The following is a 54,246-nucleotide window of genomic DNA, read 5'->3' as shown; positions in this document are numbered from 1 at the left end:
AGGCGCGCTGGAACGAGTCCGACTGCTTGTTGGCATCGGGCGCCGGGCCGCCCGCGACCGGTGCGCTCGCGGGCGTGCCGGGGTTGCCCGTGGCGGGCTGCGGCGTCGACAGCTGTGAGGCGGGCGGCGGCGTGTTGCTCAGCGCGCCGGGTATACCGCCCGGCGCCTGCGCGTTCGCCTGGTTGCCGGTCCAATTGCCCGTCTCGGCGCGCAGGATACCGTTCTTGTCGTAGCTCTCGCGCGTGGCGCTGGTCTCGTCCATGTTGACGTCGGCCTGCACCTCGGCGGTGAAATTGCCCGCGCCGACCAGCGGCGTCAGCAGCGCGTTCAGCTGCTGGCGTACCTTGTCCTCGACCTGCCGCTGCACGCGCAACCGTGCGTCGCCGCTGTCGCTGCCGCCGTCGCCCGACTTGCTCAACAACGCGCCGAGCTGATCGACCACGGTGACGCTGTCGGGCTTCATCCCCGGCACCGACGAGGCGACGAGATTGATGATCGACGCCACCTGCGCGTCCGACAGCGAGCGTCCGGCCTGCAACTTGATGACCACCGACGCCGACGGCGCGGCATTGTCGCGCACGAACACGGTCGATTCGGGCACCGCCAGGTGGACGCGCGCCTCCGCGACCGCGTCGATCTCCTGGATCGAGCGCGCGATCTCGGTCTCGCGCGCCTGGCGCAACCGCTCGCCCTCGACCGCGCGGGAAACGCCCATCGGCAATTGGTCGAGGATCGCGTAGCCGCCCGGCGCCGCCTTGGGCAGGCCTTGCCCGGCGAGCAGCAGCCGCGCCTTGGAATAATCCTCCTCGTTGACGGTCAGCGTACCCGCGCCGTCGTCGATCTGGCTCGGGATGTTGGCGGCGGTCAGCGCGCTCGTCACCGCCGCCTTGTCGGCGTCGGGGAGCCCTGCGAACAGCGTCTTCTGCGGCGCGGCGGACAGCGCCGACCAGGCGAGCCCGGCCGCGCCGATCAACCCAACCATCAGCGCCATAGGCCCCGCGCGGCGCACCGCGGGCTGGGCCAGCGCGCCCTGGATCTGGCGCAGCGGGTTGGCGAACTTCTCGGGCACGAGATTATTCGCGGGGGCGAGTGCGTTGCTCATGTCAGACCGGCATGCTCATGATGTCCTTGTACGCGGACAGGATCTTGTTGCGGACCTGCATCGTCGCCTCGAAACCGACCGATGCCTCTTGCCGGGCGAGCATCACCTTGGCGATGTCGATCGTCTCGCCGCGCTCGTACTGCTCCGACAAAGCGCTGGCGCGCTGCTGACCGTCGTTCACCTTCGCGAGCGCGTTCTGCATCGTGTCGGCGAAGCTGGTCGGCGCGGCGGCGGTCGCGCTCTCGGGCGCCCCAGCCCCCGCGGCGGTGTTCGCGCGCTGCAACGCGCTGTTGCGCTCCAGGATCTGCGCCCTCAGCGCCATCACGCGGTCGACGCCGCCGACGCCTCCGATCGCGCTCATGCGCCGACGGCCCGCAGCGTGTTGGCCGAGGCCAGGTCGTCTCCCTGCTCGCGCGCCTTGGCCAAGCGATAGCGCAGCGTCCGCTCGGAGATGCCGAGGCGCTTGGCCGTCTCGATCCGGCTGCCGCCGCACGCGGCGAGCGTTTCGCGGATCTTGGCGAATTCCGACAGCTGCACGACCTGTCCCAGCGTCGCGGGCTCCTCAGCCTGCTCCGCGGGCGGCAGCGCGGCCGGCACCGCAGCCACCGCGGTCGGACGATCGAACAGGATGTGGTGCGCCTCGATCACCTCGGCATTGCCCGCGAACAGCAGCGCGCGCTGGATCACATTCTCCAGCTCGCGCACGTTGCCCGGCCAGTCGTGCGCCATCAGCGCCGCGATCGCGTCGTCGGACGGCCACGGCACGACGCTGCGCGCGCCGGCGTGGCGCAGGATCATCGTCGCGGCGAGCGCGGGAATGTCCTGCGCGCGCTCGGCCAGCGCCTTGGTGGTCAGCGGGAACACCGACAGGCGGTAATAGAGATCGGCGCGGAAGCGCCCGGCGGCGACCTCGGCCTGCAGATCGCGGTTGGCGCAGGCGATCACGCGCACGTCGACCGGCACCGGCTGCGTCGCGCCGATCGGCACCACCTCGCGCTCCTGCAGCACGCGTAGGAGCTTCGCCTGCAACCCCACTGGCATCTCGGCGATCTCGTCTAGCAGGATCGTGCCGCCGTGCGCCGCGCGGAAGAAGCCGTCGCCCGCCGCGGTCGCGCCGGTGAAGCTGCCCTTCACGTGCCCGAACAGCATCGCTTCCAGCATCGTCTCGGGCAGCGCGGCGCAGTTCAGCGCCACGAACGGCCCGTCGGCCCGCGCGGAGTTCGCGTGGATCGTGCGCGCCAGCACTTCCTTGCCGGTGCCGGTCGGACCGTTGATCAGCACGGTGATGTCGGCCTCCGCGACCCGCTCGGCGAGCGCCAGCAGTGCCAGGCTCTCCGGGTCCGCCGCGGTCGGCAGCTCGGGCCCACCGATCAGCGCGCGCGCGAAGGCGTTGCCGACCGCCGCGTCGCCGTGCGCGTAGCTGATCCGCGCCGGCTGCCCGTCGCGGAACGGCACCACGCCGGGCGCCTCGCCCGCGTCCGGCCGCGCGACGATCAGCGTGCGCGCCGGCACCGCCATCGCCTCGCCCTCGGCGACCAGATGCCCCGCACCCGCCTGCGCGCGCCCACCCGGCAGCTCCACGGCGAACCCCTGCGCGCGCAAGGACGACACGAGCGTCAGATGCTCGTTCATCACTCTCGCCGACGGCACGATCGAACGCATGAAATCGATTCCCTGTGTTGCTGCCCTCTTTTGCCGCCCAATTGGTTAACGCCGCGTATCCTTGCCGGGCGGCGGCAGATATTTTCCGGGCGCGTTCGCGTGGGTGCGCGCGAGGTGTTTTCCTTCCGTGTACGCGTGCCCGCACGAGGCGGCGGCCAGCGGCAAGGGCCGCGGCACCACGCTGCCGGCTGGCGGCAACAAACGGCTAAATCATGCCGCCGGGCGGTCGTTTGATGCTTCGACGGCTCGGCATCCTGCCTCGATGAACGGGGGGCGGCGGACGGGTTGGGCACAGGAGAACAGACGTGACCGTTATCGCATCCAACACCTCGGCGCTGCGCGCCACCAACGCGTCGACGATGGCGAGCAAGTCGCTCGCGACCTCGATGGAGCGCCTGTCGACCGGCAAGCGCATCAACTCGGCGAAGGACGACGCCGCCGGCCTCGCGATCAGCTCGTCGATGACCGCGCAGATCAAGGGCATGAGCCAGGGCATCCGCAACGCCAACGACGGCATCTCGATGGCGCAGACCGCCGAGGGCGCGCTCGACGAGGTCAGCAACATGCTCCAGCGCATGCGCGAGCTGAGCGTCCAGTCGCTGAACGGCACCTACGCCGATAGCGACAAGACCAACATCCGTGCCGAGCAGAAGGCGCTGAAGGATCAGATCTCCGCGGTGGTGACCAACACCGAGTTCAACAGCAAGAAGCTGTTCGATGCGGGTGCCGCGACTGGCTTCACCATCCAAACCGGCGCGAACAGCACCGACACCATTACGTTGCAGTCGGCCAACCTGGGTACCGGCGACGTGGCGGCGGTGACTGCCCTGACGTTCGCTAGCGACACGACAAGCGGTTCGTTGACGATCTACGACAATGCGCTGAAGGCAGTGTCGACGGCGCGGGCGAGCCTGGGTGCGACGCAGAACCGGCTCGAATCGGCGGTCAACAACACGACCTCGAACATGACCAACCTGTCCGACGCGCGCAGCCGAATCGAGGACACCGACTTCTCGAGCGAGACGACCGCACTCGCCAAGGCGCAGATCCTCAGCCAGGCGTCGACCGCGATGCTCAGCCAGGCGAACCAGTCGACGCAGAGCGTGCTGAAGCTGCTCGGCTGACCTGCTCGGAGCCGGCGCCGTCCCCCGCTCGGGTGTCGGCTCCGATCCCGCGGCGCCAGGCGCCACACGACGAACCCCGATGGCGAGGCCATCGGGGTTCGTTGCGTTCGGGCGCACAGGGGCGGGCATGGCAGATTTTCGACTTAATCGTGGGCCGCGCCGGTCGTTTGGAAGGGCGGCACCTTCTCCTTCGCCACGGGGGCGGCGGTCGGAGCCTGGCTTATCGGAGCACCCATGACCGTTATCGGAAGCAACATCTCATCGCTGCGCGCCTCGAACGCGGGGATCAAGGCACAGGACATGCTGTCGACCTCGATGGAGCGCCTGTCGACCGGCAAGCGCATCAACTCGGCGAAGGACGATGCCGCCGGCCTCGCGATCGCGTCCAGCATGACCGCGCAGATCAAGGGCATGAACCAGGGCATTCGGAACGCCAACGACGGCATCTCGATGGCGCAGACCGCCGAAGGCGCGCTCGACGAGGTCAGCAACATGCTCCAGCGCATGCGCGAGCTGCAGGTCCAGTCGAAGAACGGCACCTATTCGGACACCGACAAGACCAACATCACCACCGAGCAGACCGCGCTCGCCAAGCAGATCGATTCGGTGATCAAGACCACCACGTTCAACGGCAAGAACCTGTTCGACGGCACTGCCGGCACGGCCGGTGTGGTTTCGATCCAGACGGGCGCCAATACCAGCGACACCGTGTCGCTCAGCTTCTCGAACATGGCCACCGGCTATGTCGCCAACACCAAGTCGATTTCGCAAGTCGTGACGTTCGCGGTGCGCGACGCGAATGGTGCGGTCACGACCGATGCGTCGCTGCGCGCCGCCGCGACGCTCGAAGATTATGACGGTGCATTGTCAGCGGTGGCGACGCAGCGCGCTTCCTTGGGCGCATCGCAGAACCGGCTCGAGTCGGCGGTCAACAACATGACCAACAACGCCACCAACCTGTCCGACGCGCGCAGCCGGATCGAGGACGCGGACTTCTCGACCGAGACGACCGCGCTCGCCAAGGCGCAGATCCTCAGCCAGGCGTCGACCGCGATGCTCAGCCAGGCCAACCAGTCGGCGCAGGGCGTGCTCAAGCTGCTGGGCTGATCCCGTCGGCTAGGCGGGGCGCGGCGTCGCCCCCACTCGGGCGTCACGCCTCGCGCGATACGAAAGGCTCCGGCACTGCGCCGGAGCCTTTCTCGTTTTCGGCAAACAGAGCATCGATCGCGCGAAAAGTCCTTAAAGGACGCGCCGACCGGTCGTTTGATGGTGCGAACGCATCGTGCGCGCCGTGGGGGCAGCAGCGGTGCCGATGATGGAGACCCTGCCATGACCGTGATCAACAGCAACATTTCCTCGCTCCGCGCCGCCAACGCCTCGACGATGGCGAGCAAGTCGCTCGCCACGTCGATGGAGCGCCTGTCGACCGGCAAGCGCATCAACTCGGCCAAGGATGACGCCGCCGGCCTCGCCATCGCCAGCTCGATGACCGCGCAGATCAAGGGCATGAACCAGGGCGTTCGCAACGCCAACGACGGCATCAGCCTGGCGCAGACCGCCGAGGGCGCGCTCGACGAGGTCACCAACATGCTCCAGCGCATGCGCGAGCTGACCGTGCAGTCGCAGAACGGCACCTATTCGGACGACGACAAGCAGAACATCTACAAGGAGCAGGACGCGCTCGCCAACCAGATCTACTCGGTGGTCAAGAACACGCAATTTAACGGCAAGACGCTGTTCACCGGCGGTGCGACCGATGGCGCAGCGAAGACGTTCGACATTCAGACCGGCGCGAACGCCAACGACACGTTGCAGATCTCGGTCGCCGATCTCGACAGCTCGGACAACACCAAGAGCAAGCTCGCCGACATCGTCGATTTCACTGCGGCGAACGGCGGCATGACCGGCAGCTCGGTTCCCGTTACTGCGAACGGAACAACCACGCCGCCGGCCGTGCCGACACTTCAAGCTTTCGACGACGCGCTGAAGCAGATTTCCACCACCCGCGCCGGCCTCGGCGCCGCACAGAACCGGCTCGAATCGGCGGTCAACAACATGACCTCGAACGCGACCAACCTGTCGGACGCGCGCAGCCGGATCGAGGACGCGGACTTCTCGACCGAGACGACGTCGCTCGCCAAGGCGCAGATCCTCAGCCAGGCGTCGACCGCGATGCTCAGCCAGGCGAACCAGTCGGCGCAGGGCGTGCTCAAGCTGCTCGGCTAAGCCCGAACAATTCTCGGCGAGAACGAAGCCCCGGCGGTCACCCGACTGCCGGGGCTTTCGCTCGTCCGCCGCCCGCGCGGTTTCGCGCTGTCCTACATGCCGGGGGCGATGGCAGGCACGGCGCGGCGCTTTAACAGCACCATGTATATAGACTCGCGAGCGCGCGCGTACGCGTTGGCGTGACCTTAGCGTGACCTTCCGCGCCTCCGCACCTGCTTGGCACGCGCAGGACCTTGGCTACTCGCCGCCCTGCACGGTTAGGTCGTCGGTATTCGCGTCGGTGCCGTCGTCGTGCGCGGCCGTGTCGTCCTCGGCCGGGCGACGCTCCGCCTCGTGGCCGAGCGGCACGCCGCTCGCGTCCACGTCGCCGATCGGCAGTTCGGGCTCGGGCTTACGCTGGTCGGTCATCATCGCTCTCCTTCACCGCCGCCAACGCTTCGCGGGCGCAAAAGAAACCCCGCCGGCGCGGGTGGCGCGAGCGGGGCAGGGGAGAGAGGCTGTCGGCAGTTGATATCAGCGGCGCAGCATCGCCTTCTTCAGCCTGGCGTGCGCCGCCGCCTTGATCTGGCAAACCCGCGCCGCGCCGACGCCCAGCACCTGGCCGATCTCGTCCAGGTTCAGCTCTTCGACGTGGTAGAGCTGGATCACCAGCTGCTCGCGCTCGGGCAGGCTCGCGATCGCGGCGATCAGGCAATCGCGCTGCTCGGCCTCGGCCAGTTGCGTGAAGGCGTCGGGCTCGTCGCTCGCGAACCACGGCTGGTCGTCGGCGTAGACCTCGTCGATCGACTCGTACTTGACCGCGTCGGCGCTGGCATAATCGCCGCGCAGCTTCTCGACCGACACGCCCAGCCGATCGGCCAGCTCACGCTCGACCGGCGCGCGGCCGAGCTCGCCCGACAGCGCGCTGGTCGCGCGCGCGAACTCGCGGCGGCGGCGGATCGCGCCGCGCGTCATCGCGGCGTGTCGGCGCAGCTCGTCGATCATGCTGCCGCGCAGGCGGGTGGTCAGGTACTGCTTGAACGTCACCTGCCCGCGGTCCTCGAACGCCGCCGCCGCCTCAACCAGCGCGACCAGCCCGACCTGGATCAGGTCCTCGACCTCGACCGCGGTCGAGACCGAGCCGTGGACGTGCCACGCGATCCGGCGGACGAGCGGCAGGTGCGCCTGCACCAGCGCCGCGTCGTTTCGCGCGCGTACGCGCGGACTATAAGTGAGCGGCGCGCCGGTGAGGGAAGGACTCGCCACGGGCTGCGCGTCGGCGAACGTGCCGCGCATCGGCTCGGCGCTCATGCTGCCAGCGCCTGCTGGTGCGCGACGTGCGCGGGCTGGCCTGCGCCGCCGATCACGGCGACGACCTCGACGGCCTTGTCCTCGGGTACTTCGAAGAAGCTCATGACAGGGGTATCCGGCAGAACGGTTCGAACGAGTTTGCGGACAGCCACGCGGATCGCGGGCTGGACGACGAGCGCGAAGGGCTTGGCCTCGGCGATCATCGGCTGGGCGGCGGCCTGCAGCGCGTCGACGATGCGGCGGCCGAGGTCGGGCTCGATGACGTGGCGGCGCGACGGGTCGGCGCGCATCGCCTGGCCGAGCAATTGCTCCAGCCCGCCCTCCAGCGTCATGACGCGCAGCGGCTCGCGCACGCCCGCCAGCTTCTGGATGATGAGCCCGCCCAGCAGCGGCCGCGCCAGCTCGACGATCTCCTCCGCGCTGGCGCTGTGCTGCGCCGAGGCCGAGATCGCGGCGGCGATGCGGCGGAATTCCTTGAGCGGGATGCCCTCGGCCAGCAGCGCGCGGAGCACCGCGGTCAGCGTGGTGAGCGGCAGCGGCTGCGGGCACAGCGACGCGACCAGCTGCGGCGAGCGTTCCTTGAGGCCATCGAGCAGCGCCTGCACCTCGTCGGCGCCGAGCAGGTCCGACGCATGGGCGCCGAGCGCGTGGTTGAGATGCGTCGCGATCACGGTGCCGGCGTCGACCACCAGGTAACCCTGACCGGTCGCGGCGTCCGTGTCGCCCGGCGCGATCCAGGTCGCCTCCAGGCCGAAGGTCGGATCCTTCGCCTTCTTGCCGAGCAGTTCGCCGAAACCCTGTCCGGTGTCGAGCGCCAGCATCTCGTCGGGCGAGACCTGATCCTCGCCGACGCACACGCCGCCCAGCATCAGGCGATAGGTATAGGGCGCGAGGTTGATGTCGTCGCGCACGCGCACCTGCGGGACGACGAAGCCCAGCTCCTTCGACAATTGCCGGCGCACCCCGGTAATCCGCGCCATCAGCGGCGCACCGCGGCGCTCGTCGACCAGCGGCACCAGCCCGTAGCCGATGTCGAGGTTGACCATCATGCCCTCGGTCACCTCGTCCCAGCCGATTTTCGACAGGTCGGGCGCCTCGGCTACGGCCACGGGCTCGGCGGGGGCGGGGCGCTTCGCGATCTGGTTGAGCTTCCACGCGGCGAACCCGGCGATCGCGGCGATCGGCAGGATGACGAGGTGCGGCATGCCCGGCAGCACGCCGAGCAGCGTCAGGATCGCGGCGACCGGCGTCCAAGTGCGCGCCGAGCCGAACTGGCTGCCGATCTGTCCCGCCAGGTCCTTCTCCGACTTGACGCGGGTCACGATCGACGCGGCGGCGATCGACAAGAGCAATGCCGGCACCTGCGCGACCAGCGCGTCGCCGATCGCGAGCATGGTGTAGGTCTGCGCCGCTTTGGCGATGCCGAGGCCGTGGCTTACCGGACCCAGGATCAGCCCGCCGATCACGTTGGCGGCGAGGATCAGCAGTCCGGCGACCGCGTCGCCCTTCACGAACTTCGACGAACCATCCATCGATCCGTAGAATTCGGCCTCGGTCGCGACGTCGATGCGGCGCTTCTTCGCCTCGTCTGGCGTAATGAGCCCGGCGTTCAGGTCGGCGTCGATCGCCATCTGCTTGCCCGGCAACGCGTCGAGCGTGAAGCGCGCCGACACCTCGGACACACGCCCCGCGCCCTTGGTCACGACGATCAAGTTGATGATGACGATGATCGCGAACACGAACAGCCCGACGACGTAGTCGCCGCCGATCACGAAGGTGCCGAACGCCTCGATTACGTGCCCCGCGGCCGACTCGCCCTCGTGACCGTGGACCAGCACGACGCGGGTCGAGGCGACGTTCAGCCCGAGCCGGAACAGCGTCGCGAACAGCAGCACGGTCGGGAAGGCGGAGAAATCGAGCGGCTTCTCCGCGTTCAGCGCCACCATCAGCACCGCGAGGCTGATCGTGATGTTCATGATGAAGAACACGTCGAGCATGGCGGCCGGGATCGGCACCACCATCAGCACGACGAGCAGCAGGATCGCGGCGGGCAGTGCTGCCTGGCGCGCGTTGGCGAGCAGCTTCATCGCTTAGCGACCCCCCATCGACGCGAGCATCAGGTAGGCGAGGCGGGCGTTGTCGGGGCTCGGCCGCAGCAGCGACGCCTGGCTCGCCGCCTGACCCTTGATCTGACCGAGCGTCGAGCGCGCCCACGACAGCGCGTCGCTCGCGCTCTCGCCGGCACCGGTCACGACCGTTGCGTCATCGCCCATGCCGAGCGCCTGCGCGGCGAACTGCATCGTCGACAGATTGCCGGTCGAGGCGACGCCGCTGCCCGAGGCGTCCGCGCCGTCGCCCAGCTTGTCCGCGAACCGCTGGTACACCTGCGACAGCGAGCGCGCGCTGCCGTCGCTCGCGTAGAAGACGTTGCGATTGGCGCGCGCGGCGGCGGGAAACAGGCTGGCGGCGTCGCGCCCCGGATTGCCCGCCATCGCCGACAGGAACTGCTTCGCGCCGCCCAGCCCCAGGAAATGCGCCATGTAGAGGTCGGTGCCCGTCGCGGTGCGGCCAGTCGCACCCTCGATCGCGGCCTTGTTGTCGCTGGCGTGCTCGGCCGCCATCAGGCTGGCGACCTCGGGATCGTTGCGCAGGCCCAGCACCGCCTCGCGGTTGCCGCCCGCCACCACGTAGCGCCCGCCGACCCGCTGGATGCTGTCCGCCGCCCAGCCGAGCCCGTGCTCGCTGCCGTGCTGCTTCATCACGCCCAGCCAGCTCTGCTCAATGAACTGGTAGAGCCCAGTCGCCGAGGAGGTGCCGGCACGCGCGTTGGCGTTGAAGCCGCTTTCCAGCTTCGCCTGGCCCATCAGGTAATCGAAGTCGATGCCGGTACGCGCCGCCGCCCGTTGGATCGCGGAGGTGACGCGTTGGCTCGCCGAGTTGATCGCGGAAACGGTCATGCTGATCTGTTAAAGGCCCTGTTAAGAGCCGGTCGATCAGCAAGGGTCGTGCCAAGCGCGCGTCAGGCGTAGGCGAGCTTGCCGCGGCCGTAGGCACCGGCAGCGTCGCCGGACAGGACTTGCAGGCGGCGGCGAACATTTGCCGCCATCAGGTTGACGTAGATGCGGCAGGTGTCGTTCAACCGGTCGGCTTCCTCGGCCAGCCCGCGCAATTCGGGCGTGGCGGGACCGTCGCCCAGCGCCTGCAACGTCTCGATCCCCTTCAGCTTCGCCGCGGTGGCGCGTTCCAGGCCACCGACGTCGTTGGTCTTGAGCGCGGTGATCTCCGCGTGCAGCGCGTCGATCACGCGCACCAAAGCATCACGACGCGTCATGCGACATCCACTCGTACTTGGCGGCGATCAGCGCGTCGGCGACGCTGGCGGGAGACAGGGGATAGCGACCGCTCTCCACCGCTTCCTTGATGAGCGCGACGCGGCTCGCCTCGATCGGCGCGGCGGCGGCCATCGTATTGGCGAGCGTCGGCGTCGGCACCGCCGCCTGGACGGGCGTACCCGCCACCGCCGGCGCGGCCATCGCCACCCGCGTAACTGCGCCGATGCGCAGATCGTTCGCCTTGATCGTCGTCGGGTTTACCGCATCCACCATGTCCGCACCTGTTGGTCGTCGCTGACACGCGAAGAAACGACCGTTCGGCGAACCGATTTAGGACTTTTTTCACTCGCTCCAGCCGGGCAGCGTCGCGCGACCGCTGTCGACCGCGACCGCCTGCACCGGGCGCGGCGTGCCGTCGACGCGCACCATGAAGCGCGCACCCGGCGCGGCATCGCCGACCGCCACGCCCTCGCGCGTGATCGAGAAGCCGTCCGAGCCCGCCTCGATCGTGACCGGATCGCCGCGGCGGATCACCGGTGGCGCGGCCTTGGGCGTCATCGCAGCTCCGGCACTCACCGCGGCCGGCGTCGCCGCCGCCGCGCGGGGCGGTGCGAGTACCGGCACGAAGATGCGCCAATCCGGCCCGGCGCACGATACCACCACCGCGTCGTGCGCTTCGCTGCGCCACGACAAAGCGACCGTCGGGCATTGCGCGAGCCGCAGACGCGGATCGACCGATGCGCGCGCGCCGCCCTCGCTGCCGATCGGGCGCGCGGTGAAGGCGGCGACCGCACGGTCGAGCGAGGCGGTGTCCTGAAAGCCGGCGGCGGCGAGCAGCGAGAGAATGATCATCGTGTTCCTTCCTCGCCGATAAAGGCGAGCGTGATGAGGACGTGGCGCGCGGGGCGCGTGCCGACCTCGGCGTTGGAAATCTGCGTGCGCTCGATCGGCACGCCTCGCACCGCCAATGCCGCCGCGACGGCGCGCGCGCGGTCGGTGGCGAGCAAGGCGGCGCTGCCGGTGGCCCGATCGGCGTCGGCGACGCTGCCGTCGGTCGCGCCGGTGATGCGCAGGGCTACGCGCGGGTCGCGCAGCTCGCCGCGCGCCCAGGCGGCGATCGCGTCGGGGCTTGCCGGGATCGACGCCGACCCTTGCGCGAAGCCGCCCACCACCTCGGCCGCGACCGCCATCGGCGGCGGCGTCACGCCCAATCCGACCGCGACCGCGCGCGTGATCGCGCGCGCGTCGAGCTGCCGGTTCGATTCGAGCAGCACGAAGAAGCCGACCAGCAGTAGCGCCAGATCGGCGAGCGTGATCAGCCACGACGGCCGCGCCGATGCGAAGGCGGGGAAGTCGTCGTTGGACACCGCTGTCGCGTGCGCCATCACGCCGCGCTAGCCCGGATCGTCGCCACGTTCATCGGGCGCGGCGCCTCGCGCGTCGCCAGCGCGATCAGCGGCGCGACCAGCCGCTGCCGCTCGCTCGCCTCGACCCGCGCCGCCGCGCGCAGCCGCGCCGCGACCGGCAGCGCGACGAGATTGGCGAGCAGCGCGCCGTACAGCGTGGCGAGCAGCGCCACCGCCATCGCGCTGCCGATCGCGGCGGGGTCGCTCATCCGCGTGAACATCACCACCAGCCCGATCAGCGTGCCGACCATGCCCATTGCGGGTGCGGCCTCGGCGGCGCCCGCCCAGCAGTCCGCCGCCGCCAGATGCCGCTCGATCCGCGCGCGGCGACCGCGGTCGAGCTCGGCGGCGATCGCCTCGGGCGCCATGCCGTCGACGATGCCCGCGATGCCGGCCGCGACGTCGGCGTCGGCGATCACGCTGCGGTCGAGCGCCATCGCGCCGTGGCGCCGCGCGATCCGGTCCTGCGCTGCGATCTGCTCGAGCAACGCGTCGGCCGAGAAAGGTCGGCGCGCGAGCACCGTCAACGCGGCGATCGCGCGCGCGAGGTCGCGCGTCGGCGTGCGCAGCATGGTCGCCAGCAACGTGCCCCCGCCGACGATGGCGAGCGCGAGCGGGTCGAGGAAAGTGCCTGGTGTCATCGCGCTCGCCCGTGCAAGCCGCGGGCCAGTTCCGGCAGCGCTATCGTCTCCATCGGCACGACGGCCGGTTCGCTGCCGCCCGGCAACGCCGATTGCCGGCAACCGGCAAGCGCTTGCCGCCCGATCGGTCGCCGCTGCCGTGCCACGCCTGCGATCGAAACTGGCACGCCCCTTGCTCAACATCTCGCGAGCGCCTTGTCGGCGCATCGCAGGAGGCAGATCACATGGCTGGCGACAGTCTGTTCGGGGTACACGGAAACGCGTTGGAGGTGCGCGCGCAGCGCATGGGCGTGCTCGCGTCCAACATCGCCAACGCGTCCACGCCCGGCTTCAAGGCGCGCGACATCGACTGGAAGTCGGCGCTGGCGAGCGCGACCGCGACCGGCAACGTCGACGCCGGCATCACCGCGCAGACCAAGTACCGCGTGCCGAGCCAGCCGAGCATGGACGGCAACACCGTCGAACTCGCCGGCGAGCAGACCGCCTTCGCCGAGAATGCGGTCCAGTATCAGACGACGCTGTCGTTCCTGAACGGGCGCATCGGCCAGATCACCCGCGCGCTGAAGGGGGAATAAGCGAATGAGCACGCCCGTCACCATCTTCCAGACCGCCGGCCGCGCGATGTCCGCGCAGCTGACGCGGATGAACACCAGCGCGTCGAACCTCGCCAACGCGGGCGGAATCGCCGGGTCGGTCGAGGCCGCGTACAAAACGATCAAGCCTGTGTTCCGCACCAGCTACGATGCCGCCTCCGGCCTCTCGACGGTCGACGTCGAGCGGATCGTGACGGCGGGCGAGACCCCGACCAAGCGCTACGACCCTGCCAATCCGATGGCCGACCGCGACGGCAACGTATTCGAGGCCGCGGTCGACGAGACCCGCGAGCTGGTCGACATGATGGAATCGGCGCGCACCTACCAGAACAACGTCGAGGTGATGCAGACCGCCAAGTCGCTGATCATCGACACCCTCAAGCTGGGCCGCTGAACATGCCAGTGATCACCAACACCACCGGCACCAGCGCCGCGACCAACGCCACCAAGGCGCTGACGGGCGCCAAGACGACGCTCGACCAGGGCGACTTCCTGAAGCTGATGACCGCGCAGATGAAGAATCAGGATCCGTTCAACCCGGTCGACAACACGCAGATGGTCGCGCAGATGGCGCAATTCTCCTCGCTCGCCGGCATCACGCAGATGTCGACGACGCTGCAGGCGATCTCGGACAAGCTCGGCGCGACGACCACCGCCGACGCGGTCAGCTACATCGGCAAGACCGTGCTGACGCCGGGCACCACCGCTTACGCGCGCACCTCGGGCGGGATCGCGGGCGCGATCGAGCTGGGTGGCGCGGCGAGCGACGTCGGCGTCACGATCACCGACGCGAACGGCATGGTGCTGAAAAACCTGTCGCTGGGCGCGCAGGCGGGCGGCACCGTCAGCTACGACTGGGACGGCCGCACCGACGCAGGCGAGGACGCGGGCGCGGGGCCGTTCACCGTCAGCGTGGCGGCGTCGAACGAGGGTAAGTTCGTGTCCGCGACCAACCTCGTCTGGGCGCCGGTCCAGTCCGTCTCCACCGCCACCGGTCAGACGATGCTCACCGCACCCGGACTGGGGGAGATTCCCGCCAGCGCCGTTCGCCAGATCGGCTGATTTTCCACCATCTTCTCCCGTTTTCACCCCTTCCTCGGAGTAACCCTTATGTCCTTCTACACCTCGCTATCGGGCCTCCAGGCCGCGCAGACCGACCTTTCCACGATCAGCCACAACCTCGCCAACGTGTCGACCAACGGCTTCAAAAAGTCGCGCAGCGAGTTCGCCGACGTGATGGCGTCGAACTTCACCTCCGACCCGCGCCGCATGGTCGGCTCGGGCGCGGTGTTGCAGGAAAATCGCCAGCAGTTCAGCGAGGGCAGCCTGCAGACGACGGGAAACAGCCTCGACCTGACGGTCGCGGGCGACGGTTTCTTCGCGGTCAAGATGCCCAACGCGGTCGGCACGCAGGCGTACACGCGCAACGGCGCCTTTTCGGTCGATCCCAATCGCTTCATCACCGACTCGCAGGGCAGCCGGTTGCAGGCCTATGCGGTAGAGAGTGACGGCACCGTGCCCGCGAACAGCAAGGTCGGCGACGTGCGCATCCCGCTCAACAGCGGTGAACCGGTCGCGACCGGTGCGGTGACGCTCAAGATGAAGCTGAACGCCGCGGCGACGGGCATCTCGGCTCCGTTCAAGCCCGAGGATCCGTCGACCTACAATACGTCGACCAGCACCTCGATCGTCGACGACAAGGGCAACACGACCACGCTGACCAACTATTTCGTCAAGGACGCGCCGAACGACGCGTCGGGCGCGACCTCGTGGACGATGTACAGCTACGCCGCCGGTGCGCCGCTCAACACCGGGCAGGGCACCAAGGTGACCTTCGACGGCGACGGCAACATGACGTCGCCGAACGGGGCGATCGCGCTCGCGACTGCCCCTGCAACCGGCGCGGGCAGTGCGGCGCAGCGCACGATCACGCTCGACCTGGCCGGCAGCACCGCTGCCAAACAGCCGTTCTCGGTCGTCTCGCGCAGCCAGGACGGCCGCGCGAAGGGCGAGTTCTCCGGCGTCGCGGTCGACGAGACCGGGATCATCACCGCCAGCTACTCGAACGGCGACAGCGTCAAGCTGGGCAAGGTCGCGCTGGCGAACTTCGTCAACCCGACCGGATTGAAGCAGAACGGCGGCAATTACTGGACCTCGACTGGTTTGTCGGGCTCGGCGACGATCGGCAGCGCGAACGAGAACGGTTTCGGCAAGCTGATGTCGGGCACGATCGAGGGCTCGAACGTCGACATCACCGAAGAGCTGGTCAACCTGATCTCCGCGCAGCGCAACTTCCAGGCGAACTCGAAGGCGCTCGATACCGCGAGCCAGATCTCGCAGACCATCTTCAACATCCGCGCGTAATCGAGCCGGGGCAGGGAGCAGGATAGGTGGACAAGCTCGTCTACACCGCGGCGACCGGCCTGCGCGCGCAGATGGCGGCGCAGGCGGCGATCGCCAACAACATGGCGAACGCGTCCACCACCGGCTTTCGCGCCGACCGCGTCGTGTTCGACCGCATCACGCTGTCGGACGGCACGCAGGCGATCTCGGCGCGGCAACCGACCGCGGAGGAGGTGACCGACGCGGACCGCACGCCCGGCGCGATCCAGCAGACCGGGCGCAACCTCGATGTCGCGATGACCGGCAACGACACGTGGCTCGCGGTGCAGGCCGCCGACGGATCGGAAGCATACACGCGGCGCGGCGACCTGTCGGTGACACAGTCGGGCACGCTCCAGACCGGCGACGGCTATCTGGTGATGGGGCAGTCGGGACCGATCACGATACCACCGTATCAGTCGCTGTCGATCGCGGGCGACGGCTCGATCTCGATCGTCCCGCTCGGCGCCGCGGCGACCGAGACCACGATCATCGACAAGATCAAGCTCGTCTCCGACAAGGGCTCGACCACGGTGAAGGGGCTCGACAACCTCCTCCACGTCAAGGGCGGCGGCAACCTGCCCGAGAACCTGGATGCAAAGCTCGCCTCCGGCGCGCTCGAGGGCTCCAACGTCGACATGACCAAGGCGCTGGTCGACATGATCGAGAACCAGCGCAGCTACGAAGTGCAGGCCAACCTGCTGAAGGAAGCCAAGTCGATGGACGAATCGAGCGCGTCGCTGATGCGGCTCCCCAGTTAGCACCGCCGCGCTGACCCACCTGCCCCCCGCTAGAACCGAACGAACAGGAACCCGCCCATGACCACCGCCGCCATGCACATCGCGCGCACCGGGCTCGACGCCCAGGACATGCGAATGCGCGTCATCTCGAACAACCTCGCGAACGTGAACACGACGGGCTACAAGCGCGACCGCGCGGCGTTCGAAACGTTGTCGTACCAGGTCGTGACCGCCGCGGGTGCGGCGTCGAGCGCGGAGAGCAAGTACGCGACGGGCCTGAACCTGGGCACCGGCGTGCGCGTGCAGGGCACCGCGCGGATGGACACGCAGGGTGCTACGCAGCAGACCGGCAACTCGCTCGACATGATGCTCGACGGCGACGGCTATTTCCAGGTGCAGCTGCCCGGCGGCGAGCTCGGCTACACCCGCGCGGGCAATTTCTCGCGCTCGCCGGAGGGTCAGCTGATCACCAGCGAGGGCTATCAGGTGATGCCTGGCATCAACATCCCGCCCAACGCGACGCAGGTGACGATCGGGCTCGACGGCACCGTGTCGGCGACCGTGCCGGGGCAGACCGAGGCGCAGAACCTCGGCCAGATCCAGGTCGCCAGCTTCCCCAACGCCGCGGGCCTGCAGAGCACCGGCGACAATTACCTGCGCGAGACCGCCTCCTCGGGTGCCGCCAACCTCGGCATCGCGGGCGAGGACGGCCGCGGCAAGGTGCGCCAGGGCGCGCTGGAGGCATCCAACGTCAACGTCGTCGAGGAGCTGGTCGACATGATCGAGACGCAGCGCGCGTACGAGGTCAATTCCAAGATGATCTCGGCGACCGACGAGATGCTCAAGTACGTGAACCAGAACATCTGATGGCCAGCCGCATGCACCATGCCGTCGCCGCGCACTGGATCGAACTCGCGCTCGGCGCGACCGCCGCGGCGCTCGTCGCCGCCGCGGTGGTGCCGTTGGCGGCCGACGCGAAGCTGTTCGGCGCGAAGAAGCCGCCGGAGGATTTCACCGCGATGCGCGCGCCGATCGTGCCCGCCGCACCGCCGCCCGCCGACGGCGCGATCTTTCGCGTCGCCGACGGCTACGGCGCGCTGACCGAGGGCTGGCGCGCGCGCCGCGTCGGCGACCCGCTGACCATCGTGCTGGTGGAGCGCACCGCCGCGTCGAAGACCGCCTCGTCCAAGCTCGACTCTAACGGGGCAGGGGGACTGACCCCGCCCGCCACCGGGCCGCTGTCGTTCATCGACCCGAACTCGATCCGCGCCAGCGGCAATCGCAACTTCAACGGGCAGGGCAGCGCCGACCAGGCCAACTCGCTCTCGGGCGAGGTCTCGGTCACCGTCGCGCAGGTCTATCCCAACGGCACGATGCTGGTGCAGGGACAGAAGCGCGTGACGCTCAACCGCGGCGACGAATACCTCCAGATCAAGGGTCTGGTGCGCATGGCGGACGTCGACGTCAACAACCGCGTCCCCTCCACCCGAGTCGCCGACGCGCAGATCGCCTATACCGGCAAGGGCGACGTCGCCCGCGCCAGCCGGCAGGGCTGGCTGTCGCGCTTCTTCAGCGTGATCTCGCCGTTCTGACTCGCTCGCGTTGACGCGCCGGTAACCATGACCCGTCTAGGTTCACCCATCATGACAGCCTTCACCCCCGTCCGCTCGCTCGCTCGCCACGTCCTCGCGGCCGCGCTGGCGCTGGTCGCGCTCGCCGCGCCCGCGCACGCCGATCGCATCAAGGACCTGGGCGGGTTCCAGGGCATCCGCTCGAACCAGCTGACCGGCTACGGCATCGTCGTCGGCCTGCCCGGCACGGGCGACGACAACCTCGAATATACCGTGCAGTCGGTGAAGGCGGTCGCGTCGCGTTTCGGGCTACAACTCCCTGCGGGCGTCAATCCGGGGTTGAAGAACGCCGCGGTGGTGATGATCACCGCCGACCTGCCCGCCTTCGCCAAGCCCGGACAGCGGATCGACATCACCGTCGCCTCGATGGGCAAGGCCAAGAGCCTGCGCGGCGGCAGCCTGGTGCTCGCGCCGCTGCTCGGCGCCGACGGGCAGATCTACGCGATGGCGCAGGGCAATCTCGCGGTCGGCGGGCTCGGCGCGGAAGGACGCGACGGATCGACCATCGTCGTCAACGTGCCTTCCACCGGCCGTATCCCGGAGGGCGCCACCGTCGAGCGCGCGGTCGCGACCGGGTTCGCCGACACGCCGTTCATCACCTACAATCTCGCGCGCGCCGATTTCACCACCGCGCAGAATGTCGCCGCCGCGATCAACCGCCGGCTGGGCTTCGGCACCGCGCAGGCGATCGACGCCGTTTCGGTCGCGGTGCGCGCGCCGGTCGGCGCCGACATCCGCGCCGGGCTGATGAGCCAGATCGAGAATCTCGACGTCGCCTCGGCCGAACCGCCCGCCAAGGTGATCGTCAACGCGCGCACCGGCACCGTCGTCATCAACTCCGCGGTGCGCGTCGGCGCCGCCGCCGTGACCCACGGCAAGCTGACCGTCCGCATCGACGAGAACCAGCGGATCAGCCAGCCCGCACCGTTCAGCCAGGGCCAGACCGCGCTCGAGCGCAAGTCGGGCGTCGCGGTGGACGAGGAGCGCAAGCCGATGTTCCTCCTCAACCCCGGCCCCAAGCTGGCGGACGTGGTCAAGGCGGTGAACGCGATCGGGGCGAGCCCGGCCGACCTCGTCGCGATCCTGGAAGCGCTGAAGGAAGCGGGCGCACTCAAGGCGGAGCTGATCGTCCTGTGACCGACACCCCCAACATCGCCCCGAACAGCGCTGGCGCGACCGCCTCGCTCACTCCCGCGGCCGCGACCGGCACGTTCGCGCGCGCGAACACCAAGGAGAACCTCGCCAAGGCGGGCCAGCAGTTCGAGTCGGTGTTCACGGGCATGATGCTCAAATCGATGCGGCAGGCGAAGCTCGCCGACCCACTGTTCGACAGCAAGGCGCTCGACACGTTCCGCGACATGCAGGACCAGAAAACGGTGCAGGCGATGGCGGAACACACCCCGCTCGGCATCGGTCGCGCGATGACCGAGTTCCTGGGCCGCGCGCAACCGAATCTTAACGGGGGTGGTGGCACACTGCCCGAATGAGCGATCTCCTTTCCATCGGTGCCAGCGGCGTTCGCGCGTTCCAGACCGCGCTGACGACCACGTCGGAGAATATCGCCAACTCGGGCGTCGCGGGTTACTCGCGTCGCACCGCGGCGATGTCCGAAGTGTCGGGTGCCGGCATCAAGGGGATCAACGGCTACGGCGTGACCGTATCGGGCACGCAGCGCGCGGGCGACGCGATCCGGTCGGCGGCGGTGCGCAGCGCCGGCGCCGATCTGTCGCGCACGCAGGCGGGCTCCGCCTGGCTCGACCGCATCCAGACCGCGCTGACCGGCGCCGACGTGTCGGGGCGCCTCACCAGTTTCTACACCGCCGCGACCGCGCTCGCCGCCGACCCGGCCTCGCTCGCGCAGCGCAGCGTCATGCTGGAGAATGCCGGCAGCGTCGCCGCCGGCTTCGCCGCTACCGGCAGCGCGCTGACGCAGGTGATGGCCGACCTCGACCAGACGGCCGACGGCGATGCCGCCAGCCTGTCCACGCTCGCGCAGTCGCTCGCCCGGGTCAACGACGGGCTCGGCCGAGCGGGCGCGGGCAGCGCGGGCGCGGCGAGCCTCGCCGATCAGCGCGACCTGATCCTCGAACAGATGAGCGGCCTGTCCGACGTTTCCGCGTCGTTCGACGCCGCGGGCCGCGCGACCGTCAGGCTGGGCGGCGACGCCGGCCCGACGCTCGTGTCGGGCAGCAGCGCGGGCAGCATTTCCTACGCGCGCAGCGCGCAGGGCAACGTCACCTTCACGCTCTCGCGCGGCAAGGAGTCGCAGACCTTCCAGCCGAGCGGCGGTTCGCTCGCCGGCATCGCGGACGCGGCGCAGCGGATCGTCGACACGCGCGGGCTCGTCGCCGACACCGCGCGCGACTTCGCCGACAGCGTCAACGCGGTCCAGGCCGAGGGACGCGACCTGTCCAACGACGCGGGCACCGACTTCTTCACCTATGACGCGGCCGACCCGACCAGGCTGAGCGTCGCGCTGACCGATCCGGCGAAGATCGCCGCGGCCTCGGTCGGTGGCGGCACGCGCGACGGCAGTAATCTCGCCAAGCTCCAGTCGGCGCGCGCCAGCGGCGGGTTCGAGGGCGGCATTACCGGCCTCGTCGCCGGAAACGCCGCGGCGATCAGCAGCCGCAAGGTCGTCGGCGACGCGCAGAGCGCGATCTTGAACGGCACCACCGCCGCGCGCGACTCCGCCAGCGCGGTCAACCTCGACGACGAGGCAGTGCAGCTGCTCCGCTTCCAGCAGGCGTACCAGGCGTCGAGCCGCGTGATCTCGGTCGCCAAGGACGTATTCCAGTCGTTGATGGAGATTCGCTGATGTCTGTCAGTCTATCCGCCGGCGGCTTCTACGGCCGCTCCGCCGCGTCGATGAACGCGCTGACGCAGCGTGCCGAGGTGCTCCAGACGCAGGTGTCGACCGGCAGGAAGCTTCAGGCGCCTTCCGACGACCCGGTCGCATATCAGCGGTTGCAGTCCCTGCGCACCGCGGGTGCCAACGACGTCGCCTTCGGCGCCAACGTCAAGATCGCGCAGTCCGTGCTCGCGCAGGCCGATTCGACGCTCGGCTCGATCGGCGAGCAGTTGCAGAAGGCGAACGAGCTCGTGGTCCAGGCCGGCAACGGTACGCTGTCTGCCGACGCGAAGAAGGCGATCGCGACGCAGCTGAAGGACGTACTCTCCAGCATCGTCGGGCTCGCCAACGCCAGGGACGCGCGCGGCGCCCCCTTGTTCGGCGGGTCGGAGGTGCTGGCAGCGGGGCAGGCGGAGACGCCCGCGGTGACGCAGGTCGCCTCGGGCGCGCTCGCCTTCGCGGCGGGGCAACCGACCGCGATCCCGATCGGCGACGGGCAGACCGTCCAGCCGAGCGTCGCCGCTGGCGACGTGCTCAAGCTCAAGGGTGCGGACGGCAAGGCCGGGCGCGACCTTGGCGAAGTGCTGACCGCGATGGTCGCGACGCTGGAAGCCGGCGGTGCGCCGTCGACCGACGACGTCGCCGATCTGTCCGCCATCGCCGCGCAGAACACGCAGGCGCAGGCGTCGGTCGGCGCGCGCGCGGTCCGGGTCGATTTGCAAGCCGCCTATTTCACGCAAGTCTCGACTGACCGCGAGACCGCGCGCTCCGACATGGAGGACGTCGACGTCACCACCGCGATCACTGAATTGCAGAAGACGATGACGATCCTGTCGGCGACGCAGGCGAGCTTCTCCAAGCTATCCTCGCTGTCGCTGTTCGATTATATCCGCTGATCGCGTCGGCGCGGCGAGTGACGCGCCCTTTTCTCTCGCGCGCTTAACCACTTCGCTACCACCCCGCGGTTAACCATGCAGGCGAATAGCTCAGGAATTCGCGCATGTTCGCCGGCATCGGCCTCGTTGTCCTCCTCGTCATGGTGTTCGGTGGCTTCGCGATCACCGGCGGTGCGCTCGGCCCCGTCATGGAGGCGATCCCGCACGAGATGCTCATCATCGGCGGCGCCGCGGCGGGCGCGCTCATCATCGGCAATTCCGGCAAGGAACTGAAGGCGATGGGCGGCGGGCTCGCCAAGGTGTTCAAGGGCCCGAAGTACAAGAAGCAGGACTATCTCGACGTCATCTTCCTGGTGTCGAAGTTGATGAAGATGTTGCGCATGGAGGGCCCCATCGCCCTCGAACCGCACGTCGAGGACCCGTCCTCCTCCGCCGTCTTCGCCGAATATCCGCGGCTGCTGAAGGACCACACGCTGGTCAACCTGATCGCCGACACGCTGCGCCTCGTCGTCGTCTCCTCGGGCACGCTCGACGTCCACGCGGTCGAGGACGTGATGGACAATGCGATCAAGACGCACCACCACGAGGTCGAGGGGCCGCACACCACGCTCTCCAGCCTCGCCGACGCGCTGCCCGCGCTCGGCATTGTCGCGGCGGTGCTCGGCATCGTGAAGACGATGGGCTCGATCGACAAGCCGCCGTCCATATTGGGTGGGATGATCGGCTCGGCGCTGGTCGGCACCTTCATGGGCGTGCTGCTCGCCTACGGCATCGTCTCGCCGCTCGCCGGGCGGTTGAAGCAGATCATCGACGCCGACGCCGCGATTTACCACGTGGTCAAGCAGATCATCATCGCCTCGCTCCACGGCCACCCGCAGCCGCTGGTGATCGAGGCGGCGCGCTCGGGCATCCAGCACAAGAACCAGCCCGGCTTCGCCGAGGTGTTCGACGGCCTGCGCGGCAAGTAAGATGGCGCGCGCACCCCACGGCGCCAACGTGCCGCCCAAGATCATCGTCAAGAAAATCTACATCGAAGGCCACGGCGGCCACCATGGCGGCGCGTGGAAGGTCGCCTACGCCGATTTCGTTACCGCAATGATGGCGTTCTTCCTGCTCTTGTGGCTGCTCGGCGCGACGACCGAGAAGCAGCGCAAGGGGATCGCCGATTACTTCGCGCCGACGCTGATCGACACCAAGTCGAAGGGGATCGGCGGGGTCGGTCCGTTCGGCGGCGAATCGTTGATGTCGCAGGAACGGCTGGGGCCGAAGTCGGGCCAGTCGGCGATGCAGGCGCTCGCCACCGTGACCGAATCGACCGGCGGTCCGCAGAACGGTTACGGCCCCAAAGGTTCGATGCGCAGCAGTCCGCGCCAAACGATGGCGGAGGACCGGAAGAACTTCGCCAAGTTGAAGCGCGAGGTCATGAAGCAGATGGCCAGCAAGGCGGAACTTGCCCGCCTCGCCAAGCACATCCGCTTCGTCATGACGCCCGACGGCATGCGGATCGACCTGGTCGACGACGCCGATTATTCGATGTTCGCGCTCGGCACCACCGCGCTCGACCCGCGCGCGTCCGAGCTGATCGGCACCGTGGCCAAGGCCATCGCCGAGACCGGCAACCCGATCATGATCCGCGGCCACACCGACAGCCTGCCCTACGGCGACCCGCGCGCGATGAACAATTGGATGCTCTCCTCGGGACGCGCCGAGGCGACCAGGCGGCGGCTGGCGCTGGGCGGCATCCCCGAATCGCGCTTCAACCGGATCGAGGGCGTGGCGGATCGTGAACCCATGATCGTTCAAGCGCCGGGCGACCCCCGCAACCGCCGCGTCGCGATCACCTTGCTGTATCGCCCGGGCGTATTCGGCTCCTAATTGGACGCAGCGTGCACCGAGAGTGGTCTCGACTGTACCGACCGAAGCTTGCGCCTGCGATACGCTGTGCTTCACTTGCGACAGATTTAGAAGAAACTGCCTTCTTGCTGCCCAAAGGCGCACGAAACGATTCGCGGAGCGCTTCGTAATAGGATATGCAAGGGGCAAGGCGCCTATTCGATCGCGCCCCGATAGCCGCGCTCGCCGTCCTGTGCGTGGTTCTCGTAACGGATGCGACGGGCGGACCGGGAAGTTGAACAGGGTTATGGGTTACGACAAGGGCGGCCGCGGTGCACGCGGTGGGCGTGGGCGCGACAAGCGCGACGATTTCGGTGGCGGTGGCGGTGATTTCGGCGGCGGCTTCGGCGGCGGCGGGTTCGACAGCGACCGCGGCGGCTTCGGCGGCGGCGGCTTTGGCGGCGGTAGCGGCGGCTTCGGCGGCGGCAACCGCGGCGGCTTCGGCGGCGGTGGCTTCGGCGGCGGCGGCGGCGGCGGTGGTTTTCGCGGCGGCGGTGGCGGCTTCGGTGGTGGCGGCGGCGGTGGCCGCGGCATGCCCCCGCAGGTCGTCGGCGAGGGTACCGGCGTGGTCAAGTTCTTCAACGCGCAGAAGGGCTTCGGCTTCGTCGTGCGCGACGACGGCGGCGAGGACGTGTTCGTGCACATCTCGGCGGTCGAGCAGGCCGGCCTCTCCGGTCTCGCAGAGGGTCAGCCGCTCGGCTTCACCCTGGTCGACCGCGGTGGCCGCATCTCGGCGACCGACCTCAAGATCGACGGCGAGCCGATGCCCGTCACCGATCGCGCACCCCCGCGCGACGGCGGTTTCGGTGGCCAGGGTCCGCGCGGCGGCGCCGGTGGCGCACCGCAGCGTTCGCTGACCGGTGAGAAGGCGACCGGCACGGTCAAGTTCTTCAACGCGATGAAGGGCTTCGGCTTTATTCAGCGCGACGACGGGCAGCCCGACGCGTTCGTCCACATCTCGGCGGTCGAGCGCGCCGGCATGCCGACGCTCAACGAGGGCGACCGTCTCAGCTTCGAGATCGAGGTCGATCGTCGCGGCAAGTATGCGGCAGTGAACCTCGCCTCGGGCAGCTGATCGGCTTCAGCCGATCGCCTGAAATGAGCGGTTGAGTAGCGGCCCGCCCGGCGTCATGTCGGGCGGGCCGTTCTCGTTGCAACGGGCCGGGCTCATCCGGTGACGTGATGCAATGAAAACGCCGAGCGCGCGCAAGCATGAGCGGGGAGTAATGTGAGGCGTGAGGGAGTTCGAGGCATGAGATTGCGCTGGTTGGTCATCCCCACGGTCGCGCTCGCTGCCACCGGCGCCGCGCTGACGCTGCGCGCGCCCGAGACACCCGCACGCGTTCAGGCCGCGCCCGCACCCGCTACCGCCGCCGCGCCGACCACCCCGCCGTCGGCGGTCACCGACCCGCCGCTGCTCGCCGCGCGCATCGTCGCGCGCTTCCCGCACGACGCGCAGGCGTTCACCGAGGGGCTCGTGTGGCACGACGGCGCGCTGTACGAGAGCGTCGGTCTGGAGGGGCGCTCCGACGTGCGCCGCGTCGATCTCGCCACCGGCAAGGTCGCGCAGCGCGCCGTGATCCCGCCCGCGCAGTTCGGTGAAGGGCTGGCGGCCTACAAGGACCGGCTGGTCAGCCTGACGTGGCACGACGGGGTCGCGCACCTCTGGTCGGCGCGCACGCTCAAGTCGCTCGGCACCGCGCGCTACGACGGCGAGGGCTGGGGCCTGACGAGCGACGGTCGCACGCTGATCCGCTCGGACGGCTCCGCGACGCTGTTCTTCCACGATCCCGCGACCCTCGCCGAGCAGCGCCGCGTGACCGTCACCCTGCGCGGCCGCGCGGTGACGCAGCTGAACGAGCTCGAATGGGTCGACGGGCAGCTGCTGGCCAACGTGTGGCACACGCCGTTCCTGCTGCGGATCGATCCCGCGACCGGCATCGTGTCCGCGATCGTCGACCTGCGCCCGATCGTCGCCGAAGTCGCGGCGACCAACCCCGAAGCGGTCGCGAACGGCATCGCCTGGGACGCCGCCAAGCGCCGCCTGTTCGTCACGGGCAAGCTGTGGCCGACGTTGTTCGAGATCGCGCTGCCGACGAACTAGGGCGGTTTTCGACAAATTTTTGCGTTCCGTCATCCCGGACTTGATCCGGGATCCCGCTGCCTTTTGCTGCCTTTTGCTGCCTTTTCGAGAAAGCGGGACCCCGGATCAGGTCTGGGGGGACGAAGGGCGGTGCGTCAGGCAGATCGCACAACTTCCCAAACATCCGCTCACCCGACGCGCCTGGCCGCTCACCGCGTCGTCGCAGTAGCGAGCCATTCAGGTGGCGCGTCGCTACTGCCGCTGCACGACCCAAGCAGGGTGTCGCCCACGTCCGCCGATCATCTCATGGCCGATCACCGATGCCCGCGCTGCCCGGACGCGACGAGGGGCGCGCCGCGCTACCGGCCCGCGGCCGTGACCGCCGCCGCGATCTCACCCGCCTTCGCGTCCCGCAGCGCGCCGCACAGCCGGATCGTCTCCAGCGTGCGCTGATAGGCGAGCAATCCGATGTCCGCCTTGCGGATCGCCGGGCCGACCTTCGCGTCGATACTCGCGGCGCGGTCGGCACCGCATTGCGTCGCGAAGGCGGACGGCAGTCGCGTGGTGATGAACACGCCGTTCGCGCCCGCGATCAGCCGATCGTAGTTGGCCAGCACCCACTCGGTCCCCAGGTCCCGCGTCTCGACCGTGCCGACGACGCCGAAGATCAACCGCAACCGATCGAAACCGCGCATCCGCGGATCGTCGAGCGCCAGCAGATAGTTGGCGACATCGGCGCGTCCGCTCGATCCGGCGGCGGCGAGCATGCTCGACCGCACCGTCGCGTCCTCGCTCGCCAGGCCGCGATCGATCAGCGTCCGCGCGACCGGCAGGCCGCCGTCCTGCGCGAGCACCGTCAGCGCGCTGGACAGGAAGCCGGGATCGAGTGCCGCCGCGTCACCGCCGAGATAGCGCGTCGCCGCCGCCTTCAGCGTGGCGCGCGTGGCGGCGTCACCCGCCTCGTTTGCGACGAGTTCGACCAGGCGGTGGCGCAGTTCCTGCCGTTGCGGGTCCTCGCTGCGGTACGCGCCGACCGCCGGATCGAACCCCAGCTCGGTCAGTCGCGGCGTGTAGATCGACGCCATCAGTGCGCGATAGGCGGGCAGCGACGCGGGCGCGATCAGCCCGCGCGCGCGCAGCCCGGCGATCCGCACGCCCGGGTTGACGCTCGCCGCCGGGTCGGGGTTGGCCGCCATCGCGCGCGCCTGCGCGATCAGCCACGCCGCGGGCGCTCGGCCGGCGCGGAACGACGCCCATAGGCTGTCGATGCTCGCCACCGCCTCGCCGCCGGACAGCGTCGCCGAGCTGGCGATCAGCGCCTGCCAGTCTCCGGGGGCGAGGTCGAAGCGGTAATAGCCGGTGCCGCCGACGTTGGACATCACCACCCGCCCGGCGGGCGCGGTCAGCGTCGTCGTCTTGCTGTCCAGCAGTTCGCACTGCTTGGCCGCGTCGACGCGCACGCAGAACGGGATCGTCCAGGTGAGTGGCTTGGGGGTCGAGCCGATGAAGGCGTAGCGCGACTGCGTCGCGGTGATCGTCCCGCCGCTGCGCCGAACGTCGACCACCGGCACCCCCTGCTGGTCGACGAAGCTGGTCAGCGACGCCAGGATCTTGGGGTCGTGCGCGGCATCGGCGATCGACCGGAAGAACTGCTCGGACGAGGCGTTGCCGTAGGCGTGGCGACGCAGGTGCAGCCGCACGCCTTCCTTGAACTTGTCGTCGCCCAGGTACGCCGCGATCATGGCGACGACCTGCCCGCCCTTGCCGTAGGTGATGCTGTCGAACGCAGCGTCGATCTGGCTGTTCTCGGTGATCGGCTGGTGGATCGGACGACCGACCTCCAGCGCGTCGGTGTTCATCGCCGCGAACCCTTCGGCGAGCGCGCCGACGCCGATGCCGAGCTCGGGCCGCCACTCGTTGGCGATGCGATAGCCCATCCAATTGGCGAAGCTCTCGTTCAGCCACAGGTCGCTCCACCATTCCGGAGAAACGAGGTCGCCGAACCATTGGTGCGCCAGCTCGTGGCTGACCACCATGCCGAATTCCTTCTTGTCGCCCGTCGTGGCGTTGCGATCGAGGAAGATGATGCCGTCGCCGTAGGTGTCGGCGCCCGCATTCTCCATCGCGCCGGGCATGATCGGCGACCCGATCTGGTCGAGCTTGGGGAAGGGGAAGGCTTCACCGAAATAGCGTTCGAGCAGCCCGACGATGCGCGGCGTTTCCGCCATCACATAATCCATCTTGTCCGCCTGCGGCCGCGTCGCCACCCCGCCGTACGGCATCGGCCAGTTGCGCTCCGGCGTCGGCGCGATCGTCCCGGTGCGGCGCACGAACGGTCCGGTGTCGATCGCGACCAGGTAGGTGGGCAGCGGCTTGGTGGGGGCGAAGCCGTGCTTCTCCATGCCACCCGCCACCTTGGTCACGCCGGTTTCCGGGCTGTTGCTCACCACGGTCATGCCGGGGTGGGTGGTGACGGTGATCGTGAACGGCTGCTTGAAGCCGGGCTCGTCGAACGAGGGGAAGGCGGCGCGCGCGTCGATGCTCTCGAATTGGGTCCAGCTGTACCAGCGGTCCGCGACCTTGACGTGGTAGAGGCCGGCGGCGTCGTTGCCGAACCGACCGGTATAGTCGAACACCAACGTCGCCGCGCCCGCGGGGATGGCGCGCGCGAAGTCCAGCCGCGCGGTGCCGGTCGCGTCGACCTGGGTGAAGGTGGCAGGCACGCTCGTGTTTCCGACGCGCGCTACGACCTTCGACACGGCCAGGTCGCGGCCGTGCAGGTAGAGCCGGCTGGTCGACCGCTTCAGCGTCACGTCGATCTCGCCGTGGCCGCTGAACCGCTCCGCCTCGGGCAGGATGGTGAAATCGAGCCGGTAGGCCTTGGGTACCGCCGTGTCGGGCAATCGGCCCTTGGGCGCCGCCGCGTCGGCGACGATCGCGGGGGGCGTCGATTGTCCGAAAGCCGCGCTCGACAGCATCGCGGCGACCGCCAGCATCATCCCCTTGCGCACCACCACATCCTTCTCGTTGCGACGTCCCCGCGCTAGAACGCCGCCGCGGCGACGGCAAGCGTGCCGTTCGCACCCCGATCGCCTGCCCGAGCGAGGCGTTCCTGCCGTGTCGCCGATGTTTCGCGGTTCAGGCGCGCGCGACGACCGCGATCAACGGGTCGCTCGACCGGCCATCCGCCAGCACCGTCGCTTCGATGTCGTGGAAGCCGGCGGCGTCGAGGTAGCGCCGGATCAGCGCGGCCTGTCCTTCCATGTCGAGCGCGCGCCACACCGCGACCGCCTTGGTCGGGAAACAGCGATTGGAATAGCTCGCGACCACGATGCCGCCGGGTTGGAGCACGCGCCGCACCTCGCGCAGCACCGCGAGCGGGCGTTGCAGATATTGCACGCCGACGCAGATCAGGACGGCGTCGAACGCCGCGTCGCGCTCGGGCAGTTGCGTGTCCTGGTTCAGGTCCTGCACGAACCAGCGGCCGAGCCGGGGATTGGCGGCGAGCTCCTCCGCGTTCATCCCGTGCCCGACGACCTCCAGATCGAGATCGTCGGGCAGGTGGCTGACCCAGCTCGACATCAGGTCGAGCACGCGCTGACCCGGCGTGAGCAGCGACTCGTAATAGTCGCTCAGCGCCGCGATCGCGCCGTCGTCGATGTGCGTGACCAGCCGCGCCGGCGCGTAGAAGGCGAGGTCGGACCCATCGTCCTGCTTGTCGAAGGCGCGTGCGGGCAATTGCAGTTCGGCGGCGTCGTCCATGGCGCCCCGACGCTTCGACGACGCGGCGGGTTCCCGCTCCCCGCCGTCAGCCGATCGGCACGCCGCCGGTGACCGCCACGATCGCGCCCGACATGTAGCTACCCTCGGCGGAGGCGAGCAGCACGAAGGCGGGGGCGAGCTCGGCGGGCTGCCCAGCGCGGCCCAGCGGCGTGTTCTGGCCCAGCGTCTCCAGTTCCTCGGGCGACTTGGCGATCGGCTGGATCGGCGTCCACACCGGCCCCGGCGCCACCGCGTTGACGCGAATACCCTGTTCCACCAGCAGGTTCGACAGCCCGACGGTCAGGCTGGAGATCGCGCCCTTGGTCGCGGCGTAGACGATCATGTTCTTGCCCGCGACCTTCGCCTGCTCGCTGGTGGTGTTCACGATCGCGGATTCGGGCGGCATGTGCGGCACCGCGGCCTTGGCGAGGCGGATCATCGCGAACACGTTGGCGGAGAACGCGCCCTGCATCTCGTCGTCGTCGACCGTCTCCAGCCCCTCGTTCATCGTCTGCGCCGCGGCATTGTTGACCAGAATGTCGATCCGCCCGAGCTCATCTACCGTGCGCGTCACCAGCGCCGCGCAATGGTCGCGGTCACGCAGGTCGCCCGGCAGCAGCAGGCAACGGCGTCCCGCCCGCTCGACCCAGGCACGCGTTTCCTCCGCGTCCGCCTGTTCCTCGGCCAGGTAGGAGATCGCGACATCGGCCCCTTCGCGCGCGTAGGCGATCGCGACCGCCCGCCCGATCCCCGAATCACCGCCGGTGACGAGCGCCACCTTGTCCACCAACAACCCCTTCCCAACGTAACTCTCCTCGCCGTGATCGGGCTTGGTCCGCATCGCTGTCGTCGTGCCCGGCCGGGGCTGCTGCGGCTCGTCGGGGAAGCTGGTCGGCTGGCTGAAGCGCGGATCAGTCATAAAGGCTCCTGTTGAACGGATCGTCCAACAACGGCCGGACGCGTCGAACGTGCCGCTGGTGCCCTTGGTTCTCGCCCCGATTGGCGAGCGGGCGAGATGATCTGCGATCGAACGGAGAAGCGGATATCGCCATCGGGCAGATCGGCAGCATGAGGCGGCTGCTATCGCGATGGCGTGCTCTGTCGCGCGTTTGCAGGCAAGTCACGGTCTTGCCGCTCGCGTCCGGGCTATCTAGGCGGGCGGCATGACGGACCGGTCATCCCCCGCAGCGTCCCCGCGTTCCGCCGCGCCCGCCTCCGGCGTGCGTGCGGTGCTCGCCAACCTCGGCTGGCTGCTCGCCAGCCGCGGCGTCCTGGCGGTGCTATCGCTGCTGTATCTCGGCATCGCGACGCGCACGCTCGGCCTCGCTGACTTCGGCCGGTTCGCGCTCGTCACCGGCGCGGCGCAGGGGCTGGCGCTGCTGGTCGGGTTTCAGACGTGGCAGGTGGTGGTGCGCTTCGGCATCGACCATCGCACCCGCGGCGACGAGGCGGCGCTGGGGCGATTGTACCGCGCGTGCATGCTGCTCGACGCGGGAAGCGCGGTGGTCGGCCTGGGCCTCGCCGCCGCGATCCTGGCGGTGTGGAGCGACCGGCTGGGGATACGCCCGTCGCTGCTGCGCGACACCGCGATCTTCACCGCGGCGCAGCTGCTGTCGATCCGCTCGGCTGCGCTCGGCGTGCTGCGGCTTACCGACCGCTTTCGCGCGGCGGCGGCGGCGGACAGCGTGACCCCGGCAGTGCGCTTCGTCGGCGCGGTTGCGGCGGCGTTCCTCTCGCCGACGCTGCACGCGTTCCTGTGGGCGTGGACCGCGGCCGAGCTCGCCACCGCGGCAATGTACTGGATTACCCTGGCGCGCAGCGGCGACCTCGCGCTGATCCGGCGCGCGCGCGTCGACGTGGCGCAGTTGCGCGCGGAGAACCCGCGGCTGCCGCGCTTCGTGATCAGCAGCAACGCGGTGTCGAGCCTGGGGCTCGCGACCAAGCAATTGCCGCTGATGTTCGTCGGCGCGTTCGGCGGCCCGGCGGCCGCGGGCGCGTTCCGGCTCGCGCTGCAGCTGGCGCAGGCGCTGACCAAGCTGTCGCAGCTGATCTCGCGCGCGGCATTTCCCGAGGTGGTCCGCACCCTGCGCGACGTCGCGCCGCGGGAGCTGGGTCGCGCGCTGCGCCGCATGTTCGGCGCGAGCGCGGGCGCGGCACTGGTCATCCTGTTGCTGGTCGCCCTGATTGGCAAGCCCGTGCTGGTCGCGGTCGGCGGCGATGCCGCCTACGCCGGTGCCTATCCGCTGCTGCTGTGGCTGGCCGCGGCGGGGTCGATCGACCTGGCGGTTGTCGGGTTCGAGCCGGTGTTGCTGGCGGGCGACCGCTCCGCCTCGGCGATGACCGCGCGCGCGATCGGGGTGGCGGCGCAGTTCGTGCTGATGCTGGTGCTGCTGCCGCGGATCGGCGCGGCGGGGGCGAGCATCGGCGTGTTCGGTGCGTCTCTGGTCGGCGCGCTGCTGCTGGGCGTGATGGTGTGGCGCTACGTGCGCGTCGCGGGCCGTAGCTGATCCAGATGCGCGCGCACGAAGTCTAGGTCGGCGGGCTTGTCGACATCGACCGCGGCCAGTCCGTCCGGCGCGGCGATCGCCACCGCCCTCACGCCGGCGCGCGCGCCCAGGTGCGCGATCGCCTCGGCCAGCGGTAATCGCCCGAGCAGATAGCGCAGCAGCAGCCCCGGCCCCAGCCGGCGCACGATCCGCCATGGCCGCTTGCGGTCGCGCTCCACCTCCTGCCACAACGCGATCACGCGGGCGGCGCGCGGGGTGGCAAGATAGAACAGGTTGCACCCCGACCAGTCGCCGTCGGCGAAGTGCAGGTAGGTCCGCCTTGACCCGGGCGCCGCGGCCTCGATCGCGTCGCGCCGCGCGAGCAGCACCGCGACGTCCGCGGCGGCGGGTACGCGCGCGACGAAATCGCGCATCCACTCCGGCCGCAGCAGCGCGTGGTCGCCGGTCGTGACGAGCAGCGGTGTGCCGAGCACGTCCAGCGCGGTGGCGGCGCTGGCGCTAGGTCCTGCCGCGGCGACGAGCGGTTCGGCGCCGCAGCGCTCGGCCTCGGCCCGCACGGGCGCGCTGTTCGCCGACACGCCGATCCGCGAGATGCCGGCGGCGCGCACAGCGGCGACGACGCGTGCGAGGATCGTCGTGTCGCCCAGCACGATCAGCGCCTTGTCCGACACGCCGGCGTAACCGGCCAGCGGATCGTCCGTCCCGCGCGAACCCGCGAGGATCAGCGCGGCAGGCGAGTCCGACATCAGCGCGCCGCCTGATGCTGCCACAAGCGCCACAGCACACCCGGCGCGGCGATCAGGGGATGGCGCTCGCGAAACGGCGTCAGCGGCAGCGACAGTCCGGTGTGGCGCTCGATCTTCCACAGCGCGTAGCGGGTCGCGCCGTCGAAGGTAAAGGCGGCCTTGACCAGCCGAAGCGCGTTGAGCTTCTTGCCCCAGCGGCACGCGCGCGACCAGCGGCGGGCGAGCGCCTGTCGCTGAGACGTGGGCAGGTCGGGGGCAAGCGTGTCCATGTCGCGCGCGAACGCTACCCCGGCCGCGTCCCAGGCGAGCGGCAGCAGCGCGTCGTAGCGCGCGCGATCGTAGGACAGGATCTGGTCCTCGCGACCCGGCGCCTCGACGCGCAGCTCGGTCGCGTAGGTGGCGCGGAACAGGCTGCGCCAGTAATCGCCGGCGGCCCCACGGGCCGGCCCGTGCAGCGCGGCGAAGCGCGCGGCGGTGACCCCAGCGTCGGTGACCGCGGCGACGATGCGATCGCGCGTCGCGGCGTCGGCGACCTGGATCAGCGCCACCGGCTGCACGAATCGCGCCCAGATCGTCGTGTCGCGCGAGCGGCCGGCGGTGGCGCGCTCAAACGTGTCTAGGTCCATGGTCGCGACCTTGGCGCGGATCACCCGGTCACCGACCGCGACCTCGTGGTAGCTGACGTCGGGCCAGACGTGGCGGCTCACGCCCGTCGCCGTGCCGGAGCGGCGGAGTACGTAGAAATCGAGCACACCGTCCAGGTCGGCGGTGCGCAGCACCGATCCGTAGAACAGCACCGCGTCACCGTTCAGCGCCGCAGCGATCGAACCAGCGGCCTCGGCGACCATCGGCGGTACCGCGCGCTCGAGCTCGGCCGCGACGAACGCGCGCAGCGTCACGGGGTGACGAAGGTGATCGGCTCGCCCGCGCGTACGTCGTAGCTGCCGCCGGGATAGCTCTCGCCGTCGAGCACGAAGCCGCCGGGCAGCGTCAGGCGACTGTGCGGCGCGTCGTGGCGGTGATGATAGCCCGCGCGTGCGAGCCACCCGCCCTCGCGTCCGGCAAGGATCGCGGGCACGGCGAGCGGGAGCAGCCGCGGCGGGGCCTCCACCGCCAGGATGTTCAAGCCCTCGCCTCCCTGGCCGAGCGGCTTCAGCCCGATCGGCAAACGGCGCAGCGTGGAGCCGAGCAATAGGTACAAATCGTGCTCGCGCGCGGTGCCGTCGGCCACACCGGCGATGCGCACGCGCTCGCCCGCGCGCCACGCGTTGCCGCTGCCTGCGAACATCGTCTGCAACACCGCGCCCAGCACCGACAGTCCGACCGCGACGCCGCCGAACGCGCCGATGTCGTGCGTGCGCTGCGCCAGGTCGGTCGCGCGCGTGAAGGCGCTGGCACCGAACAGGAAACCGCGCAGCGTTACGCTGTCCTCACCCGTGATCTCGACCGGCTGGCGCGTGTCCAGCCGCCCGGCGGTGAGTGCCGCCTGCGCGTCGCCCGCCGACCAGTCCCACGGGATGCCGAGATCGAGCGCCAGCGCGTTGGTCTTGCCCGAGGGGATCACCGCAACCGGCGGCATGGCAGCGCCGAAGGCGAGCGGGGCGGCGCTCAGCACGTCGCGCACCGTGCCGTCGCCGCCGTCGACCACGATCAACTCCACCCCACGCGCGGCGAAGTCGGCGAGTGCCAATGCCAGCGCGTCCTTGGTCGCGGGTTCGGCGACCAGCATCTCGGACGTCGCGCCGGCGCGGCGGTGGACCGGATTACCCTGCCGGTTGCGGCGGCTGCGCGGGTTGCTGATGACGCCGACTCGCGACGGGTTGATCCCGCGCAGCGGGGGTAGGGGGAAGGGAACAACCAGCGCATCACGCCCATCGCCGCGCGCGAAGGCGAGCGGCGCACGTACCAGCGCGGCGCCGTCAGTGCGCGCGAGCGCGACGGATTTGAAAAAAGAAGTCACTTGGTCGCCGCTCCACACGGGATTGTAACATCGCTCTTGCATGCGCGATCCGGCGAAATTGTGTCCCTATGGTGCAGCATCGCGCTACGCGCCACGGCGCTTAGCGCGAGTAGCGCGTGCGCACGCGGATCGCGGCGCCGCTGTTACCGACCGGGAATCGCACGCGCGACAGGCTGGGCAGGCCTAGCGTTGTGGGGGCGTCGTTGGAGAAGCCGAAGCCTTCCTTTATCGTGAACAACGTGCGGTTGAAATCGTGATCGCCGTTCTCGTCGTGGTAGGTTGCCACCGCGTAGGAACCGGGGGCGACCCAGAAGCACGCGACGGTGACGGGCGCCTGCGCGGGAGTGCGCACGCGCGCGAGCTTGCCGCCCTTGGCGAGGAAGCGGCGCGAATCGTCGGGGTAGAGCGTGAAGACCATTTCGCCGTGCGCGTTGCGGATTTCGGTCGCGCTCACCACCAGTCGCACCTTGCCCGCGCCCGGCGTGCCGACGCAGGATTGCGCGGCCGCCGTCTCGGGCGCGAACGCAGAGCCGCCCAGCACTGCGGCGGCGGCAGCGATGTAGAAGAAACGTCGTGTCATCAATGCGATATGGGCGCCGACGCGCGGGTCACAACCCGGCGGCTCAGGCCAGCCAGCTCGTCAGTCGCTCGCCGCGGCGCGCGCGCACCATCGCCTGCAGCAGCCGCACGCCGTGAACGACGAGCGACAGCATCGTCCACACCGCCACCGCGACGATCCCCCAGTCGGGCCGCGCGACCAGCAGCGCGGCGAACAGGATCACCATGTTGGGATTGCGCCTGGCGGTGACCAATCGGAAGCGGCTGTCGAAGCGTTCCCACACGTGGATATGCATGCCGAAGCGGACAATGAACGCGCCCTCGATCAATCGCTGCACGACGTAGCCGAACAGCATCGCCGCGATCACCGCCCAGAAGGTCGCGTCCGTCAGCGGTCGGCCATAGGGCGCGCAGCCCGCCGCCCAGGCCCACCACCAGATCGGCGGGTGGACGAGGTCGACGCCGTGGTCCCATGCGTTGCCGAGCCTGGACGAGGTGATGGTGCAGCGCGCGAGCTTCCCGTCGACGGTGTCGAGCACCATGAAGACGAGCCCGGTCAGGAGCCCGGTCCAGAACCAGCCGTACCAGAAGGCGATCGTCGCGACGATGCACAAGACCGAGCCGATCGCGGTGACACCGTTGGGTGAGATGCCGACGCGCGCCGCGAGCCTGGTCAGCGCGAACGCCCATTCGGGCCAGAGATATTTGGTCAGGAGGTCGGTCACCCCCTTGTACGCGCCGACGTAGCTGGCGCGCTCGATCGCCGGCACGGCGGCGGGCACCAATGCCTCAGCGAAGGGGCGCTCACGCTTGCGCAGCGCTTCGTTGAAGACGCCTTCGTCGCGCTCGGCTGCGACCTGTTCGAGGTGCGCAGGGATGGCGACGCCTTCGACGATCGCGCGCTCGCACGCGGCACGATCGGCGGCGGCGACGTGCGCGAGCACGACCCGACCCTCGCGCGTCAGCACGGTACCGGGGCGCGGCTGGAGCCAGACGATCCAGGCGGGATCGAACACGTAGGCGAGGTCGGATAGAATAACGGTCTCGCTCGCCGCCCCCGGGTCGTCGAACGCCAGTTTCCGCGCGGCGGCAATGCGGCGCAGCCGCTCGCACGCGGTCATGCCCCACAGGAGCACGGGATTGTCGCCCAGCGGCACCACCGCGGGCTGAAGAGACTCGGTCGGCTGCATCGGCGGCGCTTTAACGGCGGGGTGGGGTGTTGGCGAGGACGCGCAGCACGGCCTCGGCCGCGCGGTGAGCGCCGGCACCGCTCGCGTCGCCGAGCGCGGCGGTGGCGATCGCGTGCTGGGTCGCGGCGAAGTCGGCATGGCGCGCGGTGGCGCGGGCGAGCGCGGGAAGCAGGTCGGCGAGCTCGTCGACGACCTCGCCCGCGCGCCACATCGCGTAGGCGGGGTCATCCGCCCAGGCGCGCGCGTGCGCGTCGAGGAAGACCGCGGAGCGTGGGCGGGCCAGGAACTCGATCAGCTGACTCGACGTATCGCCGAGGTAGATGTCGGCCGCCGCGGTGTAGCTGCCGTCGACGGTCGCGAAACTGTCGAGGTCGGCATGGACGTGCGGCAGGTGCGCGACGCGGGCGAGCACGTCGCGGACCTCGGGCGCGCGCTCGATCAGGCGCTGGTGCGGCGCGAGGATGACGTTCCAGTCGCGCTGCTGGCTGAGCTGTTCGACCACCTGCGCGCCCCAGGCCGGCCAGGACGAGCGATGCGCCTGCCAGTGCGGGGTGTAGAGCAGCACCGGGCGATCGTCCGCGAACAGCGTGCGCGCTGGCGTGCGCTGGCGAAAGGCGGCCTTGACGTAGCCGGTCGCCTCGATCCGGTCGGGCGCCATGCCGCGCGCGAGATAGGTGGCGCGCTCCTGCTCGCTCGGCACCAGCGTGTAGGACGCCGCCAACCGGCGGCGGTCGTCGCGCGCGCTCATCGAACCCACGCCATGCGAGGTCTTGACGAAGCGCGTGCGCGCCCACGGGAACAGTCGCGGCAGCCACAGGCTGGTCTGTTCGGCGCAGACGACGACGCGGGTGCGGGCGAGGGCAGGCGCGAGGCGGAGCAGCATCGGCAGCTTGAGCGGCAGCACCGGGCGCTCGCCGGGCGTGGCGGCGGCGAGGTGGCGAAAGCCGGGGGCGCGGCGGACGCGGACGTGCGGCAGATGCGCGGTCCAGCCGGCGAGCAATCGCTCGTGCGTCGAGGTGCTGACCCAGAGGTCGAGCGGCAGGTCGGGGCGCGCGTCGGCGAGCGCCTCCACGATCGGGAAGAGGTGCGGGATCAGCAGCGTTTCGCCGAGGAACAGGAAGGCGACCGGAGCCGCGGTCATCGCGGCTGCGCGTTCCAGCGCTCGACATCCTCGGGCCGGTCGATCTCGACCCAGCCGCCGCTCTCCTCGACGATCGCGTGGACCGCGCCCTGCGTGGCGAGCGCGGCGACGACGTCGTGGTGGTAAGCGTTGATCCCGTCCGCCCCCGCGATCACGCGGTCGAGGACGGGAAGGTAGCCGCTCTGCGCGCCCGCGACGACGACGCCGAGCGAGCGGTGCGTCGCGCGTTCGGCCGGCAGCGCCTTCGACACCGCGGCGACGCGCTCGCCGTCGACCTGGACCAGCATGTCGTCGCTGTCGGCGCGCGCGATCGGCTCCACCACCAAGCCGACTCCCGCGCGGTCGTACTCGCCGTCGTGCGCCAGCGCGCGCGCGAGAATGGGGCCGGTCAGCGTCGTGTCGCCGTTCAGCAGGCAGAAGGCGTGGTCGAGCACGTCGCGCGCCGCCCAGACGCTGCCGATGCTGCTCGACACCGCCCAGAAGGGATTGAAGCGCAGCGTGACGCCAAGCGGCGGGCGATGCGTGGCGAGGTGCGCGCCGACCTGATCGTGGCGATAGCCCGCGACGACGATTGCCTCGCCTACGCCGGCCTCGGCCAGCGCGTGCAACTGATGGTCGAGGATCGCGCGTCCGCCGACCGGCACGAGGCATTTGGGCATCAGATCGGTCAGCGGGAGCAGCCGCGAGCCGCGCCCGGCGCTGAGGATAATCGCGCGCATCAGCGGGTCCAGTCGAGGATCGGCCAGCCGTTCGCGCCGGCCAGTGCGCGAAGGCGTGCGTCGGGGTGGACCGCGAACCCCTCGTCGGCGAAGGCGAGGCAGGGCGCGTCGGTAGGGTGGTCGCTGTAGAAGCGGACGTGCTGCGAGTCCCGCGGCTCGCCCCGACGGCCAAGCCAGGCAGTAACGGCGGCGAGCTTGGCGGCGCCGTAGACGTTGGCGCCCGACAGGTGGTGCCGCACGCGGCCATCGGACGCGGTCGTCGCCTCGGTCGCGATCACGTCGGCGATGCCGAGCCGGCGCGCGATCCTCTCGGCGTAGAAGCGGTGCGCGGCGGTGGCGAGCACGACGCGGTAGCCGGCGGCCTTGTCCGCGGCGATGCGCTGCGCGGCGCCGGCGCGGACGTTGCCCGCGACCTGACGCTCGGCGAAGGCATCGGCGACGCGGGCAAGGTCATCGGCGGACACCGCGCCGCCGATCAGCAGGCGGTGCATGACTTCCTTCAGGCGATCGCGATTGAGCAGCCCGCCCTTGTGCGCGACCGCGGCGAGTGCGGCGGCCGGGACGAGCGCCAGCCGCCACGGCGCGCGGCGCCGCGCGGCGAACAGCAGGAACGCGGACCAGGTCGGCAGGCGCGTGATCGTGCGGTCCAGATCGTAGAACGCGTAGCGAGTCATCCTGCGCGCCTTTGGCGGCGAAGCTGGGCAGCAGCAAGGCAGCGGCGTGGCAGGGAGCTATGCTGCGCCGCTCGATGCGGCCTCGCATCCGGCTTGCAGATAGAAGCGGGACCCCGGATCAAGTCCGGGGTGACGGCGGGTGATAGGGAAAGGTGTGAGTTGGCTTCATGTCGGACGCTCGCGGCCTCAGCGCTCCAGCCGCGTGACGTGGCCCATCTTGCGGCCGGGGCGCGCCTCGCGCTTGCCGTAGAGGTGCAGGTGGGTGCGCGGGGCGGCGACCAGGTCGTTCCAGCGGTGCCACTCGTCGCCGATCAGATTCTCCATCACGACCGCGTGCGCGTTCAGCGCGGTGTCGCCGAGCGGCAGGCCGCAGATCGCGCGGACGTGGTTGGCGAATTGCGATGTTTCCGCGCCCTCGATCGTCCAATGCCCCGAATTGTGGACGCGCGGCGCCATCTCGTTGAACACGGGTCCGTCGGAACCGGCGAAATACTCGCACGTCAGCACGCCGACGTGGCCGAGCGCGTCGGCGATGCGCCCGGTCAGCGCCGCCGTCTCGGTCCATTGCTGAGCGATCTCGGCGGGCGCGGGGAGCGTCGAGCGGTGCAGGATCGCGTCGCGGTGCTCATTCCACGGCGGCGGGTAGCTGGTGATCGTGCCATCGATGCCGCGCACCAGCAGGATCGAGAATTCGTGGCTAAAGGTGACGAATGCCTCGAGGATCGCGGGGCCGCCGATCGCCTCCCACGCCGAATCCGCTTCGGCCGCATCGTTGATGCGCATCTGGCCCTTGCCGTCATAGCCGAAGCGCGTGGTCTTGAGCACCGCGGGCGTGCCGATTGCGGCGAGTGCGGCGTCCAGGTCGGCGCGGGTGCCGACCGCCTGCCAGCGCGCCGGGCGACCGCCGACTTCCTCGACGAAGCGCTTCTCGCGCACGCGGTCCTGCGCGACCGCGAGGCTCTGGGGTGGCGGATAGACGGGGACGCGCTCGGCGAGCCACTCGACCGGGGCGACCGCGATATTCTCGAACTCGTAGGTGACGACGTCACACTGCGCGGCGAAGTCAGCCAGCACGACCTTGTTGTGGTAATCGGCGCGCGTCAGGCTCGAGGCGGTCTGCGCGGCGACGCTCTCGCGGTCGGGGGCGAGCACGTGGGTGCGGTAGCCGAGCTGCGCCGCGGCGACCGCGATCATGCGGCCGAGCTGCCCACCGCCCAGGATGCCGATGGTGCCGCCGGGGGCAAGCGGACGGTCAAGCTGGGCGAGCGGCATGGCGAGTTCCGTCTGGGGTAAAATCAGGGTGCTTCGGCGACGCCCGCGGTCTGCGCCGCGCGCCACGCCTGGAGCCGCAGCGAAAGCCCGTCGTCGCCGAGCGCGAGGATCGCGCCGGCGAGCAGGGCTGCGTTGATCGCGCCGGCGCGGCCGATCGCGAGCGTGCCGACGGGGACGCCGCCGGGCATCTGCACGATCGACATGAGGCTATCCATGCCCTTCAGCGCCTTTGATTCGACCGGCACGCCGAGCACGGGCAGGTGCGTCATCGACGCGGCCATGCCGGGCAGGTGCGCCGCGCCGCCCGCGCCCGCGATGACGACCTTGAGCCCGCGGTCGGCGGCACTCGTCGCGTAATCGTAGAGTCGCTGCGGGGTGCGGTGCGCGGAGACGACGCGTACCTCGTGCGCGACGCCGAGCGCGTCGAGCGTCTCGGCCGCGTGGCGCATCGTGTCCCAGTCGGACGTCGAACCCATGATGATGCCGACCTGCGTCATGCGGGCGGCGTAACCGCGCGGGCGCGGGAGGGCAATGCCCTCCCGCTCGGGTTAGGCGGCTTGGCGGAGCTCTGCCATCGCATCGGCGGTGAGGCTGAGCGAGTGCTTGCGCGCGTCGTGGTCGTAGATCGCGCTGGTCACCATCACCTCGTTGACGCCGGTGCGTGCGACAAACGCGGCGATCCCGCGCGCCACCTCGTCGCGGGTGCCGATCGCGGAGCAGGACAGCACGCTGTCGAGCATCGCGGCGTGCGCGGGCGGCAGGCTGGCGCGGTAGTTCGCGACCGGCGGCTTCATTAACCCCGGTGTGCCGGTGCGCAGCGCGATAAACGACTGCTGCTGCGAGCTGGCGAGGAACTCGGCCTCGTCGTGCGTGTCGGCGGCGAAGACGTTGAACCCGGCCATTGCGTAGGGCCGCCCGAGCTGTGCCGGGGGGCGGAAATCGCGGCGATAGATCGCGAGCGCGGCGTCGAGCGCGTCGGGGGCGAAGTGCGACGCGAACGCGTAGGGGAGCCCCAGGATCGCGGCGAGCTGCGCGCCGAAAGTGCTGGAGCCGAGGATCCACATTTCCGGCCTGGCGCCCGCGCCCGGCGTCGCGGAGATGCCGGTGCGGCCGTCGTCGGCGAAATAGCTCTGCAGCTCGACCACGTCGTTGGGGAACTGATTGGCGTCGCTGGCGAGAGTGCGGCGCAGCGCGTGCGCGACGCGCTGGTCGCTGCCGGGCGCGCGGCCGAGCCCCAGGTCGATACGGCCGGGGAACAGCGCGTCGAGCGTGCCGAACTGCTCCGCGATCTGGAGCGGTGCCGAATTGGGCAGCATGATGCCGCCCGCGCCGACGCGGATGTGCGTCGTCGCGCCGGCGACGTGCGCGATCACGACCGCGGTCGCGGCCGACGCGATCCCCTTCATGCCGTGGTGCTCGGCCACCCAGTAGCGGTTGAAGCCGAGCGTTTCGGCGTGGCGCGCGAGGTCGGCGGCGTTCGCCAGCGACTGCGACACGGTGCCGCCTTCGACGACGGGGACGAGATCGAGGAGCGAGTAGAGCGTCATGGATCGAAGATGGGGGCGGAGCCTGCCTCGCGCCAGACAGGTGAGCTTGATAGCCGTACAGCGCAGCTTCTCAAGGCGGCTTCAATGCGGGCGCGAAGCGCAGTAGAGCGCGCGGCGATGCTGCCCGAACTCGCCCATATCGACACCTGGTTGTTCGACCTCGACAACACGCTCTATCCCGCGTCCGCGAACCTGTTCGCGCTGATCGACCGGCGGATGACCGCGTTCATCGCGGACCTGTTGTCGCTTGATCTCGCCGAGGCGCACCGAGTGCAGAAGGCGTATTTTCTCGGCCACGGCACCACGCTCGCCGGACTGATGGCGGAGCACGAGGTCGATCCGGCGGCGTTCCTGGCTTACGTCCACGACATCGAGATGGACGTGCTGGAGGCGAACGCGCCAATGGCGGCGGCGCTCGCGAAGCTGCCGGGGCGCAAGATCGTGTTCACCAACGGCGACAAGCCCTACGCGCTTAAGGTACTCGACCGGCTGGAGCTGGGGGAGAGTTTCGAGGCGGTCCACGACATCCACGCGATGGACCTGGTGCCTAAGCCCGCCCCTGCCGCCTACGCCGGCATCTGCAGCGCGTTCGGGATTGATCCGGGGCGGGCGTTGTTCGTGGAGGATATGGCGCGCAACCTGAGACCCGCCAAGGCGATCGGCATGACGACGGTGTGGATCGACAACGGCAGCGAGCAGGACCACGACGCCGACCGCAGCTTCGTCGACTTTCGCGTCACCGACGTGACGCAGTGGCTCAACCAGATCACGGAGAACCTATGACCGATCTCGCCCAGACCATCGACACCGCGTGGGAGAACCGCGCCGAGATCGGGCTGTCCACCTCTGGTGACGTGCGCGACGCGGTGAACGAGGCGCTGGCGCAGCTCGACGTCGGCACCGCGCGCGTGGCGGAGCCGGACGGGGCGGGCGGCTGGCGCGTCAACCAGTGGTTGAAGAAGGCGGTGCTGCTGAGCTTTCGCCTCAACGACAATGCCCTGATCGACAACGGACCCGGCCAGGGCCACTGGTTCGACAAGGTGTCGTCGAAATTCTCGGGATGGAGCGAGGCGCAGTTCCGTGCCGCAGGGTTCCGCGCCGTGCCGGGCAGCGTCGTTCGGCGCGGCGCCTATGTCGGCAGGGGCGCAATCCTGATGCCGAGCTTCGTCAACATCGGCGCCTATGTCGGTGAGGGCACGATGGTCGACACCTGGGCGACGGTCGGCAGCTGCGCGCAGATTGGGCGCAACGTCCATCTGTCGGGTGGAGTCGGGATCGGCGGCGTGCTGGAACCGCTCCAGGCCGATCCGGTCATCATCGGCGACGGCGCCTTCATCGGCGCGCGGTCCGAAGTGGCGGAGGGCGTGCGCGTCGGCGAGGGCGCGGTGCTGTCGATGGGCGTGTACCTGGGCAAGTCGACGCGGATCATCGACCGCGAAACCGGCGAAACCTTCTACGGCGAGGTGCCGCCCTACTCGGTGGTGGTGGCAGGATCGGCGCCGTCCTCGACCGGCAAGGGCCCCAATCTGTATTGCGCGGTGATCGTGAAGCGCGTCGACGCGCAGACGCGCGAGAAGACCGGGATCAACGAGCTGCTGCGCGACTGATCGCAGGGGTCGTGATCGAGGCATGATGGGAGCGATGTCGTTCCGGGTACGGCGATGAGGAAGATGAAGACGACGCGGGTGGATCGGCTGACGCGGGCCGGATTGGGCGCGGTGCTGGCGGGGGCAGCGATCACCTTCTCCCCGCCGGTCGCGGCGCAGCAGGTCGACGTCGGCGCACCGGCGCCCGCGCCCGACGAGAACGATACGCAGGTGCCCGCCACCCAGGCGGCCGACGACGCGGTGACGCAGCAGGCGCCGACCGGCTCGCTCACCGACACGCGGCGGCAACCGCGCACCCGGCTGCGTCCGGTGCGCGATACCTCGCCGTCCGCGCTGATCGGCGACACGCAGGGCAGCCCGCCGCCGGGCCTGATCGGCGACTGGCAGGCGATCCGATCGCGATTGGGCGCGCGCGGCATCGGGCTGACCGCGCGCTACGCGTCGGAGAGCGGGTACAATGTCGCGGGCGGCGAGCGGAAGCTGTGGCGCGAGACGGGGCAGCTCGACGCGGGCGTTCTGCTCGACCTCGACAAGGTCGTCGGACTTAAGGGCGGCGCGTTCCAGGCGACGGTCACGTGGCGGCGCGGGCGCGACCTGGGCGCCGACGCCGGGCTCGGCACGTTGCAGCAGGTGCAGGAGGTGTACGGCCGCGGGCAGACGGTGCGGCTGACGCAATTCTGGTACGAGCAGCGGATCGGCGAGGCGGTGGAGGTGAAGCTCGGCCGCACCAACCCCGGCGAGGATTTCGCGGTCTTCTCCTGCCACTTCCAGAACCTGAGCTTCTGCGGTGCGCAGCCGGGCAACCTCGTCGGCGACTACTGGCAGAACTGGCCGGTTGGGCAGTGGGGCGCGCGCGTGCGCGTCGACCTGCCGAACGACCTGTACGTCGGCACCGCGGTGTACGAGGTCAATCCGCGCAACCTCGACGACGATTTCTTCCTGTGGCGGTTCAGCGGCGCGACCGGCGTGCTGGTGCCCGCGGAGGTCGGCTGGGTGCGCGGCGGCGATGGCGGTAGCGTCGGCTCGTACAAGGTCGGCGGCTGATTCTCGACCGCGAACGGCGACGACGTGCTGCTCGATCGGAACCGCGGCGCCTCGGTCGTGACGGGCGTGTCGCCGCTCAGCCGGTCGAGCCGCTACGGCGTGTACGTCGCGGTGCAGCAGCAGATCACCGGCGAGTCGAAGGACGGCAAGTCGCTCGCCGGGTTGAACGTGTTCCTGAACGTCACGCAGGCCGACCGGAAGACGTCGGTAACCGACAACCAGGTGTCGGCCGGGCTGTTCTACAAGGGGCTGTTCCCCGGATTGCCGGGCGACGTGCTCGGCTTCGCGGTGGCGCGCACCAACGTCAACGGACGCGCGGCGCGCGGCGACGAACTGATCCCCGGCACGCCGGTGCGCGACGCCGAATACGCGAGCGAGCTGTATTACAGCCTGCACCCGATCGACTGGTTGGAGCTGCAACCCAACATCCAGTACATCCACCATCCCGGCGGCATCCGATCGGCGGACGACGTCGCGGTGCTGGGGCTGAAGGCGGCCTTGATGCTGTGAACCCGGTGCCGTGAACCACCGTCGCGGCGGGCCTGCTTCGTACCTCTGCCTCGACACCGTCACGCAAGCCCCGTATCGCGGCGCAAAGACTAGGTAAGGGGATATACATGACGGCTGCCTCCAAGGTGCTCGACCGCGTGCTGGTGCTCGAAATGGTGCGCGTGACGGAGGCTGCGGCGATCGCCGCGTCGACGCTGACCGGGCGCGGCGACGAGAAGGCGGCCGATGCCGCCGCCGTCGAGGCGATGCGCGCCGCACTCAACGAACTCGACATGGACGGCACCGTGGTGATCGGCGAGGGCGAGCGCGACGAGGCGCCGATGCTGTTCATCGGCGAGAAGGTCGGCAGCGGCACCGGCCCCGCGATCGACATCGCGCTCGATCCGCTGGAGGGCACGACGATCTGCGCCAAGTCGGGGCCGAACAGCCTGGCGGTGCTGGCGATCGCGGAGGGCGGCGGGCTGCTCAACGCGCCCGACGTGTACATGGACAAGCTGGCGGTCGGCCCCGGCCTGCCCGAGGGCGTGATCGACCTCGATCGTACGCCGACACAGAACGTCGAGGCGATAGCGGCGGCGAAGGGCGTGAAGCCCGCCGACATCATCGCGTGCGTGCTCGACCGTCCGCGCCACGAGGCGCTGATCGACGAGTTGCGCGCGATCGGCTGCGGCGTGGTGCTGATCGGCGACGGCGACGTCGCGGGCGTGATCGCGACGACCGATCCCGACACCACGATCGACGTCTACATGGGGTCGGGCGGCGCACCGGAGGGCGTGCTGGCGGCGGCGGCGCTGCGCTGCGTCGGTGGGCAGTTCAAGGGTCGGCTGCTGTTCCGCAACGACGACGAGCGCGCGCGCGCGGCGAAATGGGGCGTGACCGACCTCGACCGGCAGTACGACCTGACCGACCTGGCGAAGGGCGACTGCATCTTCGCCGCGACCGGCGTCACCGACGGCTCGCTGCTCGCCGGCGTCAAGCGACGCGGCCAGGTTATGACGACCGAGAGCGTGGTGATGCGCGCGTCGTCGGGCACGGTGCGCTGGGTCAAGGGCGAGCACCGCATCGACCGCTAAGCCGTGGCGATCCGGCGGACGCAGGATCGCGCGATGCTGGACGGCGGTAAAGCGATGAGATCGCCACGGCCATGCAGGTGCGGGCACCGCTCACCCGGCGGTAGAGCGCCGCGACCCGGGCCGGTGCGGGCCGCCGGATGAGCGACGCGTGGCGCGCGGCGCTGCTGCTCGCGCTCGCGCTGGCGGCGTTCGTCCATTTCGCACGCGGCGGCGAGGTGGGCTTTCCGCCGCCGCACTGGCCTCGGGGGCGCGCACGTTACTTCACGCGCGCCGCGGCGCGGATCGCATTGCTGTTCGGCGCGAGCTCGCTGGTGCTGCTGGGGCTCGCCGGTCACCTCGGCGCGCTGGCGACGATGCCGCGCGCGTTCGCGCCGTTGCGGGCGCAGACCGGAACGGTGTCGCTCGCCGGTTCCGCGGCGTGGATGCTGGGCGGCGCGATCGCCGCGGGGGCGCTGATCGGGGCGGGCATCGCGCGGCTGACGCGAAGACGGTTGCAGATCGGGCGGCTGGGCGCGGTGCTGCCGCGCGAGCGCGCGGAGCTGGGCTGGGGGTTTCTGCTGTCGATGGTCGCGGGGGTGTGCGAGGAATGGTTCTTCCGCCTGCTCGTGCCGCTGCTGGTGACGTCGCTGAGCGGATCGCCCCTGCTCGGCTTCGCCGCCGCGACGCTGCTGTTCGGCGCGGCGCATCGCTACCAGGGATGGGCGGGGATGGTCGCCACCGCACTGACCGGCGCGCTGCTGGCCTATGCCTATGTCGCGACCGCCAGCCTGTGGGTCGCGGTCGCGTTACACGTCTTCATCGACGTGAACGCGCTGGTGCTGCGGCCGCTGCTGACCGGGCGTATCGCGCTGCGGGGTTGATCGGCCAAGTCGCCCCGCTGCCCCGCCTTACGCGGTGCAACGGGGCGACCTGCTGTCCGTGGGACGCGGTTGCGCCCCGACTCCTGCCTTAAGCTAAGAACATGTACAAATGATGGCGGCAGCGAGATCGGCGGCAGGTAGTAGGATCGCCACGCCCGCGAATGGGGCAGCGATGCTGACATCGGTGGCATCGCACCGCCTATCGGCCTAGAGGCGGGCGCGATGACCGCGCGTTCCGACATTCACAAGATTCCTGGCCCGATGCTTCCCGGCGAATTCGTTGGCTTTATCGCCGCGCTGATGGCGGTGAACGCGCTCGGCGTCGACCTGATGCTGCCCGCGCTCGCCGACATCGGGGAGCAACTGGGGGTGACGACCGCCAATCACCGGCAATGGATCATCACCGCCTACATGCTGGGGTTCGGCACCGGGCAACTCGTCTACGGACCGCTCGCCGATCGTTTCGGGCGGCGCCCGGTCCTGCTCGTCACGCTGCTCGGCTTCGTCGCCGCCAGCATCTTCGCCGCCAGTTCGCAGACCTTCGCCGCGCTGCTGGGCGCGCGCGTGTTGCAGGGGCTGATGTCCGCCTCGACCCGCGTGCTCGCGGTGGCGATCGTGCGCGACCGCTTCAACGGACGGCAGATGGCGCGAACGCTGTCGGTGGCGCAGATGATCTTCTTCCTGGTGCCGATCATGGCGCCGACGCTGGGGCAGGTGCTGCTCGTCACGCTCGGGCCGTGGCGCTATATCTTCTACGCGCTCGCCGCGTTCGCCGCCTTCGTCTCGGCATGGTCGTTCGTCCGGCTGGGCGAGTCATTGCCGGCCGAGCGGCGGCGCGCATTGTCGTTGCCGACTCTCGCGCACGCCTATCGCCTGACGCTGACCAACCGCTTCTCGCTCGGCTACGCGGTCGCGGCGTCGATGACGTTCGGCGCGATCATCGCGTTCGTGTCCTCGGCGCAGCAGATCTTCGTCGACGAGTTCGGCGAAGGCGACCGCTTCACCTACCTGTTCGCGGCCTGCGCCTTCTCGATGGGCGTCGCCTCATTCGCCAACAGCCGGTTGGTCGAGCGGCTGGGAACGCGGTTGATCTCGCAAGCCGCGGTGCTCGCGCTGATCGCGCTGTCGGTCGCGCACATCACGGTGATCCTGAGCGGGACCGAGACGTTGTGGAGCTACATGGCGTTCCAGGCGCTCAGCATGACGTGCATCGGGCTGTGCGGATCGAACTTCGGCGCGATGGCGATGGAGCCGGTCGGGCAGATCGCGGGCACGGCATCCTCGATTCAGGGGTTCATCACCAGCGTCGGGGCGGTGATCGTCGGCTCGCTGATCGGGCAATCGTACAACGGCACGACCTTGCCGCTCGCAATCGGCTATCTCGGGATCGGCGTGGCCGTGCTCGCGGTCGTGCTGGTGGTAGAAGAGGGCAGGCTGTTCTACGCGCGGCAGCCGGCCTGACGCGGCCGCGCGGCGGTGGTCGTCAAGGTGTGACGCTGGCGAACCGCGCGTTCGTTCGCCGCGGTGTGGCGGGTCCTATGCCCTTTAATGCGCATGATGTTGCGCTCCGACGTGGACGTTGCCTGCGTGTAGCGCTGTCTGCCGGCGCGCTGACGATCTTGCGGCATAGGGCGGATCGCCGAGTGCCGCCGAACTGTCAGCTCCAAAGTGCGAATGACTATCATTAAACAAGTAGCTGTGGAACGAGCTTCTGATCGGGCGATCAGGAAGTAAAGTCGGCAGCGCGGCGAAGAGTTGTTCTTGATAATCGCTCGCACATCTGGCGTGAGAGTGAATCGCAACTGTTGATTTGTCTTGTTTTCCGGAACTCGTCGCCTGTATCTCGGTTGAGTAAGGCAATTCGGACGCGCGACGGTCGTCCAGCATAACCGGAGAAAAGATCATGGCCCTCACCACCATCGACGGCGCGGCCTGCGCCAAGTGCAAGTTCTTCGACACCGAGGCGACCGGCGAGTCGCTCGGCCTGTGCCGCTACAATCCGCCGATCGGTCAGGCGAACGGCGACCAGGCCGGTGTATGGCCGAAGGTCGAGGCGAGCGACTGGTGCGGTCACTTCGAGCCCGTCGCCGCCTGATCATCGATCAGCGTGGCTGGTGACGCCGCTCGCGCAATGGCGCGGGCGGCGTTGTCGTATCTGCCGGTCGCGCTCCGGCGCGGCGCGCTGTTGCAGTGTGACGTGCTGCCGGAGCGGTGCGTGCTCGCGAATGCATGACGCGCCGCCACGGCGTGGCTGCGACGCGTTGAGTCGCGTTGACGCACGTCCGCCGACGTTATAATGAGAACCATTCTCATCGATCACGGCGGACTTCACGCATGTACGATCTCATGGACCGCAAGGTAGCGGACCTGCGCACCCACGACCGGTTGATGCTCGACGCGATGCGCGCCTGGGTGCACACGCTGACGCTGGCGGGCGAGCCGAAGCGGGCGGTGGCGGGTCGCTTCATCGACGGCGGATCGTCGTTCGACGCGGCGATGACCATCCTGGACCGGTGCTCGGGCGAGACGCTGTCGTTCCAGCGGCCGTGTCACCCGCAGGTGGAGGAGATCGAGGCGGTGCTGCTGGGGCTGTGGCGGCTGGTGCTCGACGGACGCGAGGGCGACGCAACCGCGACCGCGACACTGCTGGTCGACGGCGACGCCGCACCCGATCTGGTGCGCACGATGCGGATGATCCCGCCCCCGCGCGGCACGGTGCACTGACGCGCGATCGTGCGGGACGGACGCGAGTCACGCTTCGTTACGGAACTTAACTCAAGATAGCGGCCTTTCGGCGGTGACCTGCATTCACCGAGAGGCCGTGTTATGCCCGATACTGATCGCCGTACCTTCGTCGCCGGCGCCGCGCTGACCGCGGGCGCGGTCGCCGTCGCGGACGTAGCCAGCGCGCAGGGCGGTGGGGGCGGAGCGGGCGCCGCGACCACGCCCGCCGCTGCCGCCTACCCCAAGCCGCCTTATCCGGTGCAGCGGCAGCCGTGGCCGGGGCTCTCCTCCAAGATGACGCCGCGACCCGATCACGGCGAGACGAGCTACAAGGGTTCGGGCAAGCTCGCGGGCAAGAAGGCGCTGATCACCGGCGGCGACAGCGGCATCGGGCGCGCGGCGGCGATCGCCTACGCGCGCGAGGGCGCGGACGTGGCGATCAACTACCTGCCGGCGGAGGAGCCGGACGCGCGCGAGGTGATCGCGCTGATCCGCGCGGAGGGACGCCGCGCCGTGGCGATCCCCGGCGACCTGCGCGACGAGCGTTTCTGCCGCCGGTTGATCGAGCAGGCGGCGACGCAACTGGGTGGGCTCGACATCCTCGTCAACAATGCCGCGCGGCAGCAGACGCGCGCGACGCTCGCCGACATCAGCAGCCAGGATTTCGACGACACGATGAAGACCAACGTCTACGCGCCCTTCTGGCTGACGCGCGCGGCGCTGGAGCGGATGGGTGCGGGCGCGGTGATCGTCAACACGTCGTCCGAACAGGCTGCCGACCCGTCGAAGGACATTATAGACTATGCGATGACGCGCGCGGCGGTGCTCAATTTCACCAAGGGCCTGGCGAAGCAGGTCGCATCGCGCGGCATCCGCGTCAACGCGGTGGCGCCAGGGCCGTTCTGGACGCCGTTGCAGGTGAGCGGCGGCGCGACGCCCGACAAATTACGCACCTTCGGCAGCCAGTCGCCGATCGGTCGCGCCGGGCAGCCGGCGGAGATCGCGGCGCTGTACGTGGCGGCGGCGGACCCGTCGCTCAGCTTCTCGACCGGGCAGATCTTCGGTTCGACCGGCGGTGGCGGTCAGCCGGCGTGAGGAAGATCGGTGCGGTCGGGCAAGGTGCCGGCCGCGCCGGACGTCGAACACTATACCGGCCATGCCGGCTGCTGGCCGCGACCTGAGCCGCGTCCGCCCGGAGTCAGGCCGCTCCGGCGTGAAGCGCGGCCGTGGCGGGTTCACGCTGCGTCAGCGAGCGCGCGATCAGATAGGTGGCGGTCCCGACTGCGAGCGTGATCTGCAGCACCCACGCGCTCAGCAATATGAGGATCAGCAGGTTGACGATCATCATGGCGAGTCCCCTTCGCGATGATGCTGCCTACGCCCGTTCAGCTGATCGCGCCAACGGCGTTGCTTACAATGGCAAATCTGCTGTCTCATTCAGGAAGGGAGCGGCGACCTCGGGACGGATGCGCACCAGCCTTGCAGTAGCGCGGTCGATCATCGCCCAGGTTGTGACGCCCTCCACGCGGACGCGCCCGTCGGCGCCGGTGAAGCGGAAATGGCGATCGAATCGCGCGCCGCGCGGGGGCTCGGGCACCCAGGTCTCGCCAGTGACACGCTCGCCCACGCCGACGTTGCCGCGATAGTCGATCTCGTGCCGCGTCACGACCCAGACGTAGGCGTCGCGGTGCTCGGCCGGCGCGACCGCGTGCCAGTGCGCGACCGCGAGTTCCTGTATCCAGCGCACCCAGACCGCATTGTTGACGTGGCCGAGCTCGTCGATGTCGCCATCCTGCGCGGTGAAATCCTGTTTGAAGCTCATCGTTCGCGTCCCCGCCACCAGTGGATCGCAGCGACGATCAACCCCGCCGCCATCAGGCCGCCGACGATCCACCACAGTCGCGCGTCGTGGCGGAGCCGTCCGACGAACTCCTCGACTGCGTCGCCGAACACGTAGCCGATGCCGGTGAACATCATCGCCCAGATGATCGCGGCGGCGAAGTTGATCGCGAGGAACTGCCGCTGCGGAATATCGGTGGTGCCGACCGCGATCGGGCTGACGGTGCGAAGGCCGTAGAGGAAGCGGAAGGCGAAGATGAAGCTGCGCGGGTGCCGCTCGAGCTGCCGCTGCGCGCGGGCGAAGGCAGCGGTGCCGCGCAGGCGCACGATCCAGCGCTGTTCGCGAAAGTGCCGACCGAACGCGAACCAGCCCTGATCGGCGAGGAACGATCCCGTTGCCGCCGCTGCCGCCGCGCCCGGCAGTGATAGGAGGCCCTGATGCGCGAGCAAGCCGCCCGCGATCACCGCCGCCTCGCCCTCCAGCGCGGCACCGGCGAACAGCGCGGCGAGCCCGTATTGCGCGACCAGCGACTCGATCGACATGAGCCTAGGCTTCGACGCCCAATTGCCACAGCACGAAGGCGTGCTCCTCCGCGCCCTCGCGCAGGCTCTCGAACCGACCCGACTTGCCGCCGTGGCCCGCGCCCATGTTGGTTTTCAGCAGCAGCACATTGTCGTCGGTCTTGGTCGCGCGCAGTCGCGCCGCCCATTTTGCGGGCTCCCAGTAGGTCACGCGGGGGTCGTTGAGCCCACCCGAGATGAACAGCGGCGGGTAATCCTGCGCGCGGACGTTATCGCACGGGCTGTAGCCGCGGATCAGCTCGAACGCCGCTTTGTCCTCGATCGGGTTGCCCCACTCGGGCCATTCGCCGGGGGTCAGCGGCAGCGATTCGTCGAGCATGGTATTGAGCACGTCGACGAACGGCACGTCGGCGATCACCGCGCCCCACAATTCGGGGTCGGAGTTGACGATCGCGCCCATCAGTTCGCCGCCCGCCGAGCGGCCCGCGATCGCGATGCGTCCTTCGCTGGTCCAGCCGTCGGCGATCAGCCCCCGCGCGACGTCGACGAAGTCGTTGAACGTGTTTTCGCGCTTGTCGAGCTTGCCGTCGTGGTACCATTGCTGGCCGAGGTCGTCGCCGCCGCGAATGTGCGCGATCGCGTAGGCGAAGCCGCGGTCGAGTAGGGAGAGGCGCCCGGTCGAGAAGCCGGGCGGGATCGCGTGGCCGTAGGCGCCGTAGGCGTAGAGGAACAGCGGGCGGCTGCCGTCGCGCGGGAAACCCTTCGGGTAGACGATCGATACGGGCACTCGCGTGCCGTCGCGCGCGGTGATGTGCAGCCGCTCGGTCGCGTAGCGCGCGGCGTCGTAGCCAGAGGGGATTTCCTGCACCTTGAGCGTGGTCAGTTCACCCGTTTCGACGTCGTAGTCGTAGACGGTGCCGGGGGTGACCATCGATTCGTAGCCGAGCCGGATCACGCGCTGGTCATACTCGGGATTGTCGCCGGTGCCCGCGGCGTAGCTCGCCTCGGGGAAGGTGATCCGCTTCGGCTCGGCGCCGTCGTATGAGTGAACCCAGATCTGATCGAGCCCGTCCTCGCGTCCCTCGACGATGAAGAAGCCGGCGAAACACTCGACGCCGGTCATGTAGAAATGCGGCGAAGGGGCGATCAGCTCGGTCCACGTTCCCGGCGCCGAGATCGGCGCGGTGACGAGCCGCCACATCGGATCGGTGTCGTTGGTGTGGATGAACAAGGTGTCGCCGTGCGTGTCGACGTCATACTCGCGGCCGGTCTGGCGCGGGGCGACCAGGATCGGCGCGGCGAAGGGATCGTCGGCGGGTAGCAGGCGCACCTCGCTGGTCACGTGGTCGCCGGTGCCGATGACGATCCAGCGGCGATCGCTCGTCTCGCCGACAGCGACGCGGTATCCCTCGTCATCCTCGTGAAACAGTTCGACGTCGTTGGCGGGATCGTCGCCTAGGCGGTGGAAGCGCGCATTGTCGGTGCGCCATTCCTTATTGGCGAGCCCATAGAGGAAGCCTGAGTCGTCGGCGATCCAGACAATGTCGGACAGCATGCCCTCGATCACGTCCGGCAGCAGTTCGCCGGTGGCGAGGTCCTTCACGCGGACGGTGAAGCGTTCGGAGCCGTTATCGTCGACCGCGTAGGCGAGCTTCGTCGCGTCGTTCGAGATCGAGAAGCCGCCGAGTCGGAAATACTCCTTTCCTTCGGCGAGCGCGGGCTCGTCGAGGATCAACTCGTCGGCGGAGCCGTCATCGGGGCTGCCGACCGGGCGGCGCCACCATTTGCGATACTGCCCGCCGGTCTCGAATGCGGCCCAGTAGAGATAGTCGCCGTCCTTCTGCGGGACCGAGGCGTCGTCCTCCTTGATCCGCGCCTTAATCTCTTCGTAGAGCCGGTCGACGAGCGCGCGGTGCGGCGCCATCTGCGCCTCGAAATAGGCGTTCTCCGCCTCGAGATAGGCGAGCACGTCTGGGTCGGTGACCTCGGGGTAGTTCGGGTCCTTCAGCCACGCCCAGGGATCGCTGATCGTGATGCCATGGGTGGTGAATTCGTGCGGGCGCGTCAGGGCGACGGGCGGAACGGGCGCGGCAGCGGCGTCGGTATGATCGGTCATGCGCGCGTCCTAACGTGCGACGC

The 54,246-nt window shown here is 69.6% G+C and carries 58 protein-coding genes and 1 pseudogene (1 of these 59 cut by a window edge); 28 read left to right on the top strand and 31 right to left on the bottom strand.

Annotated features, from left to right (window positions below; all coding sequences use genetic code 11):
* The 3 genes in view from fliF to ACFDS6_RS01465 are tightly spaced (at most 1 nt apart) and all read right to left on the bottom strand, a layout consistent with a single transcriptional unit that may run on beyond the window.
* Positions 1 to 1,102 carry the 5' portion of a flagellar basal-body MS-ring/collar protein FliF gene (gene fliF / locus ACFDS6_RS01475; protein ID WP_375270336.1) on the bottom strand. It extends 596 nt beyond the left edge of the window, so only the first 1,102 of its 1,698 coding nucleotides appear in the window; its start codon is at positions 1,100 to 1,102; its stop codon lies beyond the left edge, outside the window.
* Between the two features lies 1 nt (position 1,103).
* Positions 1,104 to 1,463: a flagellar hook-basal body complex protein FliE gene (fliE, locus tag ACFDS6_RS01470; RefSeq protein WP_375270335.1), complete on the bottom strand. Its 360-nt coding sequence runs from the start codon at positions 1,461 to 1,463 to the stop codon at positions 1,104 to 1,106.
* Positions 1,460 to 2,764, bottom strand: coding sequence for a sigma-54 interaction domain-containing protein (locus ACFDS6_RS01465; RefSeq protein WP_375270334.1), 1,305 nt, complete (start codon positions 2,762 to 2,764; stop codon positions 1,460 to 1,462). The genes fliE and ACFDS6_RS01465 overlap by 4 nt, the downstream gene beginning before the upstream one ends.
* A gap of 305 nt (positions 2,765 to 3,069) precedes the next feature.
* On the opposite strand from ACFDS6_RS01465, the gene ACFDS6_RS01460 reads away from it, so the two are divergent.
* The 3 genes from ACFDS6_RS01460 (at position 3,070) to ACFDS6_RS01450 (ending at position 6,114) form a co-directional block, all read left to right on the top strand.
* Positions 3,070 to 3,888 (top strand): flagellin, encoded by an 819-nt coding sequence (locus ACFDS6_RS01460; protein WP_375270333.1) that lies wholly within the window; start codon positions 3,070 to 3,072, stop codon positions 3,886 to 3,888.
* Positions 3,889 to 4,122: 234 nt separating this feature from the next.
* Complete coding sequence (locus ACFDS6_RS01455) at positions 4,123 to 4,995, top strand: flagellin (RefSeq protein ID WP_375270332.1); 873 nt, start codon at positions 4,123 to 4,125, stop codon at positions 4,993 to 4,995.
* A gap of 222 nt (positions 4,996 to 5,217) precedes the next feature.
* Positions 5,218 to 6,114 carry a flagellin gene (locus ACFDS6_RS01450; RefSeq protein WP_375270331.1) on the top strand — a complete coding sequence of 299 codons (897 nt, stop codon included), beginning with the start codon at positions 5,218 to 5,220 and terminating at the stop codon, positions 6,112 to 6,114.
* 237 nt (positions 6,115 to 6,351) lie between these two features.
* Here ACFDS6_RS01450 and ACFDS6_RS01445 read toward each other — a convergent pair whose 3' ends face one another.
* From ACFDS6_RS01445 to ACFDS6_RS01405, 9 genes are all read right to left on the bottom strand, one after another.
* Entirely contained in the window at positions 6,352 to 6,522 is a 171-nt protein-coding gene (locus ACFDS6_RS01445; RefSeq protein ID WP_375270330.1) for a hypothetical protein, read from the bottom strand.
* Between the two features lie 105 nt (positions 6,523 to 6,627).
* A complete protein-coding gene (locus tag ACFDS6_RS01440; protein WP_375270329.1) occupies positions 6,628 to 7,404 on the bottom strand; it encodes a FliA/WhiG family RNA polymerase sigma factor in 777 nt (258 codons plus the stop codon).
* Complete coding sequence (gene flhA, locus ACFDS6_RS01435; RefSeq protein ID WP_375270328.1) at positions 7,401 to 9,491, bottom strand: flagellar biosynthesis protein FlhA; 2,091 nt, start codon at positions 9,489 to 9,491, stop codon at positions 7,401 to 7,403. The genes ACFDS6_RS01440 and flhA overlap by 4 nt, the downstream gene beginning before the upstream one ends.
* A 3-nt stretch (positions 9,492 to 9,494) precedes the next feature.
* Positions 9,495 to 10,361 (bottom strand): lytic transglycosylase domain-containing protein, encoded by an 867-nt coding sequence (locus ACFDS6_RS01430; protein WP_375270327.1) that lies wholly within the window; start codon positions 10,359 to 10,361, stop codon positions 9,495 to 9,497.
* Between the two features lie 62 nt (positions 10,362 to 10,423).
* Positions 10,424 to 10,735, bottom strand: coding sequence for a flagellar protein FlgN (locus ACFDS6_RS01425; protein WP_375270326.1), 312 nt, complete (start codon positions 10,733 to 10,735; stop codon positions 10,424 to 10,426).
* Positions 10,722 to 11,009 (bottom strand): flagellar biosynthesis anti-sigma factor FlgM, encoded by a 288-nt coding sequence (locus tag ACFDS6_RS01420; protein WP_375270325.1) that lies wholly within the window; start codon positions 11,007 to 11,009, stop codon positions 10,722 to 10,724. Before ACFDS6_RS01420 ends, ACFDS6_RS01425 begins: the two co-directional genes overlap by 14 nt.
* Before the next feature lie 69 nt (positions 11,010 to 11,078).
* The gene (locus ACFDS6_RS01415; RefSeq protein ID WP_375270324.1) at positions 11,079 to 11,588 is read right to left on the bottom strand and encodes a flagella basal body P-ring formation protein FlgA; all 510 of its coding nucleotides are present in this window, start codon (positions 11,586 to 11,588) and stop codon (positions 11,079 to 11,081) included.
* The gene (locus tag ACFDS6_RS01410) at positions 11,585 to 12,121 is read right to left on the bottom strand and encodes a flagellar motor protein MotB (protein ID WP_375270323.1); all 537 of its coding nucleotides are present in this window, start codon (positions 12,119 to 12,121) and stop codon (positions 11,585 to 11,587) included. The genes ACFDS6_RS01415 and ACFDS6_RS01410 overlap by 4 nt, the downstream gene beginning before the upstream one ends.
* Entirely contained in the window at positions 12,121 to 12,783 is a 663-nt protein-coding gene (locus tag ACFDS6_RS01405; RefSeq protein WP_375270322.1) for a MotA/TolQ/ExbB proton channel family protein, read from the bottom strand. Before ACFDS6_RS01405 ends, ACFDS6_RS01410 begins: the two co-directional genes overlap by 1 nt.
* Positions 12,784 to 13,007: 224 nt before the next feature.
* Here ACFDS6_RS01405 and flgB point away from each other — a divergent pair, with 224 nt between their 5' ends.
* The 15 genes from flgB (at position 13,008) to ACFDS6_RS01330 (ending at position 25,873) form a co-directional block, all read left to right on the top strand.
* The gene (gene flgB, locus ACFDS6_RS01400) at positions 13,008 to 13,358 is read left to right on the top strand and encodes a flagellar basal body rod protein FlgB (RefSeq protein ID WP_375270321.1); all 351 of its coding nucleotides are present in this window, start codon (positions 13,008 to 13,010) and stop codon (positions 13,356 to 13,358) included.
* Between the two features lie 4 nt (positions 13,359 to 13,362).
* The gene (flgC, locus tag ACFDS6_RS01395; RefSeq protein WP_375270320.1) at positions 13,363 to 13,770 is read left to right on the top strand and encodes a flagellar basal body rod protein FlgC; all 408 of its coding nucleotides are present in this window, start codon (positions 13,363 to 13,365) and stop codon (positions 13,768 to 13,770) included.
* Between the two features lie 2 nt (positions 13,771 to 13,772).
* Positions 13,773 to 14,438, top strand: coding sequence for a flagellar hook assembly protein FlgD (locus tag ACFDS6_RS01390; protein WP_375270319.1), 666 nt, complete (start codon positions 13,773 to 13,775; stop codon positions 14,436 to 14,438).
* A 48-nt stretch (positions 14,439 to 14,486) separates the two neighbouring features.
* Positions 14,487 to 15,740 carry a flagellar hook protein FlgE gene (locus tag ACFDS6_RS01385; RefSeq protein ID WP_375270318.1) on the top strand — a complete coding sequence of 418 codons (1,254 nt, stop codon included), beginning with the start codon at positions 14,487 to 14,489 and terminating at the stop codon, positions 15,738 to 15,740.
* 26 nt (positions 15,741 to 15,766) lie between these two features.
* Entirely contained in the window at positions 15,767 to 16,519 is a 753-nt protein-coding gene (locus ACFDS6_RS01380; protein WP_375270317.1) for a flagellar basal body rod protein FlgF, read from the top strand.
* A gap of 57 nt (positions 16,520 to 16,576) precedes the next feature.
* Positions 16,577 to 17,365, top strand: a complete 789-nt coding sequence (gene flgG, locus ACFDS6_RS01375; RefSeq protein ID WP_375270316.1) for a flagellar basal-body rod protein FlgG — start codon at positions 16,577 to 16,579, stop codon at positions 17,363 to 17,365.
* Positions 17,365 to 18,090 (top strand): flagellar basal body L-ring protein FlgH, encoded by a 726-nt coding sequence (locus ACFDS6_RS01370; RefSeq protein WP_375270315.1) that lies wholly within the window; start codon positions 17,365 to 17,367, stop codon positions 18,088 to 18,090. The genes flgG and ACFDS6_RS01370 overlap by 1 nt, the downstream gene beginning before the upstream one ends.
* Before the next feature lie 51 nt (positions 18,091 to 18,141).
* On the top strand, positions 18,142 to 19,266 hold the full coding sequence (locus ACFDS6_RS01365; RefSeq protein ID WP_375270314.1) for a flagellar basal body P-ring protein FlgI: 1,125 nt from the start codon (positions 18,142 to 18,144) through the stop codon (positions 19,264 to 19,266).
* Entirely contained in the window at positions 19,263 to 19,616 is a 354-nt protein-coding gene (locus tag ACFDS6_RS01360; protein ID WP_375270313.1) for a rod-binding protein, read from the top strand. Before ACFDS6_RS01365 ends, ACFDS6_RS01360 begins: the two co-directional genes overlap by 4 nt.
* Positions 19,613 to 20,947 carry a flagellar hook-associated protein FlgK gene (gene flgK, locus ACFDS6_RS01355; protein ID WP_375270312.1) on the top strand — a complete coding sequence of 445 codons (1,335 nt, stop codon included), beginning with the start codon at positions 19,613 to 19,615 and terminating at the stop codon, positions 20,945 to 20,947. The genes ACFDS6_RS01360 and flgK overlap by 4 nt, the downstream gene beginning before the upstream one ends.
* On the top strand, positions 20,947 to 21,876 hold the full coding sequence (gene flgL / locus ACFDS6_RS01350; protein ID WP_375270311.1) for a flagellar hook-associated protein FlgL: 930 nt from the start codon (positions 20,947 to 20,949) through the stop codon (positions 21,874 to 21,876). Before flgK ends, flgL begins: the two co-directional genes overlap by 1 nt.
* Before the next feature lie 104 nt (positions 21,877 to 21,980).
* Positions 21,981 to 22,844, top strand: coding sequence for a flagellar motor stator protein MotA (gene motA, locus ACFDS6_RS01345; RefSeq protein WP_375270310.1), 864 nt, complete (start codon positions 21,981 to 21,983; stop codon positions 22,842 to 22,844).
* Between the two features lies 1 nt (position 22,845).
* Positions 22,846 to 23,751 carry a flagellar motor protein MotB gene (locus ACFDS6_RS01340; RefSeq protein ID WP_375270309.1) on the top strand — a complete coding sequence of 302 codons (906 nt, stop codon included), beginning with the start codon at positions 22,846 to 22,848 and terminating at the stop codon, positions 23,749 to 23,751.
* A 265-nt stretch (positions 23,752 to 24,016) separates the two neighbouring features.
* Positions 24,017 to 24,844, top strand: coding sequence for a cold-shock protein (locus ACFDS6_RS01335; RefSeq protein WP_375270308.1), 828 nt, complete (start codon positions 24,017 to 24,019; stop codon positions 24,842 to 24,844).
* A gap of 177 nt (positions 24,845 to 25,021) precedes the next feature.
* Complete coding sequence (locus ACFDS6_RS01330) at positions 25,022 to 25,873, top strand: glutaminyl-peptide cyclotransferase (RefSeq protein WP_375270307.1); 852 nt, start codon at positions 25,022 to 25,024, stop codon at positions 25,871 to 25,873.
* A 338-nt stretch (positions 25,874 to 26,211) separates the two neighbouring features.
* Here ACFDS6_RS01330 and ACFDS6_RS01325 read toward each other — a convergent pair whose 3' ends face one another.
* From ACFDS6_RS01325 to ACFDS6_RS01315, 3 genes are all read right to left on the bottom strand, one after another.
* Positions 26,212 to 28,863 (bottom strand): M1 family metallopeptidase, encoded by a 2,652-nt coding sequence (locus tag ACFDS6_RS01325; RefSeq protein WP_375270306.1) that lies wholly within the window; start codon positions 28,861 to 28,863, stop codon positions 26,212 to 26,214.
* 127 nt (positions 28,864 to 28,990) lie between these two features.
* The gene (locus ACFDS6_RS01320) at positions 28,991 to 29,614 is read right to left on the bottom strand and encodes a methyltransferase domain-containing protein (RefSeq protein ID WP_375270305.1); all 624 of its coding nucleotides are present in this window, start codon (positions 29,612 to 29,614) and stop codon (positions 28,991 to 28,993) included.
* 46 nt (positions 29,615 to 29,660) lie between these two features.
* Positions 29,661 to 30,533: an SDR family oxidoreductase gene (locus tag ACFDS6_RS01315; RefSeq protein WP_375270304.1), complete on the bottom strand. Its 873-nt coding sequence runs from the start codon at positions 30,531 to 30,533 to the stop codon at positions 29,661 to 29,663.
* 244 nt (positions 30,534 to 30,777) lie between these two features.
* Between ACFDS6_RS01315 and ACFDS6_RS01310 the strand changes: the two genes are divergently transcribed.
* Positions 30,778 to 32,121: a lipopolysaccharide biosynthesis protein gene (locus tag ACFDS6_RS01310; RefSeq protein WP_375270303.1), complete on the top strand. Its 1,344-nt coding sequence runs from the start codon at positions 30,778 to 30,780 to the stop codon at positions 32,119 to 32,121.
* Here the strand turns inward: ACFDS6_RS01310 and ACFDS6_RS01305 are convergent.
* From ACFDS6_RS01305 to ACFDS6_RS01255, 11 genes are all read right to left on the bottom strand, one after another.
* Positions 32,094 to 32,867, bottom strand: coding sequence for an NTP transferase domain-containing protein (locus tag ACFDS6_RS01305; RefSeq protein ID WP_375270302.1), 774 nt, complete (start codon positions 32,865 to 32,867; stop codon positions 32,094 to 32,096). The two genes, ACFDS6_RS01310 and ACFDS6_RS01305, sit on opposite strands and share 28 nt — an antisense overlap.
* The gene (locus ACFDS6_RS01300) at positions 32,867 to 33,766 is read right to left on the bottom strand and encodes a hypothetical protein (protein WP_375270301.1); all 900 of its coding nucleotides are present in this window, start codon (positions 33,764 to 33,766) and stop codon (positions 32,867 to 32,869) included. The genes ACFDS6_RS01305 and ACFDS6_RS01300 overlap by 1 nt, the downstream gene beginning before the upstream one ends.
* Positions 33,763 to 34,827: a diacylglycerol/lipid kinase family protein gene (locus tag ACFDS6_RS01295; protein ID WP_375270300.1), complete on the bottom strand. Its 1,065-nt coding sequence runs from the start codon at positions 34,825 to 34,827 to the stop codon at positions 33,763 to 33,765. The genes ACFDS6_RS01300 and ACFDS6_RS01295 overlap by 4 nt, the downstream gene beginning before the upstream one ends.
* Before the next feature lie 100 nt (positions 34,828 to 34,927).
* On the bottom strand, positions 34,928 to 35,407 hold the full coding sequence (locus tag ACFDS6_RS01290; protein WP_375270299.1) for a DUF2141 domain-containing protein: 480 nt from the start codon (positions 35,405 to 35,407) through the stop codon (positions 34,928 to 34,930).
* A gap of 43 nt (positions 35,408 to 35,450) precedes the next feature.
* Positions 35,451 to 36,575: a CDP-alcohol phosphatidyltransferase family protein gene (locus ACFDS6_RS01285; protein ID WP_375270298.1), complete on the bottom strand. Its 1,125-nt coding sequence runs from the start codon at positions 36,573 to 36,575 to the stop codon at positions 35,451 to 35,453.
* 10 nt (positions 36,576 to 36,585) lie between these two features.
* On the bottom strand, positions 36,586 to 37,716 hold the full coding sequence (locus ACFDS6_RS01280) for a hypothetical protein (RefSeq protein WP_375270297.1): 1,131 nt from the start codon (positions 37,714 to 37,716) through the stop codon (positions 36,586 to 36,588).
* The gene (locus ACFDS6_RS01275; RefSeq protein WP_375270296.1) at positions 37,713 to 38,435 is read right to left on the bottom strand and encodes an NTP transferase domain-containing protein; all 723 of its coding nucleotides are present in this window, start codon (positions 38,433 to 38,435) and stop codon (positions 37,713 to 37,715) included. The genes ACFDS6_RS01280 and ACFDS6_RS01275 overlap by 4 nt, the downstream gene beginning before the upstream one ends.
* A complete protein-coding gene (locus tag ACFDS6_RS01270; RefSeq protein WP_375270295.1) occupies positions 38,435 to 39,109 on the bottom strand; it encodes an HAD family hydrolase in 675 nt (224 codons plus the stop codon). Before ACFDS6_RS01270 ends, ACFDS6_RS01275 begins: the two co-directional genes overlap by 1 nt.
* Positions 39,110 to 39,295: 186 nt before the next feature.
* Positions 39,296 to 40,381 (bottom strand): 5-(carboxyamino)imidazole ribonucleotide synthase, encoded by a 1,086-nt coding sequence (locus ACFDS6_RS01265; protein ID WP_375270294.1) that lies wholly within the window; start codon positions 40,379 to 40,381, stop codon positions 39,296 to 39,298.
* A gap of 23 nt (positions 40,382 to 40,404) precedes the next feature.
* Positions 40,405 to 40,878, bottom strand: a complete 474-nt coding sequence (gene purE, locus ACFDS6_RS01260; RefSeq protein WP_375270293.1) for a 5-(carboxyamino)imidazole ribonucleotide mutase — start codon at positions 40,876 to 40,878, stop codon at positions 40,405 to 40,407.
* Positions 40,879 to 40,929: 51 nt separating this feature from the next.
* Complete coding sequence (locus ACFDS6_RS01255; RefSeq protein WP_375270292.1) at positions 40,930 to 41,928, bottom strand: LLM class flavin-dependent oxidoreductase; 999 nt, start codon at positions 41,926 to 41,928, stop codon at positions 40,930 to 40,932.
* Positions 41,929 to 42,045: 117 nt separating this feature from the next.
* Here ACFDS6_RS01255 and ACFDS6_RS01250 point away from each other — a divergent pair, with 117 nt between their 5' ends.
* The 6 genes and pseudogenes from ACFDS6_RS01250 to ACFDS6_RS01225 all read left to right on the top strand — a co-directional run bounded on the left by ACFDS6_RS01250 (position 42,046) and on the right by ACFDS6_RS01225 (position 48,483).
* Complete coding sequence (locus tag ACFDS6_RS01250; protein WP_375270385.1) at positions 42,046 to 42,711, top strand: pyrimidine 5'-nucleotidase; 666 nt, start codon at positions 42,046 to 42,048, stop codon at positions 42,709 to 42,711.
* Positions 42,708 to 43,535 carry a 2,3,4,5-tetrahydropyridine-2,6-dicarboxylate N-succinyltransferase gene (gene dapD / locus ACFDS6_RS01245; RefSeq protein WP_375270291.1) on the top strand — a complete coding sequence of 276 codons (828 nt, stop codon included), beginning with the start codon at positions 42,708 to 42,710 and terminating at the stop codon, positions 43,533 to 43,535. Before ACFDS6_RS01250 ends, dapD begins: the two co-directional genes overlap by 4 nt.
* 54 nt (positions 43,536 to 43,589) lie before the next feature.
* A pseudogene (locus ACFDS6_RS01240) lies at positions 43,590 to 45,089 on the top strand (carbohydrate porin).
* A 107-nt stretch (positions 45,090 to 45,196) separates the two neighbouring features.
* Complete coding sequence (gene glpX / locus ACFDS6_RS01235) at positions 45,197 to 46,162, top strand: class II fructose-bisphosphatase (RefSeq protein WP_375270290.1); 966 nt, start codon at positions 45,197 to 45,199, stop codon at positions 46,160 to 46,162.
* Between the two features lie 137 nt (positions 46,163 to 46,299).
* Positions 46,300 to 47,022, top strand: a complete 723-nt coding sequence (locus ACFDS6_RS01230; RefSeq protein WP_375270289.1) for a CPBP family intramembrane glutamic endopeptidase — start codon at positions 46,300 to 46,302, stop codon at positions 47,020 to 47,022.
* Between the two features lie 222 nt (positions 47,023 to 47,244).
* Complete coding sequence (locus ACFDS6_RS01225; protein WP_375270288.1) at positions 47,245 to 48,483, top strand: multidrug effflux MFS transporter; 1,239 nt, start codon at positions 47,245 to 47,247, stop codon at positions 48,481 to 48,483.
* Between the two features lie 84 nt (positions 48,484 to 48,567).
* Here ACFDS6_RS01225 and ACFDS6_RS01220 read toward each other — a convergent pair whose 3' ends face one another.
* On the bottom strand, positions 48,568 to 48,927 hold the full coding sequence (locus ACFDS6_RS01220; RefSeq protein WP_375270287.1) for a hypothetical protein: 360 nt from the start codon (positions 48,925 to 48,927) through the stop codon (positions 48,568 to 48,570).
* Between ACFDS6_RS01220 and ACFDS6_RS01215 the strand changes: the two genes are divergently transcribed.
* From ACFDS6_RS01215 to ACFDS6_RS01205, 3 genes are all read left to right on the top strand, one after another.
* Positions 48,926 to 49,117 carry a hypothetical protein gene (locus ACFDS6_RS01215; protein ID WP_375270286.1) on the top strand — a complete coding sequence of 64 codons (192 nt, stop codon included), beginning with the start codon at positions 48,926 to 48,928 and terminating at the stop codon, positions 49,115 to 49,117. The two genes, ACFDS6_RS01220 and ACFDS6_RS01215, sit on opposite strands and share 2 nt — an antisense overlap.
* A 239-nt stretch (positions 49,118 to 49,356) precedes the next feature.
* Positions 49,357 to 49,746 carry a hypothetical protein gene (locus ACFDS6_RS01210; RefSeq protein WP_375270285.1) on the top strand — a complete coding sequence of 130 codons (390 nt, stop codon included), beginning with the start codon at positions 49,357 to 49,359 and terminating at the stop codon, positions 49,744 to 49,746.
* A gap of 102 nt (positions 49,747 to 49,848) precedes the next feature.
* A complete protein-coding gene (locus ACFDS6_RS01205) occupies positions 49,849 to 50,841 on the top strand; it encodes an SDR family oxidoreductase (RefSeq protein ID WP_375270284.1) in 993 nt (330 codons plus the stop codon).
* A gap of 103 nt (positions 50,842 to 50,944) precedes the next feature.
* Here the strand turns inward: ACFDS6_RS01205 and ACFDS6_RS01200 are convergent, their stop codons facing one another.
* The 4 genes from ACFDS6_RS01200 to ACFDS6_RS01185 form a co-directional block, all read right to left on the bottom strand.
* Complete coding sequence (locus ACFDS6_RS01200) at positions 50,945 to 51,094, bottom strand: hypothetical protein (RefSeq protein ID WP_375270283.1); 150 nt, start codon at positions 51,092 to 51,094, stop codon at positions 50,945 to 50,947.
* A 63-nt stretch (positions 51,095 to 51,157) separates the two neighbouring features.
* The gene (locus ACFDS6_RS01195; protein ID WP_375270282.1) at positions 51,158 to 51,568 is read right to left on the bottom strand and encodes an acyl-CoA thioesterase; all 411 of its coding nucleotides are present in this window, start codon (positions 51,566 to 51,568) and stop codon (positions 51,158 to 51,160) included.
* Positions 51,565 to 52,128, bottom strand: coding sequence for a DedA family protein (locus tag ACFDS6_RS01190; protein WP_375270281.1), 564 nt, complete (start codon positions 52,126 to 52,128; stop codon positions 51,565 to 51,567). The genes ACFDS6_RS01195 and ACFDS6_RS01190 overlap by 4 nt, the downstream gene beginning before the upstream one ends.
* Before the next feature lie 4 nt (positions 52,129 to 52,132).
* Complete coding sequence (locus ACFDS6_RS01185; RefSeq protein WP_375270280.1) at positions 52,133 to 54,223, bottom strand: S9 family peptidase; 2,091 nt, start codon at positions 54,221 to 54,223, stop codon at positions 52,133 to 52,135.
* Between the last annotated feature and the right edge of the window lie 23 nt (positions 54,224 to 54,246).

Source organism: Sphingomonas sp. (assembly GCF_042095875.1).
In the GTDB taxonomy this organism is placed as follows: domain Bacteria; phylum Pseudomonadota; class Alphaproteobacteria; order Sphingomonadales; family Sphingomonadaceae; genus Sphingomonas.
The sequence above is the reverse complement of the archived record's forward strand: the minus strand, read 5'-3'. Positions and strand labels throughout refer to the sequence as shown.

Bases quoted from the DNA above. Each gene is read 5' to 3' on its own strand.
- flgK (WP_375270312.1), top strand. From the start codon at position 19,613: ATGAGCGATCTCCTTTCCATCGGTGCCAGCGGCGTTCGCGCGTTCCAG.
- ACFDS6_RS01315 (WP_375270304.1), bottom strand. From the start codon at position 30,533: ATGACTGATCCGCGCTTCAGCCAGCCGACCAGCTTCCCCGACGAGCCG.
- ACFDS6_RS01230 (WP_375270289.1), top strand. From the start codon at position 46,300: ATGAGCGACGCGTGGCGCGCGGCGCTGCTGCTCGCGCTCGCGCTGGCG.
- ACFDS6_RS01430 (WP_375270327.1), bottom strand. From the start codon at position 10,361: ATGACCGTTTCCGCGATCAACTCGGCGAGCCAACGCGTCACCTCCGCG.
- ACFDS6_RS01450 (WP_375270331.1), top strand. From the start codon at position 5,218: ATGACCGTGATCAACAGCAACATTTCCTCGCTCCGCGCCGCCAACGCC.
- flgL (WP_375270311.1), top strand. From the start codon at position 20,947: ATGTCTGTCAGTCTATCCGCCGGCGGCTTCTACGGCCGCTCCGCCGCG.
- ACFDS6_RS01365 (WP_375270314.1), top strand. From the start codon at position 18,142: ATGACAGCCTTCACCCCCGTCCGCTCGCTCGCTCGCCACGTCCTCGCG.
- ACFDS6_RS01420 (WP_375270325.1), bottom strand. From the start codon at position 11,009: ATGGTGGATGCGGTAAACCCGACGACGATCAAGGCGAACGATCTGCGC.
- ACFDS6_RS01265 (WP_375270294.1), bottom strand. From the start codon at position 40,381: ATGCCGCTCGCCCAGCTTGACCGTCCGCTTGCCCCCGGCGGCACCATC.
- ACFDS6_RS01275 (WP_375270296.1), bottom strand. From the start codon at position 38,435: ATGCGCGCGATTATCCTCAGCGCCGGGCGCGGCTCGCGGCTGCTCCCG.
- ACFDS6_RS01270 (WP_375270295.1), bottom strand. From the start codon at position 39,109: ATGACTCGCTACGCGTTCTACGATCTGGACCGCACGATCACGCGCCTG.
- ACFDS6_RS01320 (WP_375270305.1), bottom strand. From the start codon at position 29,614: ATGGACGACGCCGCCGAACTGCAATTGCCCGCACGCGCCTTCGACAAG.
- ACFDS6_RS01305 (WP_375270302.1), bottom strand. From the start codon at position 32,867: ATGTCGGACTCGCCTGCCGCGCTGATCCTCGCGGGTTCGCGCGGGACG.
- flgC (WP_375270320.1), top strand. From the start codon at position 13,363: ATGAGCACGCCCGTCACCATCTTCCAGACCGCCGGCCGCGCGATGTCC.
- ACFDS6_RS01250 (WP_375270385.1), top strand. From the start codon at position 42,046: ATGCTGCCCGAACTCGCCCATATCGACACCTGGTTGTTCGACCTCGAC.
- ACFDS6_RS01415 (WP_375270324.1), bottom strand. From the start codon at position 11,588: ATGATCATTCTCTCGCTGCTCGCCGCCGCCGGCTTTCAGGACACCGCC.
- ACFDS6_RS01185 (WP_375270280.1), bottom strand. From the start codon at position 54,223: ATGACCGATCATACCGACGCCGCTGCCGCGCCCGTTCCGCCCGTCGCC.
- ACFDS6_RS01385 (WP_375270318.1), top strand. From the start codon at position 14,487: ATGTCCTTCTACACCTCGCTATCGGGCCTCCAGGCCGCGCAGACCGAC.
- purE (WP_375270293.1), bottom strand. From the start codon at position 40,878: ATGACGCAGGTCGGCATCATCATGGGTTCGACGTCCGACTGGGACACG.
- ACFDS6_RS01220 (WP_375270287.1), bottom strand. From the start codon at position 48,927: ATGATCTTTTCTCCGGTTATGCTGGACGACCGTCGCGCGTCCGAATTG.
- ACFDS6_RS01405 (WP_375270322.1), bottom strand. From the start codon at position 12,783: ATGACACCAGGCACTTTCCTCGACCCGCTCGCGCTCGCCATCGTCGGC.
- motA (WP_375270310.1), top strand. From the start codon at position 21,981: ATGTTCGCCGGCATCGGCCTCGTTGTCCTCCTCGTCATGGTGTTCGGT.
- ACFDS6_RS01335 (WP_375270308.1), top strand. From the start codon at position 24,017: ATGGGTTACGACAAGGGCGGCCGCGGTGCACGCGGTGGGCGTGGGCGC.
- ACFDS6_RS01290 (WP_375270299.1), bottom strand. From the start codon at position 35,407: ATGACACGACGTTTCTTCTACATCGCTGCCGCCGCCGCAGTGCTGGGC.
- ACFDS6_RS01205 (WP_375270284.1), top strand. From the start codon at position 49,849: ATGCCCGATACTGATCGCCGTACCTTCGTCGCCGGCGCCGCGCTGACC.
- glpX (WP_375270290.1), top strand. From the start codon at position 45,197: ATGACGGCTGCCTCCAAGGTGCTCGACCGCGTGCTGGTGCTCGAAATG.
- flgG (WP_375270316.1), top strand. From the start codon at position 16,577: ATGACCACCGCCGCCATGCACATCGCGCGCACCGGGCTCGACGCCCAG.
- ACFDS6_RS01440 (WP_375270329.1), bottom strand. From the start codon at position 7,404: ATGAGCGCCGAGCCGATGCGCGGCACGTTCGCCGACGCGCAGCCCGTG.
- ACFDS6_RS01200 (WP_375270283.1), bottom strand. From the start codon at position 51,094: ATGATGATCGTCAACCTGCTGATCCTCATATTGCTGAGCGCGTGGGTG.
- ACFDS6_RS01190 (WP_375270281.1), bottom strand. From the start codon at position 52,128: ATGTCGATCGAGTCGCTGGTCGCGCAATACGGGCTCGCCGCGCTGTTC.
- ACFDS6_RS01215 (WP_375270286.1), top strand. From the start codon at position 48,926: ATGGCCCTCACCACCATCGACGGCGCGGCCTGCGCCAAGTGCAAGTTC.
- ACFDS6_RS01210 (WP_375270285.1), top strand. From the start codon at position 49,357: ATGTACGATCTCATGGACCGCAAGGTAGCGGACCTGCGCACCCACGAC.
- ACFDS6_RS01330 (WP_375270307.1), top strand. From the start codon at position 25,022: ATGAGATTGCGCTGGTTGGTCATCCCCACGGTCGCGCTCGCTGCCACC.
- fliE (WP_375270335.1), bottom strand. From the start codon at position 1,463: ATGAGCGCGATCGGAGGCGTCGGCGGCGTCGACCGCGTGATGGCGCTG.
- flhA (WP_375270328.1), bottom strand. From the start codon at position 9,491: ATGAAGCTGCTCGCCAACGCGCGCCAGGCAGCACTGCCCGCCGCGATC.
- ACFDS6_RS01410 (WP_375270323.1), bottom strand. From the start codon at position 12,121: ATGGCGCACGCGACAGCGGTGTCCAACGACGACTTCCCCGCCTTCGCA.
- flgB (WP_375270321.1), top strand. From the start codon at position 13,008: ATGGCTGGCGACAGTCTGTTCGGGGTACACGGAAACGCGTTGGAGGTG.
- ACFDS6_RS01465 (WP_375270334.1), bottom strand. From the start codon at position 2,764: ATGCGTTCGATCGTGCCGTCGGCGAGAGTGATGAACGAGCATCTGACG.
- ACFDS6_RS01445 (WP_375270330.1), bottom strand. From the start codon at position 6,522: ATGACCGACCAGCGTAAGCCCGAGCCCGAACTGCCGATCGGCGACGTG.
- ACFDS6_RS01455 (WP_375270332.1), top strand. From the start codon at position 4,123: ATGACCGTTATCGGAAGCAACATCTCATCGCTGCGCGCCTCGAACGCG.
- ACFDS6_RS01390 (WP_375270319.1), top strand. From the start codon at position 13,773: ATGCCAGTGATCACCAACACCACCGGCACCAGCGCCGCGACCAACGCC.
- ACFDS6_RS01285 (WP_375270298.1), bottom strand. From the start codon at position 36,575: ATGCAGCCGACCGAGTCTCTTCAGCCCGCGGTGGTGCCGCTGGGCGAC.
- ACFDS6_RS01425 (WP_375270326.1), bottom strand. From the start codon at position 10,735: ATGACGCGTCGTGATGCTTTGGTGCGCGTGATCGACGCGCTGCACGCG.
- ACFDS6_RS01255 (WP_375270292.1), bottom strand. From the start codon at position 41,928: ATGACGCTCTACTCGCTCCTCGATCTCGTCCCCGTCGTCGAAGGCGGC.
- ACFDS6_RS01280 (WP_375270297.1), bottom strand. From the start codon at position 37,716: ATGACCGCGGCTCCGGTCGCCTTCCTGTTCCTCGGCGAAACGCTGCTG.
- ACFDS6_RS01370 (WP_375270315.1), top strand. From the start codon at position 17,365: ATGGCCAGCCGCATGCACCATGCCGTCGCCGCGCACTGGATCGAACTC.
- ACFDS6_RS01340 (WP_375270309.1), top strand. From the start codon at position 22,846: ATGGCGCGCGCACCCCACGGCGCCAACGTGCCGCCCAAGATCATCGTC.
- ACFDS6_RS01195 (WP_375270282.1), bottom strand. From the start codon at position 51,568: ATGAGCTTCAAACAGGATTTCACCGCGCAGGATGGCGACATCGACGAG.
- ACFDS6_RS01225 (WP_375270288.1), top strand. From the start codon at position 47,245: ATGACCGCGCGTTCCGACATTCACAAGATTCCTGGCCCGATGCTTCCC.
- ACFDS6_RS01310 (WP_375270303.1), top strand. From the start codon at position 30,778: ATGACGGACCGGTCATCCCCCGCAGCGTCCCCGCGTTCCGCCGCGCCC.
- dapD (WP_375270291.1), top strand. From the start codon at position 42,708: ATGACCGATCTCGCCCAGACCATCGACACCGCGTGGGAGAACCGCGCC.